At 70.3% G+C, this 56,359-nt stretch carries 54 protein-coding genes (2 of these 54 only partly in view); 29 read left to right on the forward strand and 25 right to left on the reverse strand.

Annotated elements, in window-relative coordinates; translation table 11 throughout:
• Positions 1–632, reverse strand: the 5' portion of a protein-coding gene (locus LPA41_RS00860) for a hypothetical protein (RefSeq protein WP_229067542.1). It extends 748 nt beyond the left edge of the window; 632 of the gene's 1,380 nt are visible here — the first part of the coding sequence; the start codon lies at positions 630–632; its stop codon lies off the left edge, out of view.
• A gap of 195 nt (positions 633–827) precedes the next feature.
• On the opposite strand from LPA41_RS00860, the gene LPA41_RS00865 reads away from it, so the two are divergent.
• Positions 828–1,562, forward strand: a complete 735-nt coding sequence (locus LPA41_RS00865) for an STAS domain-containing protein (protein ID WP_229067544.1) — start codon at positions 828–830, stop codon at positions 1,560–1,562.
• A gap of 98 nt (positions 1,563–1,660) precedes the next feature.
• On the forward strand, positions 1,661–2,005 hold the full coding sequence (locus LPA41_RS00870) for an STAS domain-containing protein (protein ID WP_229067546.1): 345 nt from the start codon (positions 1,661–1,663) through the stop codon (positions 2,003–2,005).
• A 17-nt stretch (positions 2,006–2,022) separates the two neighbouring features.
• Here LPA41_RS00870 and LPA41_RS00875 read toward each other — a convergent pair whose 3' ends face one another.
• Positions 2,023–3,021 (reverse strand): chemotaxis protein CheB, encoded by a 999-nt coding sequence (locus LPA41_RS00875; protein WP_229067548.1) that lies wholly within the window; start codon positions 3,019–3,021, stop codon positions 2,023–2,025.
• A gap of 165 nt (positions 3,022–3,186) precedes the next feature.
• Between LPA41_RS00875 and LPA41_RS00880 the strand changes: the two genes are divergently transcribed.
• Positions 3,187–3,666: an SRPBCC family protein gene (locus tag LPA41_RS00880; RefSeq protein WP_229067549.1), complete on the forward strand. Its 480-nt coding sequence runs from the start codon at positions 3,187–3,189 to the stop codon at positions 3,664–3,666.
• Positions 3,667–3,724: 58 nt separating this feature from the next.
• Here the strand turns inward: LPA41_RS00880 and LPA41_RS00885 are convergent, their stop codons facing one another.
• Entirely contained in the window at positions 3,725–4,378 is a 654-nt protein-coding gene (locus tag LPA41_RS00885) for a fasciclin domain-containing protein (RefSeq protein ID WP_229067551.1), read from the reverse strand.
• Positions 4,379–4,551: 173 nt separating this feature from the next.
• Between LPA41_RS00885 and LPA41_RS00890 the strand changes: the two genes are divergently transcribed.
• Positions 4,552–5,376, forward strand: coding sequence for a DUF4397 domain-containing protein (locus tag LPA41_RS00890; RefSeq protein ID WP_374238086.1), 825 nt, complete (start codon positions 4,552–4,554; stop codon positions 5,374–5,376).
• 1,097 nt (positions 5,377–6,473) lie between these two features.
• A complete protein-coding gene (locus LPA41_RS00895) occupies positions 6,474–6,794 on the forward strand; it encodes a MerR family transcriptional regulator (protein WP_229067552.1) in 321 nt (106 codons plus the stop codon).
• 935 nt (positions 6,795–7,729) lie between these two features.
• Here LPA41_RS00895 and LPA41_RS00900 read toward each other — a convergent pair.
• Both LPA41_RS00900 and LPA41_RS00905 read right to left on the reverse strand, forming a co-directional pair.
• Entirely contained in the window at positions 7,730–7,933 is a 204-nt protein-coding gene (locus LPA41_RS00900) for a cold-shock protein (RefSeq protein WP_229067553.1), read from the reverse strand.
• Between the two features lie 359 nt (positions 7,934–8,292).
• Positions 8,293–8,955: a DUF4097 family beta strand repeat-containing protein gene (locus LPA41_RS00905; RefSeq protein WP_229067554.1), complete on the reverse strand. Its 663-nt coding sequence runs from the start codon at positions 8,953–8,955 to the stop codon at positions 8,293–8,295.
• A gap of 218 nt (positions 8,956–9,173) precedes the next feature.
• Here LPA41_RS00905 and LPA41_RS00910 point away from each other — a divergent pair, with 218 nt between their 5' ends.
• Positions 9,174–9,914 carry a helix-turn-helix domain-containing protein gene (locus LPA41_RS00910; RefSeq protein ID WP_229067555.1) on the forward strand — a complete coding sequence of 247 codons (741 nt, stop codon included), beginning with the start codon at positions 9,174–9,176 and terminating at the stop codon, positions 9,912–9,914.
• Between the two features lie 188 nt (positions 9,915–10,102).
• On the opposite strand, the gene LPA41_RS00915 is transcribed toward LPA41_RS00910, so the two are convergent.
• Positions 10,103–11,173, reverse strand: a complete 1,071-nt coding sequence (locus tag LPA41_RS00915) for an LCP family protein (protein WP_229068079.1) — start codon at positions 11,171–11,173, stop codon at positions 10,103–10,105.
• Positions 11,174–11,533: 360 nt separating this feature from the next.
• Here LPA41_RS00915 and LPA41_RS00920 point away from each other — a divergent pair, with 360 nt between their 5' ends.
• Positions 11,534–12,322, forward strand: coding sequence for a DNA adenine methylase (locus LPA41_RS00920; RefSeq protein ID WP_229067556.1), 789 nt, complete (start codon positions 11,534–11,536; stop codon positions 12,320–12,322).
• Here LPA41_RS00920 and LPA41_RS00925 read toward each other — a convergent pair.
• The 5 genes from LPA41_RS00925 to LPA41_RS00945 all read right to left on the reverse strand — a co-directional run bounded on the left by LPA41_RS00925 (position 12,300) and on the right by LPA41_RS00945 (position 17,509).
• Positions 12,300–13,733 (reverse strand): calcium-binding protein, encoded by a 1,434-nt coding sequence (locus LPA41_RS00925; protein ID WP_229067557.1) that lies wholly within the window; start codon positions 13,731–13,733, stop codon positions 12,300–12,302. The genes LPA41_RS00920 and LPA41_RS00925 overlap by 23 nt on opposite strands.
• 69 nt (positions 13,734–13,802) lie before the next feature.
• Entirely contained in the window at positions 13,803–14,558 is a 756-nt protein-coding gene (locus LPA41_RS00930; protein ID WP_229067558.1) for a heme ABC transporter ATP-binding protein, read from the reverse strand.
• Complete coding sequence (locus LPA41_RS00935) at positions 14,555–15,625, reverse strand: iron ABC transporter permease (RefSeq protein ID WP_229067559.1); 1,071 nt, start codon at positions 15,623–15,625, stop codon at positions 14,555–14,557. Before LPA41_RS00935 ends, LPA41_RS00930 begins: the two co-directional genes overlap by 4 nt.
• 20 nt (positions 15,626–15,645) lie before the next feature.
• Positions 15,646–16,671, reverse strand: coding sequence for a hemin ABC transporter substrate-binding protein (locus LPA41_RS00940; RefSeq protein ID WP_229067560.1), 1,026 nt, complete (start codon positions 16,669–16,671; stop codon positions 15,646–15,648).
• A 43-nt stretch (positions 16,672–16,714) separates the two neighbouring features.
• On the reverse strand, positions 16,715–17,509 hold the full coding sequence (locus LPA41_RS00945; RefSeq protein WP_229067561.1) for a hypothetical protein: 795 nt from the start codon (positions 17,507–17,509) through the stop codon (positions 16,715–16,717).
• Between the two features lie 119 nt (positions 17,510–17,628).
• On the opposite strand from LPA41_RS00945, the gene LPA41_RS00950 reads away from it, so the two are divergent.
• The 3 genes from LPA41_RS00950 (at position 17,629) to LPA41_RS00960 (ending at position 20,705) form a co-directional block, all read left to right on the forward strand.
• Positions 17,629–18,804 carry an HtaA domain-containing protein gene (locus tag LPA41_RS00950; RefSeq protein ID WP_229067562.1) on the forward strand — a complete coding sequence of 392 codons (1,176 nt, stop codon included), beginning with the start codon at positions 17,629–17,631 and terminating at the stop codon, positions 18,802–18,804.
• Between the two features lie 76 nt (positions 18,805–18,880).
• The gene (locus LPA41_RS00955; protein ID WP_229067563.1) at positions 18,881–19,855 is read left to right on the forward strand and encodes a WxL protein peptidoglycan domain-containing protein; all 975 of its coding nucleotides are present in this window, start codon (positions 18,881–18,883) and stop codon (positions 19,853–19,855) included.
• A 196-nt stretch (positions 19,856–20,051) separates the two neighbouring features.
• Positions 20,052–20,705, forward strand: coding sequence for a heme oxygenase (biliverdin-producing) (locus tag LPA41_RS00960; RefSeq protein WP_229067564.1), 654 nt, complete (start codon positions 20,052–20,054; stop codon positions 20,703–20,705).
• A gap of 267 nt (positions 20,706–20,972) precedes the next feature.
• Here LPA41_RS00960 and LPA41_RS00965 read toward each other — a convergent pair whose 3' ends face one another.
• The gene (locus LPA41_RS00965) at positions 20,973–22,058 is read right to left on the reverse strand and encodes a low specificity L-threonine aldolase (RefSeq protein ID WP_229067565.1); all 1,086 of its coding nucleotides are present in this window, start codon (positions 22,056–22,058) and stop codon (positions 20,973–20,975) included.
• 89 nt (positions 22,059–22,147) lie between these two features.
• On the opposite strand from LPA41_RS00965, the gene LPA41_RS00970 reads away from it, so the two are divergent.
• The 5 genes from LPA41_RS00970 to LPA41_RS00990 all read left to right on the forward strand — a co-directional run bounded on the left by LPA41_RS00970 (position 22,148) and on the right by LPA41_RS00990 (position 31,666).
• Complete coding sequence (locus LPA41_RS00970) at positions 22,148–25,930, forward strand: DUF4132 domain-containing protein (protein ID WP_229067567.1); 3,783 nt, start codon at positions 22,148–22,150, stop codon at positions 25,928–25,930.
• 1,240 nt (positions 25,931–27,170) lie between these two features.
• Positions 27,171–28,319, forward strand: coding sequence for a Gfo/Idh/MocA family protein (locus LPA41_RS00975; protein WP_229067569.1), 1,149 nt, complete (start codon positions 27,171–27,173; stop codon positions 28,317–28,319).
• On the forward strand, positions 28,319–29,458 hold the full coding sequence (locus LPA41_RS00980; protein ID WP_229067571.1) for a dihydrodipicolinate synthase family protein: 1,140 nt from the start codon (positions 28,319–28,321) through the stop codon (positions 29,456–29,458). Before LPA41_RS00975 ends, LPA41_RS00980 begins: the two co-directional genes overlap by 1 nt.
• Positions 29,455–30,279, forward strand: coding sequence for a sugar phosphate isomerase/epimerase (locus LPA41_RS00985; protein WP_229067573.1), 825 nt, complete (start codon positions 29,455–29,457; stop codon positions 30,277–30,279). The genes LPA41_RS00980 and LPA41_RS00985 overlap by 4 nt, the downstream gene beginning before the upstream one ends.
• 196 nt (positions 30,280–30,475) lie before the next feature.
• The gene (locus tag LPA41_RS00990) at positions 30,476–31,666 is read left to right on the forward strand and encodes a calcium-binding protein (RefSeq protein WP_229067575.1); all 1,191 of its coding nucleotides are present in this window, start codon (positions 30,476–30,478) and stop codon (positions 31,664–31,666) included.
• Here LPA41_RS00990 and LPA41_RS00995 read toward each other — a convergent pair.
• The gene (locus tag LPA41_RS00995; protein ID WP_229067576.1) at positions 31,641–31,997 is read right to left on the reverse strand and encodes a helix-turn-helix transcriptional regulator; all 357 of its coding nucleotides are present in this window, start codon (positions 31,995–31,997) and stop codon (positions 31,641–31,643) included. The genes LPA41_RS00990 and LPA41_RS00995 overlap by 26 nt on opposite strands.
• Before the next feature lie 262 nt (positions 31,998–32,259).
• On the opposite strand from LPA41_RS00995, the gene LPA41_RS01000 reads away from it, so the two are divergent.
• Positions 32,260–32,631, forward strand: a complete 372-nt coding sequence (locus LPA41_RS01000; protein ID WP_229067577.1) for a hypothetical protein — start codon at positions 32,260–32,262, stop codon at positions 32,629–32,631.
• 144 nt (positions 32,632–32,775) lie between these two features.
• Here the strand turns inward: LPA41_RS01000 and LPA41_RS01005 are convergent, their stop codons facing one another.
• From LPA41_RS01005 to LPA41_RS01015, 3 genes are all read right to left on the reverse strand, one after another.
• Complete coding sequence (locus LPA41_RS01005; RefSeq protein WP_229067578.1) at positions 32,776–33,891, reverse strand: Vms1/Ankzf1 family peptidyl-tRNA hydrolase; 1,116 nt, start codon at positions 33,889–33,891, stop codon at positions 32,776–32,778.
• Between the two features lie 117 nt (positions 33,892–34,008).
• Positions 34,009–34,620: a biotin transporter BioY gene (locus tag LPA41_RS01010; protein ID WP_229068080.1), complete on the reverse strand. Its 612-nt coding sequence runs from the start codon at positions 34,618–34,620 to the stop codon at positions 34,009–34,011.
• A 248-nt stretch (positions 34,621–34,868) separates the two neighbouring features.
• Positions 34,869–35,552 carry a DNA mismatch repair protein MutL gene (locus LPA41_RS01015; protein WP_229067579.1) on the reverse strand — a complete coding sequence of 228 codons (684 nt, stop codon included), beginning with the start codon at positions 35,550–35,552 and terminating at the stop codon, positions 34,869–34,871.
• Positions 35,553–35,580: 28 nt separating this feature from the next.
• On the opposite strand from LPA41_RS01015, the gene LPA41_RS01020 reads away from it, so the two are divergent.
• From LPA41_RS01020 to LPA41_RS01055, 8 genes are all read left to right on the forward strand, one after another.
• Positions 35,581–36,267 (forward strand): response regulator transcription factor, encoded by a 687-nt coding sequence (locus LPA41_RS01020; RefSeq protein ID WP_229067580.1) that lies wholly within the window; start codon positions 35,581–35,583, stop codon positions 36,265–36,267.
• 10 nt (positions 36,268–36,277) lie between these two features.
• Complete coding sequence (locus LPA41_RS01025) at positions 36,278–37,594, forward strand: HAMP domain-containing sensor histidine kinase (protein ID WP_229067581.1); 1,317 nt, start codon at positions 36,278–36,280, stop codon at positions 37,592–37,594.
• 90 nt (positions 37,595–37,684) lie between these two features.
• Positions 37,685–38,545 carry a lytic polysaccharide monooxygenase gene (locus LPA41_RS01030; RefSeq protein WP_229067584.1) on the forward strand — a complete coding sequence of 287 codons (861 nt, stop codon included), beginning with the start codon at positions 37,685–37,687 and terminating at the stop codon, positions 38,543–38,545.
• A complete protein-coding gene (locus tag LPA41_RS01035; RefSeq protein ID WP_229067586.1) occupies positions 38,542–39,162 on the forward strand; it encodes a DUF305 domain-containing protein in 621 nt (206 codons plus the stop codon). Before LPA41_RS01030 ends, LPA41_RS01035 begins: the two co-directional genes overlap by 4 nt.
• Before the next feature lie 121 nt (positions 39,163–39,283).
• Positions 39,284–40,486, forward strand: a complete 1,203-nt coding sequence (locus tag LPA41_RS01040; RefSeq protein WP_229067590.1) for a PQQ-binding-like beta-propeller repeat protein — start codon at positions 39,284–39,286, stop codon at positions 40,484–40,486.
• Positions 40,487–40,638: 152 nt separating this feature from the next.
• Positions 40,639–41,880 (forward strand): MFS transporter, encoded by a 1,242-nt coding sequence (locus LPA41_RS01045; protein WP_229067592.1) that lies wholly within the window; start codon positions 40,639–40,641, stop codon positions 41,878–41,880.
• Between the two features lie 176 nt (positions 41,881–42,056).
• Positions 42,057–43,391 (forward strand): YDG/SRA domain-containing protein, encoded by a 1,335-nt coding sequence (locus LPA41_RS01050; protein ID WP_229067594.1) that lies wholly within the window; start codon positions 42,057–42,059, stop codon positions 43,389–43,391.
• Positions 43,392–43,517: 126 nt separating this feature from the next.
• Positions 43,518–44,354 carry a phosphoribosylaminoimidazolesuccinocarboxamide synthase gene (locus LPA41_RS01055; RefSeq protein ID WP_229067596.1) on the forward strand — a complete coding sequence of 279 codons (837 nt, stop codon included), beginning with the start codon at positions 43,518–43,520 and terminating at the stop codon, positions 44,352–44,354.
• Positions 44,355–44,410: 56 nt separating this feature from the next.
• On the opposite strand, the gene LPA41_RS01060 is transcribed toward LPA41_RS01055, so the two are convergent.
• The gene (locus tag LPA41_RS01060; protein WP_229067597.1) at positions 44,411–45,031 is read right to left on the reverse strand and encodes a malonic semialdehyde reductase; all 621 of its coding nucleotides are present in this window, start codon (positions 45,029–45,031) and stop codon (positions 44,411–44,413) included.
• Between the two features lie 85 nt (positions 45,032–45,116).
• Here LPA41_RS01060 and LPA41_RS01065 point away from each other — a divergent pair, with 85 nt between their 5' ends.
• Entirely contained in the window at positions 45,117–47,348 is a 2,232-nt protein-coding gene (locus tag LPA41_RS01065; RefSeq protein WP_229067599.1) for an LLM class flavin-dependent oxidoreductase, read from the forward strand.
• Here LPA41_RS01065 and LPA41_RS01070 read toward each other — a convergent pair.
• Both LPA41_RS01070 and LPA41_RS01075 read right to left on the reverse strand, forming a co-directional pair.
• A complete protein-coding gene (locus LPA41_RS01070; RefSeq protein ID WP_229067601.1) occupies positions 47,338–47,526 on the reverse strand; it encodes a hypothetical protein in 189 nt (62 codons plus the stop codon). The two genes, LPA41_RS01065 and LPA41_RS01070, sit on opposite strands and share 11 nt — an antisense overlap.
• Positions 47,523–47,837: a hypothetical protein gene (locus LPA41_RS01075; RefSeq protein ID WP_229067604.1), complete on the reverse strand. Its 315-nt coding sequence runs from the start codon at positions 47,835–47,837 to the stop codon at positions 47,523–47,525. Before LPA41_RS01075 ends, LPA41_RS01070 begins: the two co-directional genes overlap by 4 nt.
• Positions 47,838–48,104: 267 nt before the next feature.
• On the opposite strand from LPA41_RS01075, the gene LPA41_RS01080 reads away from it, so the two are divergent.
• The gene (locus LPA41_RS01080; protein WP_229067607.1) at positions 48,105–48,995 is read left to right on the forward strand and encodes a helix-turn-helix transcriptional regulator; all 891 of its coding nucleotides are present in this window, start codon (positions 48,105–48,107) and stop codon (positions 48,993–48,995) included.
• Between the two features lie 100 nt (positions 48,996–49,095).
• Here LPA41_RS01080 and LPA41_RS01085 read toward each other — a convergent pair whose 3' ends face one another.
• Complete coding sequence (locus tag LPA41_RS01085; protein WP_229067608.1) at positions 49,096–49,332, reverse strand: DUF397 domain-containing protein; 237 nt, start codon at positions 49,330–49,332, stop codon at positions 49,096–49,098.
• Between the two features lie 262 nt (positions 49,333–49,594).
• Between LPA41_RS01085 and LPA41_RS01090 the strand changes: the two genes are divergently transcribed.
• Complete coding sequence (locus LPA41_RS01090) at positions 49,595–49,846, forward strand: hypothetical protein (RefSeq protein WP_229067609.1); 252 nt, start codon at positions 49,595–49,597, stop codon at positions 49,844–49,846.
• Positions 49,847–49,907: 61 nt separating this feature from the next.
• Positions 49,908–50,213, forward strand: coding sequence for a hypothetical protein (locus LPA41_RS01095; RefSeq protein ID WP_229067610.1), 306 nt, complete (start codon positions 49,908–49,910; stop codon positions 50,211–50,213).
• A gap of 256 nt (positions 50,214–50,469) precedes the next feature.
• Here the strand turns inward: LPA41_RS01095 and LPA41_RS01100 are convergent, their stop codons facing one another.
• The 4 genes from LPA41_RS01100 to LPA41_RS01115 all read right to left on the reverse strand — a co-directional run bounded on the left by LPA41_RS01100 (position 50,470) and on the right by LPA41_RS01115 (position 55,194).
• Entirely contained in the window at positions 50,470–51,315 is an 846-nt protein-coding gene (locus LPA41_RS01100; protein WP_374238087.1) for an SAM-dependent methyltransferase, read from the reverse strand.
• A 102-nt stretch (positions 51,316–51,417) separates the two neighbouring features.
• Positions 51,418–52,995, reverse strand: a complete 1,578-nt coding sequence (locus tag LPA41_RS01105) for a diguanylate cyclase (RefSeq protein WP_229067611.1) — start codon at positions 52,993–52,995, stop codon at positions 51,418–51,420.
• A gap of 163 nt (positions 52,996–53,158) precedes the next feature.
• The gene (locus LPA41_RS01110; protein WP_229067612.1) at positions 53,159–54,748 is read right to left on the reverse strand and encodes an MDR family MFS transporter; all 1,590 of its coding nucleotides are present in this window, start codon (positions 54,746–54,748) and stop codon (positions 53,159–53,161) included.
• A complete protein-coding gene (locus LPA41_RS01115; protein ID WP_229067614.1) occupies positions 54,745–55,194 on the reverse strand; it encodes a MarR family winged helix-turn-helix transcriptional regulator in 450 nt (149 codons plus the stop codon). Before LPA41_RS01115 ends, LPA41_RS01110 begins: the two co-directional genes overlap by 4 nt.
• A gap of 105 nt (positions 55,195–55,299) precedes the next feature.
• Here LPA41_RS01115 and LPA41_RS01120 point away from each other — a divergent pair, with 105 nt between their 5' ends.
• On the forward strand, positions 55,300–55,905 hold the full coding sequence (locus LPA41_RS01120; protein ID WP_229067620.1) for a TetR/AcrR family transcriptional regulator: 606 nt from the start codon (positions 55,300–55,302) through the stop codon (positions 55,903–55,905).
• Positions 55,906–55,925: 20 nt separating this feature from the next.
• Here LPA41_RS01120 and LPA41_RS01125 read toward each other — a convergent pair whose 3' ends face one another.
• A protein-coding gene (locus LPA41_RS01125) for a TetR/AcrR family transcriptional regulator (protein WP_229067622.1) crosses the window boundary here: on the reverse strand, positions 55,926–56,359 show its 3' portion. Its footprint extends 124 nt past the window's final position; 434 of the gene's 558 nt are visible here — the last part of the coding sequence; its start codon lies beyond the right edge, outside the window; it ends in the stop codon at positions 55,926–55,928.

Raw genomic sequence — 56,359 nt, forward strand, 5'->3', positions numbered from 1 at the left:
GTGCGCAGGTCACGGACGAGGACACAGGCGCCACCGGGCGCGATGCGGGAGCGCAGGAACGTGCGGTACGCCTCTGGCAGCGTCTGCCAGCGGACCTGCAGGGACACCGACGTACCGCAGAGCGCGCCACGCAGCACCGGATCGTGCACCTGCCGCACGGTGACTCCGGGGTTGCGGGCGATGATCTGCTCCGCCAGCCGGGCGCCCCACGACATGGCGAGCCGCCAGTCCCCGGGAGATCCGCCCGGCCACGGCGTGGTGATGGTGAACGACGACGGCAGCCAGGCAGCGCCGCAGGCCACGGCGAGGTGCACGGCCGCGCCGTGCGGCGAGCCGAGGACCACCGCCGGGTACGAGACGGACCGATGGCGGCCGACGATCCACCGGGCGACCGCCTCGGCATCGACGTGCTCGACGCAGGCGACCGGCAGGGCCTCCTCGTCCGTCTCCGCGGCGAGGGCGACCCGGCGCAGCTCGCCGGGGAGCCCGCCGTGCCGGCCCAGCACCGGCACCCGTGAGAGGACGCCGCCCCGCCGCTGCTCGGGCGGCACCGCCATGGCGAGCAGGGCACGGCCGACGCTGTCGGCGCACACCACCCGCCCGGCCCGGAGGGCCGCCTGTGCCGGATCCACATCAGGTCCTTTCGCGGCTCGAAGGGTCGAGCGCGGCTACCCGTGCCGGCCCGGCCCAAACGGGCGGTGTCGTCGGGTTGTCTCCGGACCGGCGGCAGCGACCTGGCGCCGCACGCGGCCGGCGCGGCCGCTTTTGGCACGTCAAGAGCTGTCGAGCAGGTCGCCTGCCGGGCTGTTGCGAGCGACAATGGCGGGATGCCTGCCGTCCAGTGCGACATCGAGCCGGTGGGAACGCGTCTGCTGGTGCACGTCCGGGGGGAGCTGTCGCTGGCGTCCGCTCCCACCGTGCGGACAGCGTTGCTCAAGTGCTTGGTGGAGCAGCCCGACGCGGTCGTCCTCGACCTCGCCGAGACGGTGATCGTCGAGCCCGCCGCGGCGTCGGTGTTCCTGGCCGCCGCGCGGCAGGCCTCGTTGTGGCCGGGCATCCCGATGCTGCTGGCGGCGCCGAATCCGGCGCTGGCAGAGCTTTTCACCCATGGGTACGGGCGGTTGACGGTGCACGCGTCGGTGCGGGAGGCGCTGCACGCGGAGACCCGGCAGCGGACGCTCTGCATCAAGGACATCCTGCTGCCCGTCTCCGGGGCGGCCCGGCACGCCCGCGAGCTGGTCGCCGAGGGTTGCCTGCGATGGGGATTGCCGCACCTGGTGGACCCGGCCGCTGTGGTGGCGGGTGAGCTGGTCACCAATGCGGTCGTGCACGCCGGGACGATGATCGATCTCCGGATCAACCTGGGCCGACGCTATCTCATCGTCGCGGTCCGCGACGGCAGCGACGTCCTGCCGGTGCCACCGTCGCCGGCCTCGGTCGATCAGGCCGGTTGGCGTGGCCTGGCGCTGGTGACGAGGGTGGCCTACCGCTGGGGCACGCTGCCGGCCTACGGCGGGAAGGTCGTCTGGGCGACGCTGGCCCGGCGGGGACTTCCCAGCTGAACCGCTCATCTCCCGAGCGCATCGACGTTTGCTCATGCGGAGAGCGGTTACCTTCGGACGTAGTTGCACTGCAGCAACGAAATCCGCCGGGAGGATCCATGTTGACGCCCTTCTCCGTGACGAAGCGCGATGACGGGGCGGGTGTGTCCCGGCTGGTGGTCGCGGGCGAACTCGACGAGGACTCTGGCGACGGCCTGATCGCCTTGATGATGAACGCCGCCGAGCAGGCCGACGTGTCGGAAATCGTCGTCGACCTGCGAAAAGTCACGTTCGTGTCCGCGGCCGGGATCCGGGCCCTGCTGCTCGGGCGCGACGCCGCCACCGGTGTGGGCCGCGGGTTCCGGGTGGTCAACGCGACCGGGATCGTGTACCAGGTGCTCCGGATCAGTGGGGTCAACAGGACGCTGGGAGTCACCGCGGAATCGGACGTCACCGTTCCCTGACGGCCGCCGCGCCGGCGTCAGGCCGGTCGTTGGTCGGCCACCTTCGCACCGTCGAGGATGTTGGTGCGGATCAGGTCGGCATCGCGGCGGACCCGGTCGGCCCGGTCCCGGTACTCCTTGCAGGCCCGCTGATCACCGGCGCGCTCGGCGTCCTCGGCCAGGCCCAGCAGCATCGTGACGTTCTCCTGCATGGCGCTGACCGCCGTCCACAACGCCTCCTCGATGCCGTTCTCGCTGGCGGCGACGAACGACTGCGGTGAGAAGGAATGGCCGACGTGGCACGCGTAGTGAACGGCCTGCCCGGTACGGATCTCGTACATGCCACCACTGCACTCGGGGCAGCCCAGCGCGACCGGCTGTCCCGGAGTTCTGCCGTTCGGCCGGCGGCCCGCGATGAGGTCCGTCTCCCAGACCAGCGCGTCCTGTGGTGCTTCGTCGTCGTCAACCGGCTGGCCCACCATGTCTCCGATCAGTCTCGCGAGTTCGGCGGCCGGTGCCGTGACCGCCGACGGCACCGCGGTCAGCGCTGCCGACGGCATGCCCGGGAACCGGGCCTCCTGCGGATCCTGAACCAGTGCTGCCCCGCCGCGCTCCGCGATGGAGGCCAGCCCGGCCGCCCCGTCGTCCAGGCTTCCGGACAGCACGACGCCGATCACCCGGGGACCGCTCCACCGGGCGGCGGAGCGGAACAGTGCATCCACGGCGGGACGTACCCGATTCTCCCTCGGGCCCGAGGTGAGCCGCAGCGTGTCGTCGGCATCGAGAAGTAGATGACGGTCCGGCACCGCGACGTACACGTGACCGGGCCGAGCCCGTACGCCGTCGCTCGCGTCGACGATCGGCAGAGCACAGTCCCTGCTCATCGTCTGCGCGAGAGTGCTGCCCGCCTCGGGTGGCAGGTGAGTGACCACCAGAACGGCCGCCGGCAGGTCCGCCGGTAGCCGGGCCAGCAGCTTCCGCAGTGCCGCGTGCGCACCGGCCGAGCCACCGATCACGATCAGGTCCCGCCGCGCCATGTGCCTCCGTCCGTCGGTCCCGGCAGTCCGCCGGTTCCGACAGCGTCTTCCCGAACACGCCCGTTTCATGCCACGCACGTGGCAGAACCCCGCCGCCGCGGCCCGCCCGGTAGGCCTATGTTTGCTGGCAGGAACGTCATTTCCGTACCGGCCCCGGGAGTCCGCATGGCACGTTTCACCGTCACCCAAGATGTTCGTGCACCCGCCTCCGTCGCCTGGGCCGTTCTGGTGGACTGGCCCCGGCACGGTGACTGGGTGCCGCTGACCACGGTGCGGACCCTGAGCCCTCGGCCGGACGGGGTCGGTGCGCGCTTCGTGGCCCGCACCGGCGCCGGCCCGCTGGGTTTCGACGACCCGATGACGGTGGTCGGCTGGGAGGTGCCGGAGGGCGACGAACCCGGTGCCCGGCCCGGTCGCTGTGAAGTGGTCAAATCCGGTCGTGTGGTGCACGGCCGGGCCCTGTTCACCGTGGCACCGCTGGCAGGCGGGGGCGCCCGGGTGACGTGGCACGAGGACGTGACGCTGTCGCCGCGCCGGATCACGCGCCATGCCGAACCCGTGGTGGCGGCCGCCGGCCGGCTCGCCTTCGCGGCCACCATGCGAGCGTTCGCCCGCGACGCCGAACGCGCGGCCACGATTCGATGAAACGGGCGTGGGGCGCGGACCATGACGGTCCGCGCCCCACGACGCAAGTTCAGGCAGGTCAGGGCAGGTCGATCGGGCGCAGGACCCGGTCGACGCCGTGCGCGATCTGCTTGTTGCCCTTGTTGATGTCGAAGCGGTTCACCCGCGGGTTCCGGTCGCTGCGGTCGGCGTCGACGAGCGCGATCCGCTTGCGCCAGTGGCCGTACACATCAACCTTGATCTTGGATCCGGCGGCGGTGGTCAGCTGAGCGCCGTCGGCCTTGAGCGCTGCCTTGCGGTTGATCGTGCTGCCCGGGACGACGTGGTAGAGCAGGACCGACTCGACGGTGTCGATGCCGAGCCCGGCGACCGCGGTGAACGCCTGCTTCTCGCCGGGCAGCCGCTTGGTGCCCTGGATGTCGGCGACCAGCTTGCGGAACGCCAGGTCGTTCGGGATGAACGCGGTCACCGCGGTCTTGCCGTCGGCGAGCACGCCGACCGCACTGGCCGGCTTCGCCGTCAGGACGGCCTGCACCGCGGCGGTCAGGATGTCGTAGTCATGGCCCTTGCGGTCGAAACCGCTCTTGTCCGCGGTCAGCACCGCGGCCAGCGACCTGGTGCCCAGCGGCTTGGTCTTGCCGTGCGCGGCGGCCGGCGCGGCGGAGAGGGCGGAGGCGACGATGGCGGCGGTCGCCACGGCGGCGGCGCGCTTACCGGCTCGGGTGATCCTCATCTACGTGCGTCCTTTCCGAGTACGGGCGGTGGCTGCGTCGCCACCAACCCGTACTTCGCTGCGGTCCCGCCGGTTGGATGCACCGAAATCTTTTTCTTCCGCTGCATCCAACTGCCGTCGCCGTGACGAAGGACAGGGCGTACCGAATCACGACGATGAGCTCAGGAGATCCGATGCGCAATCAGCCCCTCCGCCGCGCGGTAACAGTCGGTGCGGCGGCCATGCTCACCCTCGGCTCCGTCGGCGCGCTCTCCACCTCGCCGGCGTACGCCAAGGCCAACTCGAAGGTGTCGGTCGTGCACGGCATCCCGGGCCAGCCGGTCGACGTCTACGTCAACGGCGAGAAGACGGTCCCGGACTTCCAGCCCGGCAAGGTCGCCGGCCCGCTGAGCCTGCCGGCCGGGGAGTACGACATCGCCCTGACCAAGCCCGGTGACGCCATCGGCGACGCGCTGCTGACCGTCGACAACGCCGAAGTGCCGGGCGACGTGAACATCAGCCTCGTCGCGCACCTCAGTGCGGACGGGAAGCCGACGCTGACGCCGTTCGTCAACGACACCGCCAAGCTGGCGGCGGGCAAGACGCGGCTGATCGTGCGGCACACCGCCGCGGCGCCGGCCGTCGACGTGCGGGCCGGTGGCGAGCCCGTCTTCGAGGGCGTGACGAACGGCAAGGAGGGCAAGGCCGACCTGGACGCCGGCACCGTCTCCGCCGACGTGGTGCTGGCCGGCACCGACACCCGGGTGCTCGGCCCGGCCGAGCTCGACCTCGCCGAAGGTGCCGCGACAATCGTGTACGCGGTCGGTTCCGCCGACGAGGAGACGCTCGACATCGTCTCGCAGTCCATCACCGGGCTGCACTCCGCGCCGGGCGGCGTGCCCAGCGGCAGCGGCGGCCGCGCCGACGGCAACACCTCGCTCCCCCTGTACGGGGTCGGCGCGCTCGGCATCCTGCTGGCCCTGTTCGGCCTCACCCGGGTGGCGGCCGGACGTCGCTGACGACGCGTTTCCACGCTTTTCGAGGCACGTCCCGGAGCAGTCCGGGGCGTGCCTCCGTCGCGGTGCCTCCCCTGGGCTCCGCTGCGGTGCCTGCTCTGAGCTCCGCTGCGGTCGGCTTGGTCGCGGGCTTGGTCGCGGGCTTGGTCGCGGTCGGCTTGGTCGCGGTCGGCTTGGTCGCGGTCGGCTTGGTCGCGGTCGGCTTGGTCGCGGTCGGCTTGGTCGCGGTCCCTGGACAAGAAGCCGTGCTCGGCTGCGGCCGCGCGGCGGTGTTGATCTGCCAGCGCTACGAAATCGCTGTGATCAAGGGGTTGAAACCGCGATTTCGCATCGCTAGCAGATCAACACCTCGGCAGGGACGGCGCGTCGGGCGCCTCCTGGCTGGAAGTAGCGCCCCCGGGACCGATGCGGGCCGTATGGTGTTTTTGCTGGTCAGGGTAAGCGACGTCGGGAGGGTCCGGGGACCCTCCGAGACACGCCGAGAAATTCTGGTGCCAGTGGACTAGATTTGTTTGCTGACCCGAGGTAGTGTTTCTCTCGTTGACAGCAAAGATCGTTGGAAGACGCTGACGATGTCGACCGAGCGTCAAGCAGGGCCCGAGAAGTGCTTCGTGGCTCGCTCGGTGACACCGGTGATCGGATCGGATCACCGTGGCAAGGGAAGTGGCAAGACAAGACCTTGACGTAATTCCAGGTCAGGGCAGATCAGGCGAGGCTGATGCAGGTTCAGGGCCGCGCCTGGCAAGAAGTCCGTCGCACGTGTGCGGGGCCATGAAGTCGCGTGGGGCTTCGACACCGGCGGATCGCACCACAGATGTCGGTAACAGAGATGTCGGCAACAGAGGAAAGGGAGGGCTCAACACCGTTGGATCGCCCGCCACCAGGCAGTTTTTGAGCTTTGGGGCGGACACCGCAGTCTCCATCGAACGAGAGGTGGTCTTCGGTCACGCTTACGCGATCCTCGCACCGGCAACCGTCAAGCGCGGTAGGTGCGGAAACGACAACCCGACGAACCTGTCGGTAGATGGTGTTTTGACCCGCAAACCCCGGGCCCCGGCGTACTTACGCCGGGGCCCTCGTCCATGGAGAGATACGGATATATGGCCCAATCCGACGACATGTTCGGTGACGAGGACTACCCTGCCTACACGATGGGCCGTGCCGCTGAAATAGTCGGCGCCTCGCAGGACTTCCTGCGCCGGCTTGACGAGGCGAAGCTGTTCACGCCGTACCGATCAGCCGGCGGACACCGCCGGTACTCCCGATATCAGCTGCGGCTCGCCGCGCGGGCCCGGGAGATGGTTGACGAAGGAACCGCACTGGAAGCCGCCTGCCGGATCATCATCCTCGAGGACCAGCTCGAGGAAGCTCTCCGGCAGAACGAAAACTACAAGCGTCAGCACGACAGCGGCGCTGCCTGACCGACCACCCTTCTCATCGGGCGTTTGTTCCGCCACCAAGGCCGTGATCCGCAAGCATGCGGTCGCGGCCTTCCTGTTTCACCGCAAGCCGCAAGCCGCAAGCCGCAAGCCGCAAGCCGGGAGCCGCGAGCCGGGCTGTGAGCGACGAACGACAAGCGCGGGCTGTGAGCCGCGAGCGACCGAGCCGAGAGGGAGAGCCGGGAGCTGGGGCCTGGAGCGCTGCGCCGAAAGCGGGACCCGGAGCGGGGAGCTGGGAGTGCGTGCGCCTGGGAGCCGCGATCGCAAGTTTGGGGCGCCTGGGTCACGTCCGCTGAGGGTGGCGTATGAGAGTTGACCATCGCTGATCCGTTTCACAGCCGGCCGAGCGTGGCTGTCAGTCATGGTCGTTGGAGGGCGCTTTTGGCAGCCGTCGGTGACAGCCGGCCGTGTCTGGCTGTCAGTCATGGTCGTTGGAGGGCGCTTTTGGCAGCCGTCGGTGACAGCCGGCCGTGTCTGGCTGTCAGTCATGGTCGTTGGAGGGCGGTTCCAGCAACCGCCAGTGACAGCCAACCCTGCTGGGGTCGCATCCGAGAGCGAAAACCGGGGGCCGGGGGTGTGTGTGCCCGCGACCCAAAGCCGAGCCGAGAGCCGGGAGTGCGTGTGCCCGGGAGCGGAAGCCGAGAGCCGGGAGTGCGTGCGCCCGGGAGCTGCGAGCGCGCGGACCGGGAAGGCAGGCCGCGTAGACCGGGAAGGCAAGCAGCGCGGGCCGCGGGAAGGCAAAGCCGCGCGGGCCGGGTCTGTGGGCTGAGAGCGCGAGCCGGCAGGCGCGGGTCTGGAGCGTGGCCGGCGGGCCGGGTCAGCCGTCCTGGCGAGAATCCGGGAGCGGGGTCGCCGGCAGCGGACACAAAACGGCGGCCCGCTGAATCAGTCGGGCCGCCGTCGTGTGGCTATTTAGCTCAGAGCGAGCGGATGTTCTCCGCCTGCAGGCCCTTCTGGCCCTGGGTGATCTCGAACTCCACCCGCTGGTTCTCCTCGAGGCTGCGGAAACCGCTGGCCGAAATCGCGGAGAAGTGGGCGAACACGTCGGCGCCGCCGTCGTCAGGGGTGATGAAGCCGAAGCCCTTGTCGCCGTTGAACCACTTCACGGTACCTGTAGCCATGTCTGCTCCTTAGCAGGCTTTCCGAGACCGCACTGTGCGGACTCATGCGCCGCTGTGTTGATTACCCGCGCCGGAAGCGACACGACAAACGAAAAAGCGCCTGTATGGGTTTCAGATAACCCCATCAGGCGCCGAAAACGTCTACTGGAAATCAATACTGCAACGAGGCCAACCGTAGCACAGAAATCGGGCCCCGCAGCCTGCTCGGCGAATCGGCCGCCCGATCGGGGGTGTTCCGCGGGGTCGGCGAGCCCGGCGGGGCGGTGCCTGTCTGATGGGCGGGACCTGCGGAAAGGCCCGGGCCGCGACGACGCGGTCCGGGCCTGTTCCAGCGGTACGAAAATTCGGTACGAAATTTCTCAGCGGCCGCGGGCCGCGATGTCGCCGTGTGCGGTCGTGGCGTGGATGTCGAGTTCGGCGGTGCCGTCGTTCTTCAGGGAGTTGGTGACCCGGCCGTGCGAGGTGCCGGCGTCCAGGGTGGCCGAGACGCCCGGGGCCGCGTCGACGGCGATGTTGCCGGCCTGGGTGCGCAGGACGACCTTGCCGCGTACCGCCTCCGCGATGGTGATGTCGCCTTTCGCGGTGGTGACCTCGCCGGGACCGGTGAGCCGGCCGATGGTGACGTCACCGGCCTCGGTGGTGACTCGGACGCTGCCGGCCTCGTCCAGCTTGATTGAGCCGTGCGCGCCCTCGTAGGTGACGTCGCCGAGCTGCCCGGCGCCCCGGAACTCGGCGCTCGCCGCTTTCGCCGTGACGCGGGAGCCGGCCGGCAGCTGAACCGTCACCTCGACGAAGCCGGAGCTGCCGAAGAGCTGGTTCTTCGCGGCGGCCTCGATCCGCAGGACGCCGTCGGCGTACTCGATCCGGGTCTCCTCGGCGGCCTTCACGTCCCGGTCCTTCGCGGGGTTGGCCGGCCGGACTTCGACGGTGGTGTCGGAGCGGTCGGCGGCGATGAGGTCGATGCGGCCGGCAGGGATGTCGAGGACGGCGGCGATCGGGGCGGTGGTGTCGAACGTCTGCATCGTTCTCTCCTGTGCTCGTTGTTTCCGACAAGAGAAACGCTACGTTGCGTTCGCACATCGAGCAACATACACATTGCGTTGATCTAGCATTAGACCTGTTAGATGGCTTGCAATCATTGCAATGGATCTGAAAGCAACGCAACGGCGGAGCATCGGTTCATTGCAATGGGTGGAATTGAACGCTATGGTTGGCCGTCGGCTACCAGAAGGAGACCGCGATGCCCGGAGGCAGACTCACCCAGCAGGAGCGCCAGCAGATCGGGCTGGGGCTCGCCGACGGCCTCGCCTACGCGGAGATCGCCCGGCGCATCGACCGCCCGACGTCCACGGTCACCCGTGAGGTGATGCGAAACGGCGGGCCCACCGGCTATCGCGCCGAGCTGGCGCACCACGCCACCGAGAGGCGCGCCCACCGCCGGCGGCAGTCCACCAGCCGCGGACCAGGGGCGGCTTCGCAGCCGCACGGGCGCGACGCCGACGCCGTCCGGGAGTACGAGGAGGCCTTCGCCGCCATCCTCATGCAGTCCGGCCTGCCCAGGATGACCGCCCGCGTGCTGACCTGCCTCTACACCACCGACGAGGGAAGTCTCACCGCTGCCGAACTCGTCCAGCGCCTGCAGATCAGCCCGGCGTCCGTCTCCAAGGCCATCGCGTTCCTGGAGAGCCAGGGCCTGGCCCGCCGCTACCGCGACGAGCGCCGCCGCGAGCGCTACCTCGTCGACAACGACGTCTGGTACCAATCGATGATCGCCGCAGCCCGCGGCCACGCCAAGCTCGCCGAAACCGCCCGGCAGGGCGTGCACGTCCTCGGCCGCGACACCCTGGCAGCGGTCCGCCTGGAGAACATCGCCCGCTTCATCGACTTCGTCGGCGAAAGCATGATCCGGGCGTCCGAGCAGGCCCGCGAGATCCTCAACCCCAAGCCCAGCCCGATCCCGCCCGCGACCGGCGAGGGCTGATCGCTTCCGGGCAAAGCGCCCGAGCTGCACGGAACCGGCCAGCCCCCGCAGGCCGGGCGCGGGCGCTCTCGCGGGCGCTGGAAGGCTATGCGGGCAGTGTGGAGGCGGCCATGGAGGGTCTGGCCGCGCCCACGTTCGTACCCTTCCCGGAGTAGGCCCGCAGTCTCGAGCAAGCCCGTACGGGGCTGTCAGCTGTCGGCGTTCACCAGGCGGGGGTTGGCGAGCAGGTAGGGCGCAACCCGGTCCTCGGCGACGGCGGTGAAGAATTCGCCGGCCTCCTCGCCGGTGAACTGTTCGCCCAGGTAGCGGTCGCCCGGTCCGTACAGGCCGCCGCCGGGCAGCTTGACCGTCGTCATGTCGTCGACGTTGAGGCCTTTCAGCGCGATCGCCCAGTCGATCGGGCTGTTGCCGCCGCCCGCGAACGTCAAGGACTCGCCGGCCGCGTTCAGGATCTTGGTGAGCTTGCCGACGTCGGTGATGACGTCCTTGCTCATCGCCTCCTTGGCCATGGCCTTGATGAACTGCTGCTGGTGCCGCTGCCGGTCGTAGTCGGTCATGTTCTTGCCGTAGCGCTGCCGGACGTAGTCCAGCGCCTCCCACGGTTCGAGGCGGACCGCCTTCTTGCTCTTCTTGTAGGACTTCTGGGGGCCGGTGTACGGGTGGTCGCACTTCGGCGGGTTGCCCCGGGCCGGGCAGCGCGCCAGCCGTGGCCGCTGCTTGCCCTCGGGGGTCAGGTGTTCCGACACCACGTCCATGTCGATGACCATGGAGACGCCGCCGAGCGCTTCGACGATCTTCTTGAAGCCGCCGAAGTTGATGATCGCGGCGCCGTCGAACTCCTTGATGCCGGTGACGTTGCGCACGGTCTTGGAGAGCAGCTGGAAGCCGTTCACCACGTCGATCTTGCCGTCGACCTGGCTGCCCAGCGCCATCGCCGAGTTGATTTTGCCCTGGTGGGCGCGGACGCCCGCCTTCTCGTCCGCGGGGATGTCGACGTAGAGGTCGCGCGGGATGGAGAAGAGGTAGGCGGTGCTCATGTCGGCCGGGATGTGCGCCACGACGATGGAGTCGGAGAGCGGCGGGGTCGTCGGTTTCCGCGGGTCGATGCCGACCAGGAGCAGGGTCAGCGGACCCTTGATCTCCTTCTTGGTGGAGGCCTTGGCGGCACCGGCCTCGAGCAGGCTGTCGTTGGTGATCTCACCGGTGTACTTCGACAGCAGGGCCTGCCCGGTGATCAGGGAGCCACCGCTGAGGACCATCAGGGTGCAGCCGGCGATGGCGCTGATCCGCGCCCACAGCGGCGCACTGCGGAACCCTGACTTAGCCAACGTGTCTCCCACCCTCTGATCCAGGTTGCGAACACGCATGATGCCATGAGTCGGCCAGGCGCAGGTCCACTGTGCCCCTTGGAGATCGACTGGGCGGTGCCGGCACCCACGCAGGGGGTCTCGGCTGGCGGTCCGAGACCCCCGCGTCAGGATCACCGGGAAACGGGTAACCCTATGGGGTGAAAAGCTGCGATACGCGGCCTCGGCCGAGTCTGCTCATCCTATCAAGGACGAGGGAATTCAAAGGATGAAGCGTCATTTGTACGCGTACCGACGGGGCGGTGACAAAGCGTGCTCCCGCGCCGGTCAGCGGCCCTGCGCTATCCCGGCTCCAAATGGTCCATCGCCGGTGCCGTGGTCGCCAATTTCGGAGATCACTATCACTATCTCGAGCCGTATTTCGGCAGTGGCGCGGTCTTCTTCACCAAGGAACCCTCGCCGCACGAACTGATAAACGACACGAACGGCGCCGTGGTCAACCTGTTCCGGATGTTGCGCGACCGGACCGATGACCTGTGCTGGCTGCTGGAGTCGACGCCGTGGGCGCGGGACGAGTACGCGACCTCGGACGTGTGCACCGGCGACCCGCTGGAGGACGCCCGCCGTTTCGTGGTCCGGGTCTGGCAGGCGCACGCCAGCGACCTGGCCAAGAAGACCGGCTGGAAGACCCGGGGCGTCCGTCAGCGGGCCCGCGGCATGTCGGACCGGTGGAGCCGGGTGCCGGCCCAGCTGCGGTCGATGGCGTGGCGGCTGGCCGAGGCGGAGATCGAGAACCGGCCGGCGATCGAGGTGATGCGGCGCTTCTCGGCCGCCGACTGCCTGATCTACGCGGATCCGCCGTACCTGCCGGAGGTGCGGACCCAGAAGATGTACGGCCGGGAGATGACGACGGCGGAGCATGTCGAGATGCTCGACGTGCTCCGCCGTCATGCCGGTCCGGTGGTGCTCAGCGGTTACGACAACGACCTCTACAACGCGGCGCTGCCCACCTGGCGCCAGGTGACGGTGAAGCCCCCGAAGGTGGAGAAGGGCGCCAGCCGTACCGAAAAGCTCTGGATCAAACCAGACGCTCGCAGCTGACGAAGATGTCGTCGCGGTGCGGGCGGCACAGGTCGCCGTCGGCGGTGGCGTTGGCGCCGCCGTCCAGCCGGTCCGGTTCGGGGGTGTTGCCCCAGTCGGTGCCGTCCAGGTAGTCGTCGCCGGCCTCGCCGTAGACGCTGTCCCGGTCGGCGTCGCCGGTCAGGTCGTCGTTGCCGCCGCCGCCGCGGATGGTGTCGTTGCCGTACCCGCCGAGGATCATGTTCGGCGCGGCGTTGCCGGTGAGCCGGTCGTGACCGCTGCCGCTCGAGACGTTCTCGACGTCGGCGCCGACGGTGTCCTTCTCGCCGGACTGCCCGTCGTCGCCCTTGGCGCCGTCCAGGTCGACCGCGATCGCCCTGGTGTAGTTGCTGTAGTCGGCCAGGTCGACGCCCGCGCCGCCGCGCAGCACGTCGGCGCTGACCCGGCCCTCGCCCGGGAAGTCGCCGTTCATCCGGTCGTTGCCGGCGCCACCGTCGAGCACGTCGGCACCGAGCCCGCCGTCGAGCGCGTCGTCGCCGCCGTTGCCGTAGAGACCGTCGTTCCCGCCGCCGCCGGACAGCATCTCCGCCCGGTTCGACCCGTGGATCCGGTCGTTCTTCGGGCCGCCGCTGATCTCCTCGATGTCGGTACGGACGTTGTCCTTCTCGCCGGACTTGCCGTCGTCGGCAACCCCGTCGAGATCGATCCGTACCGCGTGCCGGTAGTCCAGGTAGGCGCCGAGCGCGTCGTTGCCGGCGCCACCGGAGTAGACGTCGTTGTCGGCGCCGCTGACGTCCGTCTCGTCCCAGCCGATGGTGTCGTCGCCGGCCCCGCCGTAGAGCCGGTCGTTGCCCGCCCCGCCACCGACGTAGTCGCGGTCGTTGCCGCCGTCGACGAGGTCGTGCCCGGTCCGGCCGTAGAGGTAGTCGCTGCCGGCGCCGCCGTAGAGCCGGTCGTTGCCGGAGCTGCCGCTGAGGTTGTCGCTCCCGCCGGCACCCTGCATCTTGTCGTTGCCGGAACCGCCGGTCAGGTAGTCGCCGCGCGGGCCACCGGTGATCGAGTCGTTCCCGCTGCCCCCGTCGGCGATCAGGGCGACGCCGCTCCGGTTGACGATCGAGTCGGCACGGTCGGCGGTGTAGACGTCCACCCGGGTGGGTGCCTTCTTCGGCGTACACCTGACCTTGGTCTTGTCGCCCTTGACCTTCTTGCAGCCCTTGCCGGCCTTGACGGCGACCTTGTCGTCGACGGTGATCGTGTTGCCGGAGCGGGTGACCACGACCTTGTTCTGCTTGCCCTTGGCGGCCACGTAGAGCACGGTCCGGCCGGAGACGCGCGCCTCGCCGGTGGCCGCGGCCTGCGCCGGTGCGCTGAGCAGGCTGGTGCTGAGCAGCGCCAACCCGGTTACGGTGGCGAGCCGGACGGTGTGTTTCATGTGGACCCTTCCCCGGGACCCGATGATGATCACCGCATCATAGATACGCCACCGTATCGACGCCACCCCCTATCGATGCGGAACGATAAGTGGGATCCCGGTCCGCGGATGGTCGATCACCTCGACCCGATGCTGGTAGACGTCACTCAGCAACGCCGCGGTGAACACCTCGGCCGGTGGACCGCACCGTTCGACCCGGCCCGCCGCGAGGACGTACGCGCGATCCGCGTACGCCGCGGCCAGGCCCAGGTCGTGCAGAACCACCACCACCGCCGTACCGGCCGCGGCGCGGGCGCGGGCCGCCGCCATGACCAGCTCCTGATGCCGCAGGTCGAGAGCCGCGGTCGGCTCGTCGAGCAGCAGCACCGGGGTGCGCTGGGCCAGCACCCGGGCCAGCGCGACACGCGCCTGCTCCCCGCCGGACAGGGCCGGGAACGGGCGCCGCTCGAACGCGGCCGTCTCGGTCCACGCCATCGCCTCGGCGACGGCGTCCTCGTCGTCGCCGCCCTCCGGGCGCCCCGCCCACGGCGCCCGGCCCATCCGGATCACCTCGCCGACGTCGAACGGGAACGACAACGTCGCCTTCTGCGGCAGCACGGACCGCTGCCGGGCCAGCTCGAGCGGCTTGTACGCGCCGATCTCGCGCCCGTCGATCTCCACCTGCCCGGTGTACGCGACATCGCCCGCGAGCGCCGCGAGAAGAGTCGACTTGCCGGCGCCGTTCGGGCCGACCAGCGCCACCACCTCACCCGGATCGGCGTGCAGGTCCACACCGCTGACAACCTCGCGGCCGCCCAGCCGCACCGAGACACCCGTCGCTCTCATCCCCAGCCTCCGGCCCGGGCCCGGGTGCGGCGCAGCAGCCAGAAGAAGGCCGGCCCGCCGACCACAGCCGTGAGCACCCCGAGCGGTAGTTCCTGATAGTCGATGGCGGTCCGGGCGATCAGGTCACCGGTCACCACGATCACCGCGCCGCCCAGCGCGCTGGCCGGGATCAGCACCCGGTGCCCGGGGCCGGCGACCATGCGGATCAGGTGCGGCACGACCAGCCCGACGAAGCTGATGATCCCGGTGAACGCCACAGCCGACGCGGTGAGCAGCGCGGTCGCCACGATCGCGGTGATCCGCAGCCGTTCGGTGTCGACACCGAGGTGCTTGGCCGGGCGTTCACCGAGAGCCAGGAGGTCGAGCCGGCGGGCCAGGACGGCGGCCACCGCCAGGCCGGCGATCATGCAGGGGCCGGCCACCGCGACCGCGCTCCACGTCGCCTGCGCGAGGCTGCCGAGCTGCCAGAACGCGATGGCCCGTACGCCGTCGTCGTCGGTCAGGAACATCAGGAGCCCGAGCAGGGCGCCGGCGGTGGCGTTGACCGCCACCCCGGTCAGGACCAGCGTGACCACCTCGGTGCGTCCGCCGGCCCGCGACATCGCGTAGACGAGCAGCGTCGTGACGATCCCGCCGAGGAAGGCGGCCGCCGCGGTGCTCCACGCCCCGAAAATCGTGACGCCGCTGACGATCGCCGCGGCCGCGCCCACCGCCGCGCCGGACGAGACGCCGACCACGCCCGGTTCGGCGAGCGGGTTGCCGAACACGCCCTGCATCAGGGCTCCGGCGCAGCCCAGCGACGCGCCGACGATCACGGCGAGGACCACGCGCGGGAACCGGACCAGCCACAACGCGTTCTCACCCTGCGCCGCGGCGGGCAGCGGACCGAGGTCCAGGCCGATGCGGTGCAGCAGCGAGCCGGCGACCTCGGCGGGCGAGATCGGCACCTGGCCCTTCCCCGCCGCGACCAGGCAGACCAGCACCAGGCCGATGGTCAGACCACCGAGCAGACCCACCTTCTTGTACGCGGCCCGTGGCTTCTTTTCTCTTGCGCGGTCTACGTTCACCGGTTTTGTGCGCTGTACGTTCACTGGCACGGGCCGTGGACCGCCTTCGCCAGGGCCTCGACCGCTTTGCCGGTGCGCGCACCGAAGTTCAGCAGGATGCCGTCGTCCATGTCCACGATCCGGCGGTTCATGCCGGCCGGCGTCTGCGCCACACCGGGCAGCTTGAGCAGGCCATCCACGCCGTCCACCGACTTCAGGCCCTCGGTCATCACGAGGATGACGTCCGGGGCCGCGTTAATCAGACCTTCGCTGGTCAGCGGCCGGAACTTCGTCAGCCCGGCGGCGCTCCCGGCGTCGACCGCACCGATCGCCTCGATCATCGAGTCGGAGCCGGCGCCCTTGCCGCCGATCAGGAAGACACCGGCCGTGCCACGCACGTAGAGGAATGCGACGCGTGGCGGGGTGCCGCCGTCCGGCGCGGTCCGCCGGGCGGCGTCGATCTCGGACCGCACCCGGGCGACCAGCTTCTCGCCGGCTTCCGGCACACCGAGGGCGGCGGCGACGGCCCGGATGTGCTCGGGCACCGCGGCCAGGGTCTGCTCGTCGTCGATGATTACGACCGGGATGCCGGCCTCGCGGATCTGCTTCAGCACCGCCGGCGGGCCGATGCTGTCGTCGGCGATCAGTACCGTCGGGTTCAGCTTCAGGATCGCCTCGGCGGACAGGTCGTGTCCCTGCGGCGTGACGAGCGGAAGCTTCCCGGCCGACGGGAAGGTGGTCGACGTGTCCCGCCCGATGACCCGGTCCCCCAGGCCGAGGCTGAAGACGATCTCACCGAGCGAGCCGTAGAGGTTCACCGCCAGGATCCGGTCGGCGCTCCGCACGGTCACCTTGCGCTTGTCGGCGGAGTCCACGGTGACCGGCAGCTCCGGGACGGGGTTCGACTCGATCGGCGTGATGTTCTCGTCGGCGAGCTTCGCGGTGGTGATGCCGCAACCGGTCGCCGAGGCGGCCTCGGCCTCCGGGCCGATCTCGCTCACCGAGGTGCACCCACCGGTCAGCAACACGGTCGCCCCCAGCACTGCGGCGACACGGCGGATGTTCATTGCCTCTCCTGCCTCGTCGTACGTCGTCCTTCTCGTGTGGCCGTCATGTGGCGTTCTGCTTGTGCCGGCGGGCTCGGCCCAGCAGCGACGTCGTCAGCACGCCGACGACGAAGGCGCCACCGATCGCCCACCAGTGGCCCAGCGGGGTGGCGGTGCTCGTCCGGCTGAGCATCGGCTCGGCGGCGGCCACCGCGGTGGTGGCGATCGTGGCTTCCGGCGGTGCCGCGGTGGCGAGCCGTCCGGTGGGCGGGCCGGCCGGGGTCCTGGAGCCGTTCGGCCGGGCCGGGGTGGTGGACGTCACGCCGCCGGTGACGGGTGTCGCGGCGGGCGCCGCCGCGGTGGCCGCCGGCTTGCCGGTGGTGGCGGGCGCGAACCGGATCGCGACGCGTTTGTCCTGTGACCGGTCGGCGGTCCGGGTGTGGTCGTTGCGGGTCACGACGGCGCAGCCCCGGAGCGCGCAGTCGACGTCCCCGATCATCTGACTGACCTTGATGGAGACCGTGAACGAGCCGCCCTTGCCGTACGGCTTCGCGAGCCCTTCGGCGTAGGAGGGCGGGTTCGACGAGATCCAGGCTGACGTGCCCGAACCACCCGTCATGTCGGCGCCGCCACCGCACGGCGAGGGCATCACGCCCGGGCCGTTGTCCACGCAGAACGCGACGTAGATCCCTTTGTCCACGTCGTACCCGCGGCCGGTGACGGTGACCGTCTCACCCGCGCGGTCCAGGCCCTTGGTCTTCGACACGGTGAGCCGTTTCGCGGCCTCCACCGGGGTACCCGCCACGGTCACCATCAGTAACGCCAGGGCCGCGGTTGCGGTGATCCGGCCGATGCGCACCGTAATCCTCCAGCGATTTTTCAGCGTGCGTGATCTTGCTTTTGATCACGGGTTTAGGTGAGGCTAGCCTAACTTCGCTCGTCATCGCGAGCGTCTGCCCTCATCGGAAGGAAACGAGCATGGGCACTTCCCAAGGCCCGAAGCGGGTCGCACTCCTCGCCGGTGCGATCGCGATCGGCGCCGCCACCGCGCTGACCGGGATCAGCCCGGCGCTGGCGGCACCGGTGGATGTGGCCGGAGGCAGCCTGGACTGGGGTTTCAAGGCGTCGTTCCGGGCGTACGTCTCCACCGGTAACGGCAACCCGCCGATCGCCCTGAGCAACGGGGCGACCCGCAACACCGACGGGACCTTCGACTTCGCGGCCAAGACGGGCACGTACGACGCGTCCGCCGGCACCGCCAACGTGAAATACCAGGGAACGGTCGTCTTCTCGTACCCCTCGCACTTCTTCGAGATCACCCTGGCCAACCCGACCCTGGTGGTCGACGGCGACGGCACCGGCTCGCTGCTGGCCGACGTCAAGCTGGTCAACGGCGGTGTCACCCAGACCGACCTCCAGCAGGCCGAGGTCGCCACCGTGGCGACGACCGCGCCGGCCGTCACCGACGGCGCCGTCTCGTTCTCGAACCTCGCCAGCACCCTCACCGCCGCGGGTGCCAGCGCGTTCACCGGCTTCTACTCCGCCGGCGCCACCCTCGACCCGATCACCGCGTCCGCGTCGGCGTCGAAGACCACCGAACCGACGGACCCGACCGATCCCACTGATCCCACGGGCCCGACCGACCCGACCGAACCGACGGACCCGGAGCCCGGTAACGGCTCCGCGTCGCAGAAGATCAAGGCGGCGGTCAGCGGTGGCGCCCTGACCCTGGCGTCGTCCGGCTCCGACGTGGCGCTTTCCGCCGCGACCCCGGGCCAGACCGCGGCCGGTGCCCTCAACGCTGTCACCGTCAGCGACCTGCGGGGCACCAACTCCGGCTGGGACCTGGTCGGTCAGGTGACCGACTTCGCCTCCACCGGCGGCGGCAAGATCCCGGCGGCCAACCTCGGCTGGACGCCGACCGCCTCGGTGGTCGACAGCACCCTCGTCGACGCCGCCGGCGTGAGCAACAAGGTGACGGCCGGCAACCCGATCGCACCCGGCACCGGCCTCGGCAGCAGCCGCACCCTTTGCAGCGCGGAGACCGGCAGCAGCCTCGGCAGTGCCTCCTGCGGCGCCGGACTGGAACTCGGCATCCCCGAGTCCAGCGCGGCCGGTGAGTACAGCGCTGTTCTCACCCTGACGCTCGCCTGATTTCTTCTCGGGTGAGGAACCGGCCGGGAATACCGCAATTATTCCCGGCCGGCCCGGCCCCATCGTAAGGAGTAACATGTTCGTCCGGGGCGTCCTGGCCGCCGCTCTCGTCCTGATCCTCAGCCCGGTGCCCGCGCAGGCGGCCCCCGGCGACTCCGGTGTGCGCTGGTCGGTGCAGCCGTCGAGCGCGAAAGGCCCGGACGGGCGCGACTTCATCATCCGGCGTGCGGCGCCCGGCGAGCGGCTCACCGACTACGTCGGGATCACCAACCTGACGGCGGGACCACAGACCTTCACGGTGTACGGGACCGACGCGTACAACACCGACGACGGTTCGTTCGCGCTGCTCCCCGCCGCCGACCGGGCCACCGACCTCGGCTCGTGGATCGCGCTGGGCGAGAAGACGTACACGGTCCCGCCCAACACCCGGCTCGACGTCCCGTTCGCCGTCACGGTGCCGGCCAACGCCACACCCGGCGACCACGCGGGTGGCGTCGTCGCCTCGATCGCCGAGGAACAGACCGACGCGAACGGCCAGAAAGTGCTGGTGGACCGCCGGGTCGCGGCCCGCGTCTACCTCACCGTGGCCGGTGCGACCACCCCTCAAGTCACGATCGATACGGTACGCCTGGAGTACAGCCAGGCCACGAACCCGGCCGACGGTGGCGAGATGACCGTCAGCTACCTGGTACGCAACACCGGCAATCTGCGGCTCGGTGGCAACGGCACCGTCCGGGTCACCGGGCCGTTCGGGTGGGAACTGGCCCGTACGGATGCCATGGAACTGCCCGAACTTCTCCCTGGCGGGTCGATCACCGTGACTGAGAAGATCACCGGTGTGCAGCCGACGGTTCGCCTCTCCGCCGAGGTGAGCGTCGTGCCCGCCTCCTTCGACCAGCAGCTGCCGGCAGCCTCCCGCAGCACCGGCGTCTGGGCCTGGCCGTGGGCGCTCGTCGGGTTGCTCGGTGCGGCACTGCTCTACCTGATCGTCCGGCTCGTCCGGCGGCGGGTGCGTGCCAGACGTGCCGCCCGGCTGGTGATCGACCGATGAGGACCGCGCCGGTTGCCCGATACTGGGAGTACGGGACTTCCACCGCTGCCGCATCACTCAGCACCGCTGCCGCACCGTTCAGCACCGCTGTCGCACCGCTCAGCACTGTCGTCGTATCGCCGAGCATCGTCGCTCCGCGGATCGTCGTTGTTTCGCGGAGCGTCGCTGCTTCGCAGATCAGGAAGGACGAGCCGAGATGACCGGTTTCGCAGCCCGTATCCGCCGCGCCACGATGGTCGAACACCGTGAGGCCGAGACCCGGACGTTCATCTCCCGTCTCATGGCGGGCACCATCCCGGTGGCCGGTTTCGCCGAACTCACCGCCCAGTACCTGGTGATCTACCGCGAGCTGGAGGCCGCCGCCGCAGCGATGCGCGACGACCCGGTGGCCGGCCCGTTCGCCGACCCGGCCCTGTTCCGGGTGCCCGCCCTCGAAGCGGACCTGGCCCACCTCTACGGTGCCGGCTGGGAGTCCGCGATCAACCCGGTCGAGCCGACCCGCCGTTACGCGCAGCGCCTCCGCGAGACCTGCCGCACCTCGCCGGCGCACTTCGTGGCCCACCACTACGTGCGTTACCTCGGCGACCTCAGCGGCGGCCAGCTGATCGCCCGCACCCTCTCCGAGAAGTACGGCCTGCCCGCCGCCGCCACGAACTTCTACCGTTTCGACGAGATCCCCGACGCGAAGGCCTACAAGACCGCCTACCGCCAGCGCCTCGACGGCCTGGACCTGCCGGCGGACCAGCTGGAGGCCGTCCTGGCCGAGGCGCAGCTGGCGTTCGGCTTCAACGGCGCCATCTTCCAGGAACTCGGCACCACCTGGCCCGAGGACGCGTCGGTCGCCGCCTGACCGGATCCGAGCAGGTCGAACATCGAGTCCAGCGAGCGGCCCACGAACACCAGGTCACCGTCGCCGCTGCGGGCGACGACCTGGCCCGTACATCTGATCAGGTCGTCGAGGAACCACAGAGCCGGCGCCGGCGTGCCGGTCGTGAGCGAGCCGAGCTGATCCGGTGTGACGAGGTCCCACCGGAACGGCACGCCGGCATCCGATCCGCTCACCCGCCCATGGTCGCAACCTGTCCGCCGCGGCGCATGGCGATTTCGCGCGGTCGTGTCAGAGATGCTGGAACAGCCGCTCGGCCGCCGCGGCGACATCGGCGGCGGTCCACTCCAGCGCTGCCGCCGCGATCGTCACCTCGGTCATCGCGACACCCGGCACCTCGGTGTCCTGCCACATCCCGGCGAACCAGATCCGTTCCCGCTCGGCCAGGTCCAGGGTCGCCGCGTTGAGCGCCTCTGCCCGATGCGGCAGGAAGAACCGGAACTGGTGCGTGTGCGGCGGATGCGGATGGACCCGGGCGCCGGGCAGCCCGGCCAGGGCATCAGCGATCGTACGGGCGTGCCGGACGTACTCCCCGACCCGCGGCAACTCCCGGTCCAGCCCGTCCAGAGCGGCCAGCACGGCCGGCCATTGCTGGAAGACGTTGCCGCCGTGCCGGTGACGCCAGGCCCGCGCGAACCCGGCCAGCTCACCGGTGCCGGCCAGCACCGCCCCGCTGAGCCCGCCCAAGGTCTTGTAGAACGAGACGTAGACGCTGTCCGCCTGCTCGGCGATCTCCACCAGCGAGCGGCCGAGGTACGGCGCCGACTCCCAGATCCGGGCGCCGTCGAAGTGCACGCGGGCACCGGCGTTCTCGGCGGCCGCGCAGGCCTCGGTCAGCTCGTCCCAGGTCGGCAGGACGAAACCGGCGTCGCGCATCGGCAGCTCGAAGACGACCGTGCCGACCCGCTCATCCAGCGCGACGATCTCGGCGGCGGTCGGGTTGCGGGGCGCGGTGGTCGGCAGGACGGCGCGCAGACCGGTCAGCGCGGCGTACGCGTCGCGTTCGTGCACGAGCTGGTGACCCAGCGGATGCAGCGCGACCGCGTCCGTCTCCCGCGCGCCGAAACGCAACGCCACCTGCTGCGCCATCGTCCCGGTCGGGAACCAGACCGCGGCCTCGGCGCCGAGCAGGTTCGCGACCCGCTGCTCGAGCACGGTCACCGGGCCGTCGCCGTAGTAGTCCGGCAGGTCGTCGAGGTGGGCCACGGCCGACAGTTCGGCGAGTCGCTCGCGCATGGTCGTCGGTCGTACCCCGGACAGGATCCGATCGCAGGCCCGCATGGCTGCCGTACGCCGCCGCTGAGTGTTTTCCGGCATCGCCGGATGGTCGCAGATCATCGTCCGTCCCGCCGCACCTCCCTCGATGTTCGCGGTTTTGTCGTACCTACCGGCTAGCTTTCGGCGGCATGGAGAGTCCCTTCGCCGTCCCGGAGTCCTGGCACCGTCACCGGCACCCGCGCCGGGGCAGCACCGGGGTGACCCGGTTCGTCCCCGATCCGCAGGCGCGCGCGGTGGTCGAGGCGGAGATCGCCGGCCGTCCCGGTCACGTCCGTGCGGTGCTGGGGTCGCCGACCACCGGCAAGGAGACGGCGATCGAGGCGATGTCCTGGCTCACCGGACAACCCGATGGCACCCCGCTCGGTGCCGCGGCGGTCGCGGCGGTCGTCATCGCCGGCAACTGGCGTCACCACGAGCGGATGGCCGTGCTCGCCGACCTGCTGATCGCCAAGCACGGCCTGCGCTTCGCCGCCGAGGCCGCCGTGCTGCTGAACGCCCTGGTCGTGACCGACGACAACCCGCCACCACAGCAGTTCCCGCCACTCAAGGGAAATCCCGGCGTCCGGCTGCTGCGATCCGGAGAGAACCGGCAGGGCTGGCATCTCCACACGAGCCTGCAGGTCGCGCTGCGGGTCCGGCGGGCGCTCGCCACGGCCGGTGACGCCGAGCACGACGAGGTGGTCGAGGCGCTGCTGCCCTACCGGGGCGCCCATCCGTACGCTCGTGTCGCCACCTCGGTCCTGATCCCGTCCCGCACCGACTGGGTCGAGGAGGACGTCGCGTCCGCCGTCGCCGACGCGGACTCGTACCGCGCGGCCGCCCTGACCACCGCCGCCGGCACCGGCGCCCAACTGGACGCGCTGGCTCCGGTCGCCAACGGCTGGATCGTGGTCGGCTCGACCGCCATGGTCACCACGATCGTCGACGGCGCCGGTCCGGCCGCCGCACCGGCCCTCTTCCACTGGCTCGACCAGGGTCTCGGCGATGCTGACGCGCAGAAACGCCTGCTCGCCGCCCTGGCCGTCATCCCCGGCGACGACGTGCTGGGTGGCCTCATCAAGCGGGTCGACCGGAAATACGTGGTGGCCGCCCTTACCGAGGCGGCCGAGCGCTTCCCCGAGCCGGCCCTGCGGCTCTTCGCCGAGCACGCCGCCAAACGCCCGATCGCCGACCTGCTGCGCGGTCACGTCCTGACACACACCGACCTGATCGAACAGGTCACGCCGCGGCTGAGCGCGGCCGCCGCGGCGTTGGTCCGGCAGATCGCCGAGGAGGCCCGCTCCCTGGTGATCGCCCCCGCCGAGGCGATCCCGCCGCTGCTGACCACCCCACCGTGGCTGCGCCGCGCCAAGACCGCCAAACCGGTCGTGATCAAAGGCCTGGCCTGCACCGACGCTCCCGGACTCCGGTGGCTGGCGGGGGAGCGCGAGCAGTGGGCGCAGACCGCGCCGCCGCGGGACGGCAAAACGATCCGCTGGGCCGGGACCGCCGAGCGGCTGCTGACCGGGCGTGGCCGGTGGAACGACGCGGCCCGCTTCTTCACCGGCGCGCCCGCCGACGTGGCCCGCCCGGTCCTGCTCAAGTGGCGTGCCCGCAGTTCCTGGGAGGTCGGCCCGTGGATGCGGGCGACCGTCACCCGGTTCGAGCTGGATGCCCTGCCCGTGCTGCTCGACCTGGCCGGTCGCTCCGCCACGACCGACACGGCCGAGTTGCTGATGCCGTTCGCCGCACCCGAGGTCGCCACCCTGATGGCCGGCTGGCTGACCCGCCTCAAGTCGCTGCGCCGGCACGCGCTCGCCTGGCTGCTCCGGCACCCCGCCGAGGCGGCGTCCGCCCTGATCCCGGCGGCGCTCGGCCCGGCCGGCGTGGCCCGGCGGCAGGCCGAGACCGCGCTGCTGGCGCTCCACAAGAACGGCCACGGGGAGCCGGTGCGGGCGGCCGCTCACCGGTACGGGCCGGTGGCCGCGGCTGCGGTCGACACCCTGCTCGCCACCGACCCGCTCGCGATGCTGCCGGCGAAGATGCCACCGCTCCCCGGCTGGGCCGTGCCCGGTCTGCTCCCACCGGTCCGTCTGCGGGACGGCTCCGGCGCCCTGCCACCCGATTCGATCGGGCACCTCGTCACGGTGCTGGCCCTCTCCCGGCTCGACAGCCCCTACCCGGGCCTGGAAATCGTGCGGCAGTCCTGCGACCCGGACGACCTAGCCGAGTTCGCCTGGGGCGTCTTCCACCGCTGGCGCTCCGCCGGCGCGGAGGCCAAGGACAACTGGGCGCTCGACGCGCTCGGCCTGCTCGGCAACGACGACACCGTGCGCCGGCTGACCCCGCTGATCCTGACCTGGCCCGGCGACGGCGGCCACCAGAAAGCCGTCACCGGCCTCACCGTGCTCTCCGCCATCGGCACTGACGTGGCCCTCATGCATCTGCACGGCGTCGCGCAACGCGCCAAGTTCAAAGGTCTCAAGACCACCGCACAGACCCGGATGGCCGAGGTCGCCGAGTCACTCGGCCTCACCGCCGACCAGCTCGCCGACCGGCTCGTCCCCGACCTCGGGCTCTCCGCCGACGGCAGCCTGCGCCTCGACTACGGCCCGCGGCAGTTCGTCGTCGGCTTCGACGAACAGCTCCGGCCGTTCGTCACCGACACCACCGGCAAACGCCTCAAGTCCCTCCCCAAGCCCGGCGCCCGCGACGACGCCGACCTGGCCCCGGCCGCCTGGAAACAGTTCACCACCCTGAAGAAGGACGCCCGCACCATCGCCGCCGACCAGGTCCGCCGCCTCGAGCAGGCCATGGTCCGCGGCCGCCGCTGGTCGGTCACCGACTTCCAGCGCTTCTTCATCGACCATCCCCTGGTCTGGCACATCTCCCGCCGGCTGGTCTGGGCGCTCTACGACGGCCCAGACCTCCGAACCCCCTTCCGGATCGCCGAGGACCGCACCTGCTCCACGGTGGACGACGAGCCCCTGCCCCTGCCCGGCGCTGCTCCCGCCGCTCCACCCAGCACTGTTCCGGCTGCTTCGCCGGGCGCCGCTCCAGCGGCTTCGCCCGGGGCCGCTTCTGCCGCTTCGCCCGGCGCTGTTCTGGCTGCTTTGCCCAGCGCCGCTCCAGCGGCTTCGCCCGGCGCCGTTTCTGCCGCTTCGTCGGGCGCTGTTCCGGCTGCTTCGCCGGGCGCCGTTTCTGCCGCCTTGACCGGCGTCGCCTCCGCCGCCTTGACCGGCGTCGCCTCCGCCACCTTGACCGGCGTCGCCTCCGCCGCCTTGACCGGCGTCGCCTCCGCCGCCTTGACCGGCGTCGCCTCCGCCGCCTTGACCGGCGTCGCCTCCGCCGCCTTGACCGGCGTCGCCTCCGCCACCTTGACCGGCGTCGCCTCCGCCACCTTGACCGGCGTCGCCTCCGCCACCTTGACCGGCGTCGCCTCCGGCGCTGTCACCGTTGGCGTTGCGCATCCGCTGCAGCTTGGCGAGGACGTGGCGGTCTGGGCGGAGTTGTTCGGCGACTACGAGATCCTTCAGCCGTTCCCACAGCTCAGCCGCCCGGTCTTCACACTCACCCCGGCCGAGGCCGCCGGCTCCAACCTGTCCCGCTTCGAGGGCCTGACGCTGCCGACCACGACAATCCTGGGCCTCGAACGCCGAGGCTGGCGCCGGGAGGATCCGCAGGACGCCGGCATGCAGGGCCGCATGGAACTCGCCATCGCACCGGGCCTGGGGTTCGCCCTCGACATCGAACCAGGCATCGCCATCGGCTCAATCGATTACTTCCCAGAGCAAAAGGTGACAAATGCCTTCCTCCACAACGGCACAGGTGCTCGCTGGCGCCGCAACGCAGCGGGCGAAACCGCACTGTCCAACCTGGACCCCGTCGCGGCCTCCGAGTTGTTGAGGGATCTGACTGATCTGTCCGCTTAACGCCTTCTTGCGCTCCTCGGGCGTCGAGCCGATGATCGGCGGCCCTGGAGTCCCGGTCGCCTCGGCCCTGGAGCCCCGGTGGCCCCGGCCCTGGAGTCCCGGTCGCCCGGCCCCCGGAGCCCTGGTCGCCCCGGCTCCCGGATCGGCCCGCGAGTCCTCGGCCGCTGTTGCCGTCACGCACCCACTTCGGCAGCTGTTGCCGTCGTGGCGCTCACTTCGGCCGCCTATCGCCGTCGCGCCGGCCGATTCGGCAGTCGTCGCCGTCGCGGCGCCACGCCGGTCGCCCGAGACGCGCTGATTTGCGGCTCGGGAGATCCCTACGGGTTCCGTTATCGCCCGGGGCAGGCTTTTCCGCATGGGTTCCGTCGCCGCCCTGGCAGGCTCTTCTGCCGGTTTTGTCCTGGCAGGTCGGCCGTGGTGCAGAGCGCGGCGTGCGGTATGTCGACGCGGCGGCGGGAAGGCGAGGCGGAGGAGGGTGGCGCTGTGATGCCTGCGATCGGATTGCCTGTAGTCAGTCGTCAACCGGGGCGAAACAGGGCGAAACGTCGGCAAGAAACCGGAAGAGGCCGAAGTCGCTGTCGATGGTTCGCATCAGCGGCACGCGATGACTGGGCGCGTTGCGCTGCGCTGGGCCCGTGCGGCGATGTTGATCTGCTAGCGATGCGAAATCGCGGTTTCAAGCCCATGATCACCGCGATTTCGTAGCGCTAGCAGATCAACATCTCGACATGGCGGCGCGTTCGGCGTCACCGGGGCCGGGAAGAGGGCACGAGAGTGCCCTGCGGGCCGCCGGGGAGGAAGGCGAGCGGTCGGATCAGGGTTAGTCGGCTGCTCGGTGTGGGGGTCGGCCCGTTTTGGGGACGCCGTGCTGGGGGCGGTGCATTGGGAGCGCCGCGCTGGGAGCAGCGCGCTGGGAGTGGCGTGCTGGGAGCGCCGTCGGAGGTTCGAGCTGCGGTGCCGCGTTGGGAGCGCGGGTCTCGCTGCGGGTGCCGCGTTGAGGTGCCGCGCTTGGGCCGCGCTTGGGCCGCGCTTGGGCCGCGCTTGGGCTGCGCCTGGGGTGCCGTGTTCGGAGTGCCCCGCCGGAATGCCGCGCTCTGGGGTGCCGCGCCTGGGGTGCCGCGATGTCCGTCCCTCCGTAGCGGGTTCCGGCCTTTGGATGGGGCTTGTCCGCAGCGAGTCGGCGGCCTACGCTGTGAACAGCAGGAAAGCGCTTTCCTGAAGTCCCCGGAAGGAAAACCGCATGGCAGCGCGCAGATCGATCGGCATCGTCGTCAATGGTGTCACCGGCCGGATGGGGTATCGACAACATCTGGTTCGGTCTCTCCTCGCCATCCGTGACCAGGGCGGAGTGCCGCTGGCCGGCGGCGGGCACGTCTGGCCTGAGCCGATTCTGGTGGGCCGGGACCCGGACAAGCTGGCCGCGATCGCCGCGCGGCATGGGCTCACCGAGTGGGCCACCGATCTGGATGCGGCGCTGGCGCGGCCGGATGTGGAGATCTACTTTGATGCTCAGGTGACGGCGCAGCGGGAGAAGGCGATCCGGCAGGCCATCGCGGCCGGCAAGCACGTCTACACGGAGAAGCCGCTCGCCGAGAGTTCGGCGGCGTCGCTGGAGCTTGCCGAGCTGGCCACCGCTGCCGGGGTCAGTAACGGCGTGGTGCAGGACAAGCTGTTCCTGCCCGGTCTGCGCAAGTTGAAGCGGCTCATCGACGGTGGGTTCTTCGGGCGGATTCTGTCGGTGCGCGGCGAGTTCGGGTACTGGGTGTTCGAAGGCGACTGGCAGGTCGCGCAACGGCCGTCCTGGAATTATCGGCTCGCTGACGGCGGCGGCATCGTGATGGACATGTTCCCGCACTGGAACTATGTGCTCGAGGAGCTGTTCGGTGAGGTCCGGGCGGTGCGCTGCACCACCGCCACGCACATCACGAGCCGGGTGGACGAGCGCGGCGAGACGTACGTGGCCGACGCCGACGACGCCGCGTACGCGATCTTCGAGTTGGCGGGTGGGGTCGTCGCGCAGCTCAACTCGTCCTGGACGGTCCGGGTGAACCGGGACGAACTCGTCGAGTTCCAGGTCGACGGTACCGAGGGCAGTGCCGTCGCCGGGCTGCGCGGTTGCAAGATCCAGCATCGGGCGACGACGCCGAAGCCGGTCTGGAACCCGGACCTGCCGGTCACCGAGTCGTTCCGTGATCAGTGGACCGAGGTGCCGGACAACGACGAGTTCGACAACGGGTTCAAGGTGCAGTGGGAGGCGTTCCTGCGGCACGTGGTGGACGGCGAGCCGTTCCACTGGGACTTCGCGTCGGGCGCCCGCGGCGTGCGGCTCGCCGAGGCCGGTCTGGAGTCGGCCCGCGACGGCCATCGCGTCGTGCTCGGGGACGCCTGATGGCCGTCGTCGAGTTCCCCGGACGCCGGCTCGTCCTTTCCGGCCGCGCGTCGTGGGAGAAGCCGGCGAGCCCGGCGACCAGCAGAATCGCGTACGCGGCCGCGCACGTCGTGGCCGACCCGCTGGGCGGGAACGCGCCCGGGGCACCGGCCGCCCTCGACTGGGAGACCACCCTGAAGTTCCGGCACCACCTGTGGTCGCACGGGCTGGGGGTGGCCGAGGCCATGGACACGGCGCAGCGCGGCATGGGCCTGGATTACGCCGCGACCAGGGAACTCATCCGCCGGAGCGCGGCCGAGGCGGACACGGTCGGCGGGAAGATCGTGGCCGGGGTGGCGACGGACCAGTTGCCGGCCGGGCAGGTGACGCTGGAGCAGGTGCGGGGCGCTTACTCCGAGCAGCTGGCGGACGTCTCGGAAACGAGCGCTGTCCCGGTGCTGATGTGCAGCAGGCATCTGGCGGCGACGGCGCGGGACGCCGACGACTACCTCGACATCTATCGCGGGCTGCTGGCGGAGTCGGGCAGGCCGGTCGTGCTGCACTGGCTCGGGACGGCGTTCGATCCGGCGCTGGACGGCTACTGGGGCTCGCCCGATGTGGACAAGGCCACCGAGACGGTTCTCGAGCTGATCGCGTCCGATCCCGCCAAGGTGGACGGCATCAAGATCTCGCTGCTGGACGCGAACCACGAGATCCAGTTGCGGCGCCGCCTGCCGGCGGGTGTCCGGCTCTACACCGGTGACGACTTCAACTACCCGGAGCTGATCAAGGGCGACGAGCGGGGGTACTCGGACGCGCTGCTCGGCATCTTCGCGGCGATCGCCCCGGCCGCTGCCGCTGCCCTGGCCGCGCTGGACGCCGGGGACACCGCCCGGTACGACGAGATCTTCGCACCGACCGTGCCGCTCTCCCGCCACATCTTCGAGCGGCCGACCTTCTACTACAAGACCGGCATCGTCTTCCTCGCCTGGCTCGCCGGCCACCAGGACCACTTCAGCATGGTCGGCGGCCTGCAGTCCGGCCGGTCTGTGCCACACCTGTTCCGGCTGATCGAGCTGGCCGACGCGGCCGGCCTGCTTCCCGACCCGGACCTGGCGGCGGCCCGGGCGAACACGTTCTTCAAGGTGGTGGCGGGATGACCCGGCTTCAAGAGGGGAACCGGTTCTCCTTCAACCAGATCACCGCGAAGCACTGGCCCCTTCCCGACCTGGTGAAAGGGCTGGTGGAAGCGGAGGTCGACAAGGTGGCGCTGTGGCGGGAGCCGGTCGCCGAGTACGGCCTGGAACGCTCCGCCGCCCTGGTCCGCGACGCCGGGATCGCCGTCACGACGCTCTGCCGCAGCGGGTTCTTCCAGGCGCCGGACTGGTTCGACGACAACCGCCGGGCGATCGACGAGGCGGCCGCCCTGGGCACGTCCGTCCTGGTCCTGGTCTCCGGCGGGCTGCCGCCGGGTTCGAAGGACATCGCCGGCGCACGGCAGCACGTGGCGGACGCGATCGGCCGGCTGGTCCCGCACGCGGCCGCGGCCGGCGTGACCTTGGCGGTCGAGCCGCTGCACCCGATGTACGCCGCCGACCGCTGCGTGATCAGCACCTGGGACCAGGCTCTCGCGATCGCCGAGCAGCACCCGGCCGGGCAGGTCGGCGTCACGGTCGACACCTACCACCTGTGGTGGGACGACACCGTGCTCGACAAGATCGCGCGGGCCGGCGAGCGGATCGCGATCTACCAGCTCGCCGACTGGGTCACGCCGCTGCCGGCGGGGGTGCTCACCGGCCGGGGACTGCCCGGTGACGGCTGCGTCGACATGGCCGCCTTCCACGCCGCCGTGGAGCGGGCCGGATATGCCGGGCCGATCGAGGTCGAGGTGATGAACGAGGAGCTCTGGCAGCGGCCGGGCCCGGAGATCCTGGCCGCGACGATCGCCGGATATCGCAACGTGATGCACATGAGCAGCTGATGTAGATGAGCAGCTGATGTAGATGAGCAGCTGATGTGAATGAGCAGCTGATGTGAATGAGCAGCTGATGTGAATGAGCAGCTGATGTGAATGAGCAGCGTGATGTAAGGAAGCGGGGCAGCGTACCGGCTCGGGCGGTTCTATGATCTTGGATCCGTGCGGTGCTCACCGCCGGTTCTCCTCAGGAGCGTCCACAGTGCTTCGTTCCGTCTGGCTGACCCGTGCCGGTGTCGCCCTGCTCACCACGATCTCGTTCGGCGCGTTCGCCGCCCCCGCGCGGGCCGCCTCCACCGGCGTCGCCTCGGTGGTGTCGGGGACGCACGTCAAGTTCACCGCCGCTGGCGGCAAGCAGAACAAGATCGTCATTACCCGGTCCGGCAACACCGTCACGATCGACGACCGGGTCGCGGTCAAGGCGGGCAAGGGCTGCAAGAAGATCAAGGGCGACAAGACGCGGGTACGGTGCCGCACGGCCAAGGCCCCGACCAAACTGCGCGTGTACGCCGGCGACCGCAACGACTCCATCGTCAACCGGACGGACCTGGCGATGCGGGCGGACGGCGGCACCGGCAACGACCGGATCACCGGTGGCCCGCGTGCCGACAGCCTGAGCGGCTGGCTGGGCGACGACACCCTGCAGGGCGGCGGTGGCAAGGACCTCCTGCTCGGTGACGCCGGGGCGGACCGGCTACTGGGCGGGTACGGCGACGACACGATCTCCGGGGGCGAGGGCAGGGACGTCATCGACGGGCAGCACGGGCACGACCGGGTTCTCGGCGACGGCGGCAACGACACCCTGTACGGCGGTGCCGGCAACGACTACCTGGACGGCTGGTACGGCAACGACGTGCTCCGGGGCGGCGCCGGTGCCGATCTGCTGCACGGCGAGGGCGGCACCGACCGGGTGCACGGCGACGCCGGTGACGACCTGATCTACACGCAGACCTTCGACGACACCCGGGAACCGGACCACTACTCCGGTGGTGCCGGATCCGACGTGGTCAGCTACGTGTCGTACCGGCAGGGCATCACCGCCGACGCGGACGGCGTGCCGGGTGACGACGGCGCGAAGGGCGAGCGCGACACCATCGCGGCCGACGTCGAGCGGATCTGGGGCGGCGCCGGCAACGACCGGATCCACGGCCGGCCCGGTCCGGACTCCTTCGACGGCGGGCCGGGCAACGACACGATCCGCGGCGGCGGCGGCAACGACACCCTTTTCGGCGGTACGGGGGCGGACGTGGTCGCCGGTGACGCCGGTGACGACTACCTGGACGCCGACCGCAACGACGGCGTGGCGGACCGTCTCGACGGCGGGGCCGGCCGGGACGACTGCCACCTGGGCCGGCCGGACACCTCGGTCAACTGCGAGTTGGTCGTCGCATAGCCGGAGTGGCCGCGCGGAGCTCGACCAGGAGCCCGTCACGGTCGGTCAGCACCGCGCCGAGGATGCGCCGGCCTGCCGCGAGCAGGTCGGCGACGTCCGGGGTGCTCAGCGCGTACATCACCAGGGCGCCGTCCCGGAACGAGGTCACGATCCCGGCGCGGCGGAGCACGGCCAGCTGCTGCGACAGGTTCGACGCCTCGACGTCGATCTCGGCGAGCAGGTCGCGGACCGGGCGGGGGCCGTCCTGGAGCAGTTCGAGCACCCGGATCCGGACCGGGTGGCCGAGGGTGCGGAACATCTCGGCCTTCGCCTGGTAGAGCGGCACTGACACGACGGGTCCCTCCGCTGACGCCTCGCACCTGCGCCGGACGAGAACAGGCGCCGGGCCGATGGCTCCACCACGGCACAACGGAGTCGGTCGGAGGCGGTTACGGCAGTTTCGCTTTTTCGGAGTTGCAGAAATCTTCAACTGGCTCCGTCTTCACCACGAACGATTTCACCCGCCGCACCTGGTGAATCGGACATCATGTGCGACCGCCTTCTCGTGGTGTGGCGCAGGCTCGGTCCGACCACAGGACGCGGGAGGATCCGAGATGCCGGACATGGACGTAGCCCTCAAGGACGCGATGCAGGTCGACGGTGCCATCGGTGCCGCACTCGTCGACCGTGGCAGCGGGATGGCGCTGGGCGTCGCCGGGGGCGGCAAGGACTTCGACCTGAGCGTGGCGGCGGCCGCGAACACCGAGGTGATCCGGGCGAAGCTGCGCACGATGGAGATGCTCGGCCTGCGCGAGAGCGTCGAGGACATCCTGGTGACGCTCGACTCGCAGTACCACCTGATCCGCCCCCTGACCGGACGGTCCGGTCAGGGGCTCTTCCTCTATCTGGCGCTGCACAAGGACCGGGCCAACCTGGCGCTGGCCCGGCACCAGCTGAAGCGGATCGAGGGGAACCTGGACATCTGAGTCAGGGGACCGACCAGGCTATTCGCACAATTGTTCGAGTTATCCACAGGCTGTGTGCACAGCCTGTGGGCAACTCAGCGACGGGCGTCCGCGCGGCCGCCGGGTGATTGAACGGCGGTGTCCGCGCGCGGCCCCGGATCGGGCTCAGCGACGGGCGTCCGCGTACCGCAGCAGGGCCGCGACCCCGCCGTCCAGGCCGGTCTCGTCCGGGTCGACCAGGACGATCGCGGCGTCGGTTCCGGCCAGCGCCCGCACGATGGCGGCGTCGGCACGGACCTGCTGCGGGTCGCTCACGCCGGAGTCGCGCAGGAATGCCGGGTCGTCGGCCAGCAGGTACGGTTCCGGGCCGATCCACAGCCGCTCGGTGGAGGACGGGTCGTCGATCATCAGAACGGTGTCGACCTGGCCGCGCTGGAGGGCGGTGACCACCGCGTGCAGGCCGTTGCCGGCGGCGCCGTCCTGGCCGAGCTGGGTGCGGAACCTGTCGAGAATGCTCTGCTGGTGTGCGACGGCCTGCTCGGCGACCGCCTGCACGGTCACGTCCTCCAGGGCGGACGGGTCGGCACCGGCGCCCCGGGAACCCGCGTCTGTCTCGATCACGCGGGAGCGCCACCGCTCGGGCAGCTGCGCCACGAGCATCGGCCGGGATTTCGGGTCGCCGGCCACCACGATGAACTGCGGGTCGGTGCGGTCGGCCAGTTCGGTGACCGCCTCGGCCACGTCACCCGCGTTGCGCCGCCAGGTCAGGTCGTAGTTGTGTTCCGCCTTCAGCGCCGACCAGCCACCGACCGGCACCTTGTGCACCGGGTAGTCCTCGGTGCCCTCGATCTCGTGCCGCCGCACCAGGTTGCCGAGCCCCACCTCGTCGATCGCGCCGCCGGTGTGGTCGACCACGACCCGCAGATAAGGGATCTCCTCGCCGAGCTGCGCGACGAGCGGCATGACGTGCGGCAGGGGTCCGTAGGTGGCGATCTCGGTGCGGGGTGGCGCGTCGAGGTCACGGCGCAGGACCACCTCGCCGTCGGTCGCGAAGAACGCCACCCCGTGCGGACCGGGCCGGGCCGGCAGCTCACCGACGGCCTGTTCCAGCGCGGTAAGGGTTTCGGGGTCGCAGCCCTCGCCGGTCAGGGACTCACGGGCGGCCCGCCACCGCAGCTCGGTGATCTTGGCCGCGTCCTCGGTGTGGTGCGACGCGTCGAAATAGACGGAAGCCCACGGGCCGGGACGGTCGTACAGGGCACGCAGCATGGAGAGTCGCATGAGTTCCTCGCCTCGCTTTGATCGGTCAGGAACCTAGGCGTACCCCGATGGTGGCGATGAAACCGGGGCATCCCGGTGCAATTCTGGCCTCAGGGTGACCGGCGGCGGCGGTTCCCCTCAGAAGCGGCGGTCAGGTGCGGCGCCGGCGCGCCTGCCGACCAGGGCCCAGGCGCCGGGGAGCAGAGCTGCGGCCAGGAGGGTCTTCAGCACGTCGCCGATGATGTACGGGACAAGCCCGGCACCCACCGCCGCGGTGAGGCCCATGCCGGTCGCGACGGCGAGCCAGGGCACCGCGACCAGGTAGATCAGCGCGTTCCCGGCCGCCATCAGGCCGACCGTGTGCACCGGGCGGCGGTCCGCGCCGAGGGCGGCGAGCTGCCCGGCCAGCGCCGCGGCGAGCACGAAACCGACCAGGTAACCGCCGGTCGTGGCGGGCCAGCCGGACGTGCCGCCGGCGAACCAGGGGACGCCGAGGACACCGGCGACCGCGTAGATCAGCATGCTCAGGGCGCCGCGGGTGGCACCGAGCGCCGCGCCGGCGAGCACCACGGCGAAGGTCTGACCGGTGATCGGGACCGGCGAGCCGGGCACCGGGATGACGATCTGCGCGGCCAGGCCGACCGTGCTCGCGGCCCCGGCCAGGAGCAACACGTCGCGGATCACGGAGCGACCCCAGACGTCGGCCAGCACCCCGGTGGGCCGTCCCGGTACCACCACGCCGTACGCCACGCGGGGCCCCTCTCGCACGATCCAGATCTTGTTGGCACCTTAGGCGCGAGCAGCATCCGGCGGCAGATCCCGCGGCCAAACGTGATGTTGTGGTGATCCATGGAGCGCCGGGGGCGTCGTCGGACACCCCCGGCGACTCACCGGAATCAGACGCTCGGCGTCTGCACCTTTCTGTACCCCGAATCGGGGCTTTACACCCACAATCTCGGCGAACGCTGCTCCACTGTCCGCAACGGACGGCGCCGCTGTCAGCCGCCGACCTCGCTGACCTCGACGAACGGCGCGCCGTTCCACCACTGCGCGTGAATGATGAAGCTGTGGTTCGTCTCGTTGAAGTAGACCGCGAGGTTCACCGACGAGCCCTGCTTCTGCACCGCGAAGCCGTCCGCGGGCGTGGCCGTGACAAGCGCGACCGTGCCCTGACTGGTCATCTTGATGACGGCGCGGCCGCCCTCGGTGGTGAAGGTCTTCACATACGTCTTCACGCCGTCACCACCGGTGGTGACGGTCCACCCGTCCTCGGTGGTGGTCGCCGGCTTGGACGTCGCCGCCCGGCTGGGCGCGGTCGTGCCCGGTTCGGCCGGTTCCGTGGTGCCCGGTGCGGTGGCCGGTCTCGACGCGGGTCTGCGGCTGGTCCGGCTCGGTGCCGCGGTGGCCGCCTCCGACGCGGTGGCCGTCCCGGACTCGGCGGGCTCCGTCTCGGCTGGCCCCGGCTCGGCGGGACCGGGCGCGGCCGGCGGGGGCGTCGGATTCGTGGTGCCGGCCGCCACCTCGGCGGCGGGCACCCGGCCCAGATCCGGTAGCGCTCCCACGTCGGCCCTGGCCGTGTTGAGCACGGGCGACAGCGCGAACGAGGACAGCACGATGCTCGACGCGGTGGCCACACACCACCCGGCTATCGGCAGCCACCTGGTAGATCGCACGAGTCGCATCCTCTCACCTGCCCCTATTGTGTGCGCCATGGCGATGATCCTGTTGGTCGAGGACGACCGCATCATCACGGCCGCGCTGACCCGTGCGCTGACCGATGCCGGGCACGTCGTACGCCCGGTCGGCCAGGCTGCCCAGGCACTGCGGATCGTCACTCAGGAGCGCCCTGACCTGGTCATCCTGGACCTGGGGCTGCCGGACATCGACGGCACCGACGCGCTGCGGATGATGCGTACGGTCTCCGACGTCCCGGTGATCGTCGCCACCGCGCGGCGGTCCGAGGCGGACATCATCGCACTGCTGTCGGCCGGCGCCGACGACTACGTGACCAAGCCGTTCTCCGGCGGGCACATCCTGGCGCGGATCTCGGCGGTGCTGCGCCGGTCACGGACCGCCGAGCAACAGCAGCCGAGCGACATCACGGTCGGCGAACTGGTGATCAAGCCCAGGCAGCGGCGGGTCGAGCTGCGCGGTGAGCCGTTGCAGCTGACCCGGCGCGAATTCGACGTCCTCGCGTACCTCGCCGAACGCGTCGGCCAGGTGATCAGCCGGCGCGAGCTGATGAACCAGGTCTGGCAGCAGGCCCGGATCGGCGAGGAGCAGACCATTGACGTCCACATCTCGTGGCTGCGCCGCAAACTGGGCGAGACCGCCGCGAAGCCACGCTTCCTGCACACCGTCCGAGGAGTCGGCGTCATGATGGTCGATCCCCAGTGAGGAGGGCACAGTGAGGTGGGCCCTCAACCGGCTCGCGCTGGCCATCACGTCGATGGTGGCGCTGGCGTTCCTGGTGCCGCTGGCCGTCGCGACGCGGCAGATCGCGTACGACCGGGCGATCTCGGACGCGCGCCAGCAGGCCACCGCGATGGTGACGGTTCTCGGCGTCAACAGTGACCCGGTGGAACTGACAAACGCGGTCGCCAGCACCGCGGCGGGCAGCGCCGGCCGGCTCGCCGTCCACCTGCCCGGCCTCGAACCGATCGGGATCACGCACCTGAACGGCGACACCGTGCGGCGGGCCGTGGGCGAGCGCCGGTCGGCCACCGCCGAGGCGCCCGGCGGCATCGCTTATCTGCAGCCCACGGTGCTGACCGACGGCCGTACCGTGGTGGTCGAGGTCTTCGTGCCCGAGGAGGAGACCCGGCGCGGCGTCGGGTTCGCCTGGCTCGCCCTGGGCGGGCTCGCGGTCGTGCTGGTTGGGGGTTCCGTGCTGCTCGCCGACCGGCTCGGCAGTCAGCTGGTCAAGTCGACCCGGCAGCTCGCGGCCGCCACCCGCCGCCTGGGCGGCGGCGAACTCAACGAACGGATCACGCCGACCGGGCCGCCCGAGCTGCGCGACGCGGCCCGCGACTTCAACGCCATGGCCGACGATCTGCGCCGGCTCCTGGACCGGGAACGCGAGCTTGCGGCGGATCTCTCACACCGCTTGCGTACGCCGCTGACGGGTCTGCGCCTCGACGTGGAGGCGATGCCGCCCGGCCCGATCGCGGAGCGCATGCGGCAGGCCTGTGACCTGCTCGACGAGGAACTCGAAGCGATCATTACCGGGGCCCGGCTGGGCGTCGAGGCGCGGGGCACCGAGCGGTGCGACCTGGTCGAGGTGCTCGCCGACCGGCTGGCGTTCTGGTCGGTGCTGGCCGAGGACCAGGAACGGCCGTGGGAGGTGGTCGGCGGCAACGAGCCGGTGATGGTGCCGATGTCGCGCAGCGACGTGATCCTGGTGGTCGACGCGATGCTCGGCAACGTCTTCTCGCACACCCCGGACGGCGTCGCGTTCCGGGTGATCGTGTCCGGCAGCGGCCTGCTCGTCGACGACGCCGGCCCCGGCATCCCCGACCCGGAACGGGCGGTGAAACGCGGATTCAGTGGCGCCGGATCGACCGGATTGGGCCTGGACATCGTCCGCCGTGCGGCGGAAACTGTCCGTGGGCAATTGGTGATCGCCCGTAGCCCGCTCGGTGGCGCCCGCGTCGGATTCCTCCTCCACGCCGCCCCTGAAGAGCCCGAACCTCAGCAGCGGCGCCGGCGTCGCGCGGTTTCATAAGGGTTTTCGGTCTCTTTAAGGCTCCGTTATGGCAGCCCTCCCTAATGTCTCGGCTCGTAACCGCCAGAACGACATGTTCGGAGAGCTGACATGCACAGGAAGATCGCCTACCCGCTGGCTACCCTGGGGATGGTCGCTGCTTCAACCGTGGCTGTCGCGTCACCGGCCATGGCGCACGGATACGTGTCCTCGCCGCCCAGCCGCCAGGCCCTCTGCGCCGCCGGCACGGTCGCGGACTGTGGTGCCATCCAGTTCGAGCCGCAGAGCGTCGAGGCCGCCAAGGGTTCCACGCAGTGCAACGGCGGGATCCCCGGCTTCTCGGTGCTGAACGACGAGTCCAAGAACTGGCCGGCCACCAGCGTCGGCAACTCGGTGACCTTCAACTGGGTGCTGACCGCCCGGCACCGGACCGCGACCTGGGTCTACTCGGTCGACGGCAAGCAGGTCGCCTCGTTCAACGACAACAACGCGATCCCGAACGCCACGGTCTCGCACAAGGTCGACCTCAGCGGCTTCTCCGGCAAGCACACGGTGCTCGCCGTCTGGAACATCGGTGACACCCCGATGGCCTTCTACAGCTGCGTGGACCTGAACATCGGTGGCGGTGGCGGCGGCACCAAGCCCACCACGGCGCCCACCACCGCACCGACCACCGCGCCGACCAAGGCGCCGACCACGGCCCCGACGACCGCGCCCACCACGGCCCCCGGCACGACCGCGCCGACCAAGGCCCCGACCACCGCGCCGACCTCGACCGGTACCGCGACCGCGGCGCCGACCGGCACGACGACCGCGCCGGCGAACGGCACCGAGTGGGCGCCGGGCACGGCGTACAAGGCCGGCGACGAGGTGACCTACAACGGCGTCTCGTACAAGTGCCGCCAGGGCCACACGTCGATCCGCAGCTGGGAGCCCTCGGTCTTCACGCTCGCCCTCTGGCTGCCGCTGTGAAGCGCCGGTTCGTAGCGCTCGCCCTCGCCGCGCCGTTCCTGCTCGGCGCGTGCGGCACCGAGGCCACCACGGAGACCACGACCGGCGCGGCCAAGCAGACGCAGGCGCAGACCCAGAACGTCAAGACGGTCGCCGAGATCACCGCCGGCTCCACCTTCAACGACACCGACGTGATGTTCCTCCAGATGCTGGCGGACAACCACGAACAGGGCTTGGAGATGGTGGACATCGCCGTCGAACGGGCCCAGCGGCAGGACGTCATCGACATGGCCAAGGCCGTCGAACTGACCCAGGCCGACGAGCTCGCGATGATGAAGAACTGGCTCACCGAGTGGGGCAAGCCGACCACGCTCGACGAGCGGGAGAGCCTGCACGCCGACCACGGCGGCCTGCCCAGCACGGGTGAGCAGGAGATCGCCGCGCTGCGGAAGGTGAAGAAGGCCGACTTCGAGACCGCCTTCCTCAACCTCTTCCTCGCGCACCAGCACAACGCGGTGGAATTCGCCGCGCTCGAGCTGGACAAGGGGAGCAACGAGCAGGCCCGGCAGTACGCGGAACGGGTCAAGCAGTCCCGCGCCGACCAGGTGCAGCAGATGCTCAAGCTGCTCAACGGCTGACATCTCGCAGACCGCAGGGCGGCCCACCAGGGGAACGGTGGGTCGCCCTGTTTCCATTACCGGCAAAATGGTCATTCGCTGGCATAGCGTTACGTACGTCGGAACTTCCCAGGGAGCCCACGTGCGCGCTGTGACCCGTACCCCCGTGATCCTTTTGTCCGTGACCCTCGCCGCCGGTGCCGCGGCTGTACCAGTCTCCGCCGCCGCACCCGCGCCGGGCTGGGAACACCCCGGGCATGGCCCCGGGGACAGCTACTACAACGCGGCCGAAACGGTGATCAACGAGGGCAGCGTGAAGCGGCTCACCACGCGGTGGTCGGTGCGGCTGCGGCACAGCTACGAAAGCTGCTCCGGATGGTCCGCGCCCCTGGTCACGGGCGGCCGCGTCATCGTCGCCGACCAGCTCGGCATCGCCGCCCACAAGGCCGAGGGCGGCGCCGTGAGCTGGCGTTTCAACTGGGACGACAAGATGGACAACGAGACGCCGGTGCTGGCCGTCAGCGACGGGCTGCTGATCGCCGCCAACGGCGACTGCAACTCGCAGAGCGACCCCGACGGGCGGCTCACCGCCATCGACGTCGCCACCGGGGCCGTCCGGTGGCGGCTGGACCCCGACATGCCGAACTACTCGGTCGTCGTCGACCGGGGTGTCGTCGTGGTCTCCGGATGGTCGCAGTCGGACGAGGAAGCCGTGGTGGCGTACCGGGCCGGCGACGGCGGCGAGATCTGGCGCAAACCCGGATGGTCAAGCAGCGGCGTCTCCGCGCGCGGCGCCGTCATCATGCGCAAGACCGACGGGTACGGCCAGAGCGACGGCGGCACCTCGGCGGTCGACGTCGTCACCGGGAAGGTCAGATGGAGCCGCCTGGAGAACTGGATCGCGGAAGCGGCGATCGGTGACCGCGTCTACGTGAGCGACGAACGGAAGAACCTGATCGCGGCCGACGCGACGGACGGTGCCGTGGTGTGGACCGCGGCCGGCAAAGCCAGCTCGATGATCGCGGTGGACGGGCGGCGGGTCTACCGGGCCGGCGGTCGCGACCTGGAAGCCCTCGACGACCGGACCGGGCGGCGGATCTGGACCCACCGGTTCAAGCGGGACGCGGCGCAGCCGGTCCGGGCCGGGGGACTCGTCCACGCCGGTGGGCCGGTGCTGCGCGCTGCGGACGGGACCGCCGTGGGGCCCTCGATCACGGGACAGGTCGTGGTGGCGGACGGTGCCGTGGTGCGGGTCGACGAAGGGACACTCCTGCTGTCCGACCCGGGACTACCGTCCGCCAAGGCGCCTGACGGGACGGCGTCGGTTGCTTTTGGGGAGTGGTAGCCCGTACATCATGAGGCGCGCAACCATGCTGGTTGCTGTTCCGGAGCACGGACCTCGATGGGCGAAGCGGAACGCGAGCCCGAGCCGAAGGGGAAGTCGACACCGAGAGCCGGTGTCACTTTTCATTCGGGGGTGCCGCCGACTTGGCTCCGATGTTCGCGCCGCTGCGAGAGCGCAACTACCGTCTCTGGGCTGCCGCTGACCTGATCTCCGTCGGTGGTACATGGATGCAGGTACTGGCCCTCAACTGGGTGATCCTGTCGGTTACCGGGTCGGCCACCGCCATGGGCGCGGTCGTGATGCTCCAGTCCCTGCCCGTGCTGCTGCTCGGTAGCTGGGGTGGCGCCCTCGCCGACCGCATCCCGGCACGACCGATGCTGATCACCTGCCAGGCGATCCGCGCCCTGCTGGCGCTCGCCCTGGTGCTGCCCGCCGGCTCCCTGCTGCCGGGCACCTGGATGATCTACGGGGTGGCGCTGCTGTCCGGCGTGATCAGCTCCTTCGAGGGCCCGGTCCTCGGCCGCTTCGGCTCCTCCCTGGTCGCCCGCGACGCCCTCGCCTCGGCGCTGGCCCTCGGCTCGGTCCTCAGCTCCGCCGGCCGCATCGGCGGCATGGCCCTCGGCGGCGTCCTGATCGGCATCACCGGACCCACCGCCCTCTTCCTGATCAACGCGGTCTCCTACCTCGCCGTGATCATCTCGCTGCTCGCGATGCGCACCTCCGAGATGCGCCCCCTGGCCCGCACGTCCTCATCGGACGGTGGCGTGCTCGCCGGCCTGCGCTACGTCCTGCGCCAGCCGGTGGTCCTGATCGTCCTCGCACTGTCCTTCGTGCTCGGTTCCCTCGGCCGCAACTACCAGGTGTCGATGGCCGCGATGGTCTCCGGCCCGCTCGGCGGCTCGTCCAGCTCCTACGGCCTGCTGTCCACGGTCTTCGCCGTGGGCGCGGTAGCCGGCGGCCTCCTGCTCGCCGGCAGCGGCAAGTCCACGCTGCGCGTCCTGCTCGGCACCGGCTTCCTGATCAGCGCCCTCCAGTTCGCCTCCGGCCTGGCCCCCAACGTCCTCGGCTTCGCCGCCCTGATCCTCCCCATCGCCGCCGGCGCCGTCATCTTCGACACCGTCGTCTCCACCCGCATCCAACTCGACACCGCCGAGGAGATGCGCGGCCGCGTCCTCGCCACCGTGGGCATCGTCTCCTCCCTGTCCGGCATCGTCGGCGCCCCCGCCATCGGCTGGATGTGCGACACCCTCGGCGCCCGAGGCGCCCTCCTGGTGGCCGGCACCATCACCACCGCCGCCGCGATCGCCGGAGGCATGGCCCTGGCCCGCGCGAAGGGCCGCTCCTTGAACTGGAACTTCGTCGTGGGGCGCGTCCCTGCGCAGCAGCCTGCTTGATCTTCCGAAGGAAAGCGAAGCCGCCCGGTCACTCCCGACCGGGCGGCTTCGCCGTTTCACGGCCACGCGGGCCCCAATCCGTCAGCGGATCATGCGTGCCAGTCCTACGCCCTAAGATCACGGATCTTGACCCGTTGATCACTGTCGGTTGTCCGGCTCGACGTAGGGGTGTGGTCGTGAACTTCGACGAAATAGAGGTAGCTCTCGAAGAGCTGCGACGAGAGCGGCCTAGAGGGTCGAAGTCCGTGCATCAGCCGGTAGCTCTGCTGTGGGCGGCCCAGCGCGCGACCAAAGGGGAGCCCCGAGTCGCACCCTGGCACGATGCTCGCGGCCATCTCGCTGAGATCATCGCGGCAGTGGGCGACCGGGCCGACGACGAAACCGTCGCTGCCCGGGTCTTGGGTCTGAGGGGATCGCCGCTCCTGGATTTCCACTTCAGAACCTCGTCCCCTCTCGAGCGGGGGGTGCGAGCTGACCAGTGGCTCGATGAGCGCAATCCACTGTTGGGTCTCTCCGACGGCGCCTACCGAACACTTGCCGGCGAAGGTGCCCTGGAAAGGTTCGCTGAGATCGCGGTAGACGGGCTGCCGAAGTCGCAGGGACGTCTCATCCGGGAGTATTTCGGAATCTTCGCCGGCTTCGGCGAGGTGCCCGGAGTCCCCGAAGGGACGATGTTCGAGAACCGCGCAGCCCTGGTGGAACGCAGAGTTCACATCAATCGCCAATGGGGGATCGTCGGCAACCGGGAGAGAGGTGCCGAGTCGGTCGTTGTGTCCGGTGGATACGAGGACGATGAAGACTACGGCGACGTAATAATCTATACCGGCCACGGCGGCCGGGATAGCAGCACCGGCAAGCAGATCGCGGATCAGAGCATCGATGACACCGGAAACGCTGCGCTGGTCACCAGCCATGTGAATCAGGTGCCGGTCCGGGTAATCCGTGGCCCGCGCAAGAACGACAAGCATGCGCCGAGTTCGGGCTATCGCTACGACGGACTCTTCCAGGTCGAGAAATTCTGGCAGCGACGCGGGCTTAGTAAATTTCAGGTGTGCCTCTACCGCCTGGTGAAGGTTGCAGGCCGAAGTGTTGAAGCCCAGCGACGTGACAACGTTCTTCTCCTGCCGGCGGGCAATGAGCAGCCGGGTCGCAAGACGTCGACGGTCGACCGGGTTACCCGCATCCGGGCTCTATCGCAAGCGGTGAAGGACCTCCACAACCACGTCTGTCAAACCTGTGGCATCCGACTTGCGGTCGCCGGCCGAGGGTATGCCGAAGGTGCTCACATCAAACCGGTGGGCCAACCGCATAACGGGAACGACACCGCAGACAATTTGCTGTGCCTGTGCCCTAACTGCCATGTGCTCTTCGATAACGGAGAGATCGTTATCGAAGAGGACTTCAGCATCGTGTCAGATTATCCAAACAGCGGGTTCTTGCGCAGAGTCAACGGCCATGAGGTCGGTGTAGAAAACTTGGCATACCACCGCAACCTCTTCCCGAAGGCTTAGGCGAGCATCGGCCGGCCGCTCCTGGAGCCGCGGACGCCCTGGTGAAGGTGGTTGCTGTCAGGCCACTCGGGTGTACTCGATAGCGTTGGATCTGCACCGTAACCGCCACGACCTAGGGATGCGCACGTGGAGCTCCTGCACTCCGGCAAGGTCCGGGACGTCTATGCCGACGGGGATGACCTGTTGCTGGTCACCTCGGATCGGATCTCGATCTATGACGTGGTTCTGCCGACGCCGATCCCGGACAAGGGGAAGATCCTCACCCAGCTGTCCCTGTGGTGGTTCGACCAGCTCGCCGATGTCATCCCCAACCATGTCATCTCGGCGACCGATGTGCCGGACCAGTGGCGGGGGCGGGCCATCCGGTGCGAGCGGCTTGAGATGGTCATGGTGGAGTGCATCGCTCGGGGGTACCTGGCCGGGTCGGGGCTCAAGGATTATCAGCGTGACGGGGCGGTGTCCGGGAACGCGCTGCCGCCGGGGCTGGAGGAGGCTTCGCAGTTGCCGGAGCCGATTTTCACGCCCAGCACGAAGGAGCCGGTCGGTGGGGGGCACGACGAGCCCCTGACGTTCGAGCAGACCGTGGAGCGGGTCGGTAAGGAGCTTGCCGAGGAGCTGCGCCGGGTCACGCTGGAGGTGTACCGGCGGGGGTCGGAGATCGCGGCCACCAAGGGGATCATCATCGCCGACACGAAGATCGAGGTCGGTCATGCGGGTGGGACGCTGAAGCTGGGCGACGAGGTCCTGACGCCTGACTCGTCGCGGTTCTGGGGTGCTGACGAGTGGCGGCCGGGGAGAGTGCCGCGTTACCTGGACAAGCAGTTCCTGCGGGACTGGTCCAGCCAGCTGACCGATTGGGATCGGACGGCTCCGGGGCCGGAGATTCCGGACGAGGTGGTCGAGGCGACGCGGAACCGGTATGTCGAGGTCTACGAGCGCCTTACCGGCGACACCTGGAGGTAGTGGCAGGAACGGCCCGGCGTGAAACCAACCCGCCGGGCCGGTTCGGTGGGGGTCTCTCAGGCCCACTGCACGGTGGTCTCCGGCGACAGCCGCGGCAGCCGGTCGCGCCACGCGTTCTCGCCGGGGTGGCCGAGGTTCACCAGGGCGAGGGACTTGAGCCGCCCGGCCGGGAAGAATTCGGCGTCCACGCCGTCCTTGTCGAAACCGGTCATCGGGCCGGCGACGAGGCCGACCGCGCGGGCTGCCAGCACGAAGTAGCCGATCTGCAGGGCGGCGCTGAACGTACCGTTGGTGATCCGCAGGTTTTCGTCCGCCTCGTACACGTCCTTGAGCCCGGGGTTGCGCGGGAACACGTGCGGTACGTGCTCGTGGAAGGCCGTGTCGAGGGCCAGCACCGCGACGACGGGGGCGCTCAGCGACTTGGGCCGGTTGCCTTCGGCGAGGTGCGGGATGAGGCGGTCCTTGCCTTCCGCGGTGCGGACGAAGAGCACCCGCAGCGGCTGGGTGTTCGACGCGGTCGGCGGCCACTTCGCCAGGTTCCAGATCTCCAGGAGTTCCGCGTCGGTGACCGGGGTGGCCGCGAACGAGGTGGCGGTGCGCGCGCTGGTGAAGAGCAGGGCTCGAGCGTCGGCGTCCAGCTGGGGGCGGCTCAGGCCGGCTTCGGAAAGGGTGTCCACCACTGAAAAAGTAGTAGCGGTCCCACCGAAAGCCAGTGATCAACGGGTGAAGATGATCACGAGTGACCCGGCATACGATCATGGGGTGGATTACGGTCACCCGCTGCGCTTCGGCACGTTCCTGACCCCGTCGAACGACGACCCGGAGGCCGTGGTCGAGCTGGCCGGTCTCAGTGAGGATCTCGGGTACGACCTGGTCACCTTTCAGGACCACCCCTATCAGCCGGGCTTCCTCGACACCTGGACGCTGCTGACCTGGGTGGCGGCGCGAACCCGGCGCGTCGAGATCTCCGGGAACGTGTTGAACGTACCCATGCGCCCCGCTCCCGTTCTCGCCCGCGCCGCCGCCAGCCTGGACCTTCTCTCCGGTGGCCGGGTGGCCCTGGGTCTGGGTGCCGGCGGGTTTTGGGACGCCATGGTGGCGATGGGCGTGCCCCGCCGCACCCCGGGCGAGTCGGTGGATCAGCTCAGCGAGGCGATCGACGTGATCCGTGATCTGTGGCGCACCGACGCGCGCGGACCGGTGCGTCATCCCGGCGAGTACTACCGGTTGAGCGGGGCCAAGCGCGGACCGGCGCCGGCGCACGAGGTGCCGATCTGGCTGGGCGCCTACGGCCCGCGGATGCTGCGGCTGCTCGGCGCGAAGGCGGACGGCTGGCTGCCGTCGCTCCCGTACCTGAAACCGGGTGCGCTGGAGAGCGGCAACGCGATGATCGACGAGGCGGCGCGGGCGGCCGGCCGGGATCCCCGGGAGATCCGCCGGCTGCTCAACATCTCCGGCGATCCGGGGCACAACGCGCAGCGGTGGGTGGACGAACTGGTGCCGTACGCGGTGGAGCAGGGCATCAGCACGTTCGTGCTCGGTTCCGACGACCCGCGTGAGCTGGAGCGATTCGCGACCGAGGTGGTCCCGGCGGTGCGCGACGCGGTGGCGCGGTCGCGCACCGCGGCGGGGGTGGCGACGGGCCTGGTGCGCCCGGTCGCGGCTCTGCGGCTGCGCCGCGACAACATCGACTACGACGGGCTTCCGGAGACGCTTGCGGCGGTGGCGATCGAGCCCGGCGATTTTGAGTACGGGCTGGTGCGCTCGACCTATATGCGAGGAGGTTCGCCGGGGCTCGTGCTTCAACCGGCGGATGTGCCGCAGGTGCGGGCCGCCCTCGCGTTCGCCATGGAGCAGGAGGTGCCCCTGGCGGTGCGCAGCGGCGGGCACGGCATCAGCGGCCGGTCGACGAACGACGGCGGCATCGTGATCGATCTGTCCCGACTCGACGGCATCGAGGTCCTCTCCGAGCCGGACCGGCTGATCCGGGTGGGTGCCGGTGCCCGCTGGAAGCAGGTGGCAGCCACCTTGGAGCCGTACGGCTGGGCGTTGAGCAGCGGCGACTACGGCGGCGTGGGTGTCGGCGGGCTGGCGACCGCGGGCGGGATCGGCTGGCTGGCCCGCGAGCACGGCCTGACCATCGACCGGATGCGCGCCGCCGAGCTGGTGCTGGCCGACGGCTCGGTGGTGCGCGCCTCCGCGGACGAGAACACCGATCTGTTCTGGGCGGTCCGCGGTGCCGGTGCCAACTTCGGCATCGTGACGGCGTTCGAGTTCCAGGCCGACGTGGTGGGCCCGGTCGGCTTCGGCCAGTTCGTGCTGGACGCCGAGGACCGGGCCGGCCTGCTGGAGCGCTGGGGCGCCGCGATGGAGGCGGCACCGCGGGACGTCACCACCAACCTGATCCTGGGGCCGTCCCGGCAGGGCCGTTCGTTCGCCCAGATCTACGGGGTGGTCGACTCCGCCGAGCCGGACACGATCATCGAGCGGTTCACCCGGGTCGCCGGCATCGCGCCGCTGCTCGACCAGCAGGTGCGGGTGGTGCCGTACTCCGGGGTGATGAACGTGCCGGACACCCCGCACGACGGGCAGGGCGAGCCGGTGGCCCGGTCCGGGCTGATCGACCGTCTGACGCCGGAGTTCTGTGCGGCGGCCGCGGAGCTGATCGCGTCCGGGGCGGCGTACTTCTTCCAGGTGCGATCGGTGGGCGGCGCGGTCGCGGACGTGCCGGACGATGCGACGGCGTACGCGCATCGGGCGGCGAATTTCTCGGTTGTCGCGTTCGGTGGCTCCAAGGCGAGGCTCGACGCCGCGTGGGCGGAGCTGGCCGGGCACTTCCGGGGGTTGTATCTGTCGTTCGAGACGGACTGGTCACCGGAGCGGATCACCGAGGCGTGGCCGCCGGCGACGCTGGCGCGGCTGCGGGAGTTGAAGCGGCGTTACGACCCGGGGAACGTCTTCCGGGACAACTTCAACATCGACCCTAGGTCCTGACCGGCTGCTGGTGCTCGGATCGGTGGCCGAGGCTCAACTGGCACGCGCCACCGCAGGTGAGCTGCTCCCCGCAGGTCGGGCACCAGTCGTTGGTGCGACGCAGGTACCACCCGAGGGCGACGCCGGAGAAGAGGCTGAGCAGGCCGACGATGGCGGCGACCGTCACGGCGCCGGTCATGCCAGGGGCCCCCGGTTGCGCGGGTTGCGGCGCACCAGGCGAAGACCGCGGTGGTCGAGCGCGGGGTCGCTGTCGAACCGGGACGTCACGTAGGGCGCGGTGAACGTGTCGACGCCGGTGCCGGGGTGGACGCCGGGCCGGTAGGTCACGGTGACCGCGCGCGGGGAGGACGCCTCGATGACTCCGGCCCGCCAGCCGTCCCGGTAGACCCACACCGGGTCGGCCGGCCGGTAGCTCTCGGCTGGGGCCACATCCGCGGGGTCGCGTTGCGGGGGTGTGAGGTTCGGTGTGGACGCCGTCATCTTCGACATCTGCGTGCCTCCAGGGTTCCTAATGAGGCGTCGGGGACCCACATCGGCCGAGCAGTCGGACTTTTCGGCACGCTGTGTTAGCAGTCGGTACGTGTCTGTCAGCTATCATGCTCGTCATCAAGTGCGTTCGCAAGGCCGTCTGCACGTGCATCTGCTCGGCGCAAATGCGGGCGGGCGGAGCACAGGCATGGTTTCGCAGCGGACGATCTCCGCTCTAGGATGCATGGGACTGCGCCGGGCAGTCACGATGTGGCGACGAGGAGTCAGGTGAGCGCGGGTTCGCAGGAGGAGGCGCCGGGCGGCGGTCCTACCGTCCTCCGCATTCTGCTCGGCTCCCAGCTCCGGAAGCTGCGGGAGTCGCGGGGAATCACCCGGGAGGCTGCCGGATACGAGATCCGGGCCTCCGGGTCGAAGATCAGCCGCATGGAGCTGGGCCGGGTCAGTTTCAAGGAACGCGACGTCGCGGACCTCTTGACCATGTATGGCGTGGACGACGACCACGAGCGTGACGCGCTCATCGGGCTGGCTCGGCAGGCCAACAACCCGGGCTGGTGGCAGCACTTCAGCGACGTGCTCCCCGGCTGGTTCCAGGCCTACCTCGGGCTCGAGGCGGCCTCGTCGCTGATCCGTACCTATGAGATCCAGTTCGTGCCCGGCCTCTTGCAGACGCCGGATTACGCGCGAGCCGTCATCATGCTCGGCCACGCCGGCGCGAGCGCCGACGAGATCGACCGTCGTGTCGAGGTGCGGCGTCACCGGCAGCAGATACTTACCCGGCCGGGCGGCCCGCAACTCTGGGCGGTGATCGACGAGGCCGTGCTGCGCCGCCCGATCGGCGGCGTCGAGGTGATGCGGGCCCAGATCGAGTCGCTCATCGAGGTGTCCAAGATGCCGAGCGTCCGGCTGCAGATCATCCCGTTCCACGCCGGTGGGCACGCCGCGGCCGGTGGCCCGTTCGCGATCCTGCGGTTCCCCGAGCCGGAGCTGCCCGACGTGGTGTATGTCGAGCAGCTGACCAGCGCGATCTACTTGGACAAGCGCGAGGACGTCGACCAGTACGCGATGGCGATGGAGCGGGTCTGCATCGACGCGGAACCGCCGAACCACACGCCGGAGATCCTCGGCAAGTTGCTGCACGAGGTGGGCAAGCCCGCCTGACGGCGGCCGGGCGATCATGATGCCCGGAAAACGGCACGGTCCGGTCGCGGTGCGACCGGACCGCTGGTCTATCTGGTCGTCCTCAGTCTCAGTCTCGTTCTCAGGCGACGAGGTTGTCGAAGTCCCCGTCACGGACGCCGCCGAGGAACGCCTCGATCTCGGCGCGGGTGTAGATCAGCGCAGCACCCTCGGGGTCCCGGGAGTTGCGCACGGCGACGTCACCGCCGGGCAGGACAGCGCACTCCACGCAGTTGCCGCTCGGGTTGCTGCGACGGCTCTTCTGCCAGACAACGCCCTCCAGCTGACCGGCCGGCATGCCGTTGACCACGTAGGTCATTCCAAGCTCCCTTGGTCTGCCCCGAACCGCCGATCGATCCGGGGGTGGTGATAAGCCACGTGCCATTCGGCCGAGAATGCAGATGCACGTGCATCTGGCCTTGCGTAGTCACGTGATTTTGAGCATGATAACGCACGTACTACTCCTGATGGTTGTCACTCAGGGTGACATCTTTAGGTGATGGGTCGGTCGCGGAGCGGCGTCTGCGGCCTCAGCGCGTGGCTCCCCTGGCGGGGGGCGTTCCGAGCGAGAGGTTACGAGAATGTCGATTTCCAACATCGGCCCGGAACGTCCCGATCCGAGTGACCGCACGGTGTCCGAATCGGCACGGCGGGGCAACCCGTCGGTGCTCTTCCGGGGAGAGCGCGCCATCGACGAGGTCGATGCCGCCGAGGCCCGGGCCAGCACCGTCACGCATCGGTTCGGCGGAGTGAGGTATGCGTTGAACCGGCCCGGTGGCCCGACCGCCGCCGAGCCGCCGGCCGAGGAGGGTGAGTCCGACGCGCGCGAGTGAACTCATTCGTTGCCGCCAGCCGCGATCGGCCCGGCGTCGTCCGGGCCGCAGCGGCTGGGGCGTGTCGGCGCCTCGGATCAGTGACGATCGGTTGCGGCCGAGCGGGCCGGTCTGGCCGGTGTACGAGTTCGCCGAGGCGGACTACTGCTACGGCGTCGGGCCGATCCGGGTCCGCATGCTGCGCGTCGACTGGGCGCGGCCGGTGCCGCACGAGGGCGACACCTGGTTCGGTGTCCGTGCCGTCGTCATCGACCGGTCCGGCCGGGCCGGCGAGGTCCGGGAGATGTTGATCCGGGCGAGGCGGATGCCCGTCCCGCCGGCGTGCAAGCGTCCGCGCTTGCGGGTGTCACGAAGTACACCCGTCTGACGCCGGGTGGGCGGCCCGGTTCCCCGTGCCGGACCGCCCACCCGGTCAGAACATCCGCGACGAGGCTCGGCGCGGCAGCAACGAGGCTCCGCCAGCCGCCGGCGAGGCCGGCCACCGGCAAGGCCAGCCACTGGCGAGGCCAGCCACCGGCAAGCCGGCCACCGGCGAGTTCTGCGCCCGGCGGAGATCCGCGACAGGCATTGTTGGAGAAGCCCCCGCCGGGCCGAGCCGGCGGGGGCTTCTCACGCACGTCAGGTCAGGGCTTGCGGGCGACCCCGGCCCAGTAGTACGCCGCCTTGGGGTCGGCGACCTCCTCGTCGGGGCGCCAGTTGGAGACCGGGACCAGGCCGGGCTCGAGCATCTCCCAGTCGCCGAAGAACCGGGCGACCGCGTCGTGGGTGCGCGCGACGAGCGTCATCCCGGCGCCGGTGGCGGCGGCGACGGCCGCGCTCACCTCGTCGGGATTGAAGTCGGCCGTCGGGTGGGTGATCGCGAGCAGGCTGCCGGAGGGCAGGGCGTCGCGCAGCTCCGCGACGGTGGCCCACGGGTCGTCCGCGTCGGCGAGCAGCATCAGGATCGCGATGAGGGTGAGGCCGACCGGCCGGCTGAGGTCGAGGGTGTCGCGCAGCACCCGGTCGCCGAGGATCGAGCGGGGGTCGCGGACGTCGGCCGAGATGTACTCGCTGCGGCCCTCGGGCGTGCTGATCATCAGCGCGCGGGCGTGCACCAGCACGATCGGGTCGTTGTCCACGTAGACCACGCGGGCCGTGCGGTCGAGCCCCTGGGCGATCTCGTGCAGGTTGGGCCGGGTCGGGATGCCGGTGCCGATGTCCAGGAACTGGGTGATGCCTTCCTTGGACACCAGGTCACGGGCGACCCGGTGCACGAACTTCCGGTTCTCGCCGGCCATGTAACGCATGCCGGGGATCGCCTGCATCATGGCCTCGCCGACGGCCCGGTCGACCGCGAAGTTGTCCTTGCCGCCGAGCCAGTAGTCGTAGATGCGGGCGGAGTGGGGAACGTTGATGTTCACCCCGGGCGGGGCCACCTCGTTCGGTGCGGGACTGCCACTGTCCTTCTCCACGAACGCCTCCTCGCGCATCGACCCCGGGCGCCGATCTTCATCGGTCCGTTCAGGGTAGCGGCAATGATTGACCGACTTAACCCCCGCCGCACGGATTCGCCGGTTCGCGCAGGCAGCCGGTCAGGCCGCCGAGGCGCGTTCCCGTCGATCGGTGACCGACACGACTTGATCACGTCCGGCGTGCTTGGCAGCGTACAGCCGACTGTCCGCTGTGGACAGCAGGGCGGGCTGTGTCGGCGCGGTGAGCTCGGCGGACAGGGCGACACCGATGCTCACCGTCACGGGCAGGCCGTGTGTCAGCGATGCCCAGTCGTGGGCGCGGACCGAGCGGCGGATGGTGTCGAGCAGCGCGGTGGCCCGTTGCGCGGAGGTGCCCGGCAGGACGATCAGGAACTCCTCACCACCCATCCGGGCGACGAAGCCGGCCGGGCAGGTGGCACTCAGCCCGCGGGTCAGCAGGTCGGCCACCCGGACCAGGACCTGGTCGCCGACGTTGTGCGACAGCCGGTCGTTGACCTGCTTGAAGTGGTCGAGGTCGACCAGGGCGACGACCAGCGACGGGTCGTCCCGGACGAGGGCCGGGAGGTTCTCGTCGACGAACCGCCGATTGTGCAGCCCGGTCAGCGGGTCGCGGCGGGCCTGCTCCCGGAAACGCTCGGCCTCCTGCCGGGCCTCGGCCGTCTCGAACATCGCCTGCCGGGTACGCGTCCGCGCCTCCCGCTGGACCGAGTGCCGGTTCTGGTACGCCGTGAAGAAGACCTTGTGCGCCTCGAACGCCTCGGCGAACTCACCGCGGGCGGCGTGCAGTTCGGCCTGCTCCTGGTGCACCCGGACCAGCAGGTCGCCGAGGTCGCGTTCCAGGCACATCGCGCGCGAGGTGTCCAGCGTGGACTGCGCTCGGTCGAGGGCGCCCAGGCCGCGCTGTGCCCGGGCGAGGGTGAGCAGGTACATCGCCAGGGCGTCGGCGGCGTCGTACCGCCCCTCCTCGTGCCGCTCGATGCACTGCCGCATGGTGGCCTCGGCCTCGGGGAAGCGGCCGTTGCCGATCTGGATCCAGCCGATGGTGTCCAGGTACGCGGGCTCGAGCTTCTCGCCGCGCTCGTCGGCGAGCCGGAGCAGCCGGTCGGCCACCTGCTCGGCGCGCTTCTGGTTGCCGGTGTCGAACTCGGTGAAGGCGTAGTTGTTGAGCAGGCAGAGCAACGCCGGCGACCCGGTCTCCACGGCCAGCTGTTCGGCCTGCCGGTAACGGACCCGGGCCGCGTCCATCGAGCCGGCCGCCCAGAGCGCGTCGGCCAGCTTGGTGCGGTGCCAGATGTGCATGTGGGTGGTGGAGTCGTCGCCGAGCAACTCGACCGCGAGCACCGCGTGTTCCAGGGCCTGCTCGGCGTCGCTGAGGTGCCCGTGGATGTAGGACCAGACCAGGTGGGTGCGAGCCATCAGCCGGCGGTCGTCGTTGCTGACCGCCCACTGGTGCACCTGCCAGATCTGCGAGGCGGCGCCGGCCACGTCACCGGAGCGCAGCCGCATGTTGGCCTGCACCAGCTGGGCGCGGGCGACGAGCGAGTCGTCACCGAGGGCGCGGGCCGCCTTCTCGATCTCGAGGGACCGGTCCAGCTCGACCGCCGCGTTCCACGAGCGTTCGTCCTCGATCGAGAGAAGGACAGCCGACATCGCCTCGGCACTCGCGAGCTCATCCACCCGGTTCTCCTCTCCCCTGCTGAGCATTGATCGGCGGCGTCCGGCCCGGCTGTAGGGATTCACTCTCCGTTCGTCGAGGTTATCTCTGCGTAAACGGACAAAGCGCTACATGTGACGACGCCCGCACCCTGAGTGGGTGCGGGCGCCGGTGCTGCCGGGTGGTTCACTTGGCGGCGAGGGCCGCCTCCTTCTTCTCCGGGGACTCCGGCGGGGTGGTGCCGAGGTCGACCGTGCTGCGCAGCTTCGCGGGCTTCATCGCGACGGCGGCGATCACGCCGATCACCGCGACTGCTGCGGAGATCAGGAAGATGTGGCCGGTGGCGTCGCCGTACGCGACCCGGACCACGTGCTGGATCGCCTCGGGCAGGCTGCTCAGGTTCAGCGCGCTGGTGCCGGAGGTGCTGCCGGCGGGCACGCCCATCGCGGTCAGCTGCTCGGTCATCGAGTCGGCGACCCGGCGGGCGAGGACCGCACCGAGGACCGAGACGCCGATCGTGCCGCCGAGCGAGCGGAAGAACGCGATAGTCGAGCTGGCCGCGCCGATGTCCTTGAGCGCCACGGTGTTCTGCACGGCGAGAACCAGGTTCTGCATGGAGAGGCCGACACCGATGCCGACCAGGGCCATGGCGCCGCCCACGTACCAGAGGGAGGTGTCGTGGTCGATCGTCGAGAGTCCGGCGAACCCGATGACCAGGACGATCGTGCCGGTCACCACGTACGGCTTGATCTTGCCGCTCTTGGTGATCATGCGACCGCCGATGGTCGAGGAGACCAGGATGCCGATCATCATCGGGATCATCAGCAGGCCGGCCTCGGTCGGGCTGTAGCCGCGGCCGATCTGGAAGTACTGACCGAGGAAGACCGAGCCGCCGAACATCGCCATGCCGACCGCGAGGCTGCCCAGGATCGCCAGGGCCGTGGTGCGCTGCCGGACGATCGACAGCGGCACGACCGGCTCGTCGACCCGGGACTCGACCCAGACGGCGAGGGCGAGCAGCAGCACGCCGGCGCCCACCATGGCGAAGGTCTGCCAGGAGACCCAGTCGAACGAGCCGTCGACGAACGAGACCCAGACCAGGATCACGCTGACGCCGGCCGCGATCAGGGTGGCGCCCAGCCAGTCGATCTTCACGTTGTCGCGGCGCATGACCGGCAGGTGCAGGGTCTTCTGGAGGACGAGCAGGGCGATCACCGCGAACGGCGCGCCGATGAAGAAGCACCAGCGCCAGCCGAGCCAGCCGGTGTCCACGATCAGGCCACCGAGCAGGGGCCCGCCGACGGTGGCGAGAGCCATCACGCCGCCGAGGTAGCCGTTGTAGCGGCCGCGTTCCCGCGGCGGGATCATCGCGGCGATCGCGACCTGCACCAACGCCTGTACGCCGCCCATGCCGAGGCCCTGGAACGCGCGGGCGGCGATCAGCTGCTCGGTGTTCTGGGTGAAGCCGGCGATCAGCGAACCCAGCACGAAGATCACGATGGAGGCTTGGACCAGCAGCTTCTTGCTGTAGAGGTCGGAGAGCTTGCCCCAGATCGGGGTGGTCGCCGTGGCGGTGAGCAGGGTGGCCGTGACGACCCAGGTGTACTGCGTCTGGCTGCCGTTCAGGTCACCGATGATCTTCGGCAGGGCGGTGGAGACGATGGTGGAGCTGGCCATCGCGACGAACAGCACGAGCAGGAGGCCGGAGAGGGCTTCCATGATCTCGCGGTGCGTCATCGCGCTCTGGTCGGCCCGTGTTGTGGTTGGGGCGCTCATCGCGCGACCTCCAGGCTGGGCGTGTGGTTCTGGTTCTGCTGGGCGATCAGGTCCGCGGCGAAGCGCTGGAGGGATGCGGCAAACGTGTCGATCTCCTCCTGGCTCCACCGGGCGAGTGCGTCGGCGAGCCGACTGTCGTAATGCGCGTACACCGCATCGAGTTCGGTCCGGCCCCGGTCGGTGAGGCGCAGCATGCTGGCGCGCCCGTCGGCGGGGTCGGCGGTCCGGGCGACGAGTCCGTCGCGGACCAGGGCGGCGATCGTGCGGCTGATCGTCGACGGGTCGAGTGCGTGCTCGGCGGCCAGGTCCTTCATGTGGCAGGCCTCGTTGCGGCGGATCGCGGCGAGCACGCCGGTCGTGCTGACGGGGGCGGCCGAACTCTGCTTGAGCAGGCGTACCGCCTTGAGCAGTTCGTGCAGGCCCGCCACCAAGGCTTCGTTGGCCATGTCGCGCCTCCCGTGATGTTTGCTGCACACAACTATCGCGCCAAACTTGCCGCCTGTGCAAGTTTTCCCATTGGGAACTGAATCACACGCCGATATGCTCAGCCGATGAGCGTGCCGACCACTGAGCCGGGCCTTCGCGAGCGCAAGAAGGCGGCCACCCGCCTCGCCCTGCACGAGGCCGCCCTGCGCCTGGCCCTCGAACACGGCCCGGACCGGATCACGGTCGAGGCGATCGCCGACGAGGCCGGTGTCTCCCGGCGCACCTTCTCCAACTACTTCGCGAACAAGGAGGAGGCGCTCTTCTACGGCCAGCACCAGCGGATGCGGCAGGTGCTGGAGATCATCCGGGCTCGGCCCCGCGACGAACCGCCGTGGCACGCACTCACCGCGGCCGCCGCCGAGTTCTACGGCGCGAGTGGCGACCTGGATCCGGAGTGGACGGCGCGCACCCGCCTGATGCGCCGGCACCCGTCCCTCGCCGCCGCGCAGATGCAGACCTTCGCCGCTATGGAACGCGAGATCGGCGCGGAGGTCACGGCCCGGCTGGGCCCGGGCGAGGACCCCACGGGGGTACGGGCCAAACTGCTCGCGGCCACTTTCCTGGCCGCGTTGCGGGTCGCGTTGACGGCCTGGCTGGAGCACCCCGCCGACTCGACCTACTGGGAGGTGGCGAGCGAGGCGCTCGCCGAGGCCGGCCGCGGGTTCGCCTGACGCACGACGGGTGCGGCCGGTCAGCGGGTGGCGAGGCCGCCGAGGAGCAGGACCAGCTGCCGGCGCCAGGCCTGCGGATCGGCGGAGTGCTGGGCCACCCCGGCGTTCGCCATCATCAGCAGGGCCAGGTCCTGCCGGGTGAAGTCGGAGCGCAGCCGGCCGGCCCGCTGGGCGCGGACGATCACGTCGACCGCACGCCGCTGTGCGGCGGCGCGCAGCGCGGCGAGCCGTTCGTCGTCGTCGAAGGCCGTGGTGACAAGCAGTTCCGCGAGGCCCCGGTCGGTGGCCTGCAACTCGCACACCCGGGTGAGGTAGCCGACGAACGCGGCCCACGGGTCCGGATGCTCCAGGGACTGCTCGGCGAGCCGGACCGCGGCCGTCATGTGACCGGCGAAGACCTCGGCGATCAGGTGCCGCCGGCTGGGGAAGCGGCGGTAGAGGGTGGCGTTGCCGA

The organism is Actinoplanes sp. DH11, from assembly GCF_020873875.1.
GTDB lineage: Bacteria > Actinomycetota > Actinomycetes > Mycobacteriales > Micromonosporaceae > Actinoplanes.

Coding starts and splice junctions, on each gene's coding strand:
- LPA41_RS01090 (WP_229067609.1), top strand. CDS start 49,595: ATGTCGATTTCCAACATCGGCCCGGAACGTCCCGATCCGAGTGACCGC.
- LPA41_RS00875 (WP_229067548.1), bottom strand. CDS start 3,021: ATGGCGCGGCGGGACCTGATCGTGATCGGTGGCTCGGCCGGTGCGCAC.
- LPA41_RS01100 (WP_374238087.1), bottom strand. CDS start 51,315: ATGCGCGAGGAGGCGTTCGTGGAGAAGGACAGTGGCAGTCCCGCACCG.
- LPA41_RS00865 (WP_229067544.1), top strand. CDS start 828: ATGCCTGCCGTCCAGTGCGACATCGAGCCGGTGGGAACGCGTCTGCTG.
- LPA41_RS00880 (WP_229067549.1), top strand. CDS start 3,187: ATGGCACGTTTCACCGTCACCCAAGATGTTCGTGCACCCGCCTCCGTC.
- LPA41_RS01005 (WP_229067578.1), bottom strand. CDS start 33,891: ATGCGACTCTCCATGCTGCGTGCCCTGTACGACCGTCCCGGCCCGTGG.
- LPA41_RS00925 (WP_229067557.1), bottom strand. CDS start 13,733: ATGAAACACACCGTCCGGCTCGCCACCGTAACCGGGTTGGCGCTGCTC.
- LPA41_RS00955 (WP_229067563.1), top strand. CDS start 18,881: ATGTTCGTCCGGGGCGTCCTGGCCGCCGCTCTCGTCCTGATCCTCAGC.
- LPA41_RS00975 (WP_229067569.1), top strand. CDS start 27,171: ATGGCAGCGCGCAGATCGATCGGCATCGTCGTCAATGGTGTCACCGGC.
- LPA41_RS00960 (WP_229067564.1), top strand. CDS start 20,052: ATGACCGGTTTCGCAGCCCGTATCCGCCGCGCCACGATGGTCGAACAC.
- LPA41_RS01075 (WP_229067604.1), bottom strand. CDS start 47,837: ATGTCGAAGATGACGGCGTCCACACCGAACCTCACACCCCCGCAACGC.
- LPA41_RS01015 (WP_229067579.1), bottom strand. CDS start 35,552: ATGCGACTCGTGCGATCTACCAGGTGGCTGCCGATAGCCGGGTGGTGT.
- LPA41_RS00870 (WP_229067546.1), top strand. CDS start 1,661: ATGTTGACGCCCTTCTCCGTGACGAAGCGCGATGACGGGGCGGGTGTG.
- LPA41_RS01120 (WP_229067620.1), top strand. CDS start 55,300: ATGAGCGTGCCGACCACTGAGCCGGGCCTTCGCGAGCGCAAGAAGGCG.
- LPA41_RS00985 (WP_229067573.1), top strand. CDS start 29,455: ATGACCCGGCTTCAAGAGGGGAACCGGTTCTCCTTCAACCAGATCACC.
- LPA41_RS00970 (WP_229067567.1), top strand. CDS start 22,148: ATGGAGAGTCCCTTCGCCGTCCCGGAGTCCTGGCACCGTCACCGGCAC.
- LPA41_RS00890 (WP_374238086.1), top strand. CDS start 4,552: ATGCGCAATCAGCCCCTCCGCCGCGCGGTAACAGTCGGTGCGGCGGCC.
- LPA41_RS01030 (WP_229067584.1), top strand. CDS start 37,685: ATGCACAGGAAGATCGCCTACCCGCTGGCTACCCTGGGGATGGTCGCT.
- LPA41_RS00940 (WP_229067560.1), bottom strand. CDS start 16,671: ATGAACATCCGCCGTGTCGCCGCAGTGCTGGGGGCGACCGTGTTGCTG.
- LPA41_RS01000 (WP_229067577.1), top strand. CDS start 32,260: ATGCCGGACATGGACGTAGCCCTCAAGGACGCGATGCAGGTCGACGGT.
- LPA41_RS00905 (WP_229067554.1), bottom strand. CDS start 8,955: ATGCAGACGTTCGACACCACCGCCCCGATCGCCGCCGTCCTCGACATC.
- LPA41_RS00910 (WP_229067555.1), top strand. CDS start 9,174: ATGCCCGGAGGCAGACTCACCCAGCAGGAGCGCCAGCAGATCGGGCTG.
- LPA41_RS00950 (WP_229067562.1), top strand. CDS start 17,629: ATGGGCACTTCCCAAGGCCCGAAGCGGGTCGCACTCCTCGCCGGTGCG.
- LPA41_RS01020 (WP_229067580.1), top strand. CDS start 35,581: ATGGCGATGATCCTGTTGGTCGAGGACGACCGCATCATCACGGCCGCG.
- LPA41_RS01045 (WP_229067592.1), top strand. CDS start 40,639: ATGTTCGCGCCGCTGCGAGAGCGCAACTACCGTCTCTGGGCTGCCGCT.
- LPA41_RS00980 (WP_229067571.1), top strand. CDS start 28,319: ATGGCCGTCGTCGAGTTCCCCGGACGCCGGCTCGTCCTTTCCGGCCGC.
- LPA41_RS01070 (WP_229067601.1), bottom strand. CDS start 47,526: ATGACCGGCGCCGTGACGGTCGCCGCCATCGTCGGCCTGCTCAGCCTC.
- LPA41_RS00885 (WP_229067551.1), bottom strand. CDS start 4,378: ATGAGGATCACCCGAGCCGGTAAGCGCGCCGCCGCCGTGGCGACCGCC.
- LPA41_RS01085 (WP_229067608.1), bottom strand. CDS start 49,332: ATGACCTACGTGGTCAACGGCATGCCGGCCGGTCAGCTGGAGGGCGTT.
- LPA41_RS00895 (WP_229067552.1), top strand. CDS start 6,474: ATGGCCCAATCCGACGACATGTTCGGTGACGAGGACTACCCTGCCTAC.
- LPA41_RS01110 (WP_229067612.1), bottom strand. CDS start 54,748: ATGAGCGCCCCAACCACAACACGGGCCGACCAGAGCGCGATGACGCAC.
- LPA41_RS00900 (WP_229067553.1), bottom strand. CDS start 7,933: ATGGCTACAGGTACCGTGAAGTGGTTCAACGGCGACAAGGGCTTCGGC.
- LPA41_RS00965 (WP_229067565.1), bottom strand. CDS start 22,058: ATGCCGGAAAACACTCAGCGGCGGCGTACGGCAGCCATGCGGGCCTGC.
- LPA41_RS00930 (WP_229067558.1), bottom strand. CDS start 14,558: ATGAGAGCGACGGGTGTCTCGGTGCGGCTGGGCGGCCGCGAGGTTGTC.
- LPA41_RS01115 (WP_229067614.1), bottom strand. CDS start 55,194: ATGGCCAACGAAGCCTTGGTGGCGGGCCTGCACGAACTGCTCAAGGCG.
- LPA41_RS00915 (WP_229068079.1), bottom strand. CDS start 11,173: ATGGTCCTCAGCGGTGGCTCCCTGATCACCGGGCAGGCCCTGCTGTCG.